This window comes from Pseudarthrobacter sp. 1C304, assembly GCF_052245515.1.
Lineage (GTDB): Bacteria > Actinomycetota > Actinomycetes > Actinomycetales > Micrococcaceae > Arthrobacter.
In genome coordinates this window covers 164,134-221,804 of the sequence record NZ_JBQQCH010000001.1, presented here as the reverse complement: position 1 = coordinate 221,804, position 57,671 = coordinate 164,134, and the positions used below count along the sequence as shown (strand labels likewise).

Genomic DNA, 57,671 nt, shown 5'->3' with positions numbered 1-57,671 from the left:
CTTGATGCGGTACAGCGGGGGCTGCGCCAGGTAGACGTAGCCGTTTTCAATCAGCGGGCGCATGTAGCGGAACAGCAGCGTCATCAGGAGGGTGGTGATGTGCTGGCCGTCGACGTCGGCATCGGCCATGAGCACGATCTTGTGATACCTCAGCTTGGCTAGGTCGAAGTCCTCGCCGATTCCCGTGCCGAACGCGGTGATCATGGACTGGACCTCGGCATTGCCCAGGGCCTTGTCCAGCCGGGCGCGTTCCACGTTCAGGATCTTGCCGCGCAGGGGCAGAATGGCCTGGGTCTCCGGGTTACGGCCGCGCTTGGCGGAACCGCCGGCGGAGTCGCCCTCCACAATGTAGACCTCACACTTTTCCGGGTTCTTCGAGGAACAGTCCGAGAGCTTGCCGGGCATGCCGAAGGACTCCAGGGGGCTCTTACGGCGGGCATTGTCGCGGGCCTTGCGGGCCGCCATGCGGGCCTGCGCCGCGGAAATGGCCTTGCGGATCACGTCACGGGCGGGCCCGGGGTTCCGTTCCAGCCAGTCGCCCAACCCATCCGTCACCACGCGCTGGACAAAGCCCTTGACCTCGGAGTTGCCGAGCTTGGTCTTGGTCTGGCCCTCGAACTGCGGCTCGGACAGTTTGACTGAAATAACGGCGGTCAGGCCTTCACGGATGTCATCGCCGGTGAGGTTGTCATCCTTTTCCTTGATGATGCTTTTCTCCCGCGCGTAGCGGTTGATGAGCGAGGTCATCGCGGCGCGGAAACCCTCTTCATGGGTGCCGCCCTCATGCGTGTTGATGGTGTTGGCGTACGTGTGGACGCTCTCGGAGTACGCATTGGTCCACTGCATCGCCATTTCCAGGGCGATGTGCCGGTCCGTGTCCTCGGTTTCGAAGGCAATGACGTCCTCGTGGACCACGTCCACCTTCTTGCCGGAGTTCAGGTGCTTCACGTAATCCAGCAGTCCGTTGTCGTACTGGTACACCACGGTGTGGAACTCGGCGGGGACTTCGCCTTCGGTCGCGATAGCGTCGAGATCGAGATCCCCGTCCTCGGACGGTTCCTCGGCGGCCTGCCGTTCATCGGTGAGCGTGATGCGCAGGCCCTTGTTGAGGAAGGCCATCTGCTGGAAGCGGGCGCGGAGTGTTTCGAAGTCGAAATCGGTGGTCTCGAAGATGGCGGGATCGGGGTAGAAGGTCTGGGTGGTGCCCGTCTCGGTGGTCTCCTCACCCTTGACCAGGCTGCCCTGCGGCTTGCCGCCGTCGGCGAAGGACATCCGCCAGACGTGGCCCTGCCGGCGGACCTCGGTGTCGACCCGGCTGGAGAGCGCGTTGACCACGGAAATGCCCACGCCGTGCAGGCCGCCGGACACGGCGTAACCGCCGCCGCCGAACTTGCCGCCGGCGTGCAGGATGGTCATCACAACTTCCACGGTGGGCTTGTGCTCCGTGGGGTGCATGTCGACCGGAATGCCGCGGCCGTTGTCCACCACTTTGACTCCGCCGTCGGCCTGCAACACGATCTCGATGTGCGTGCAATACCCGGCCAGGGCCTCGTCGACCGAGTTGTCCACCACTTCGTAGACCAGGTGGTGCAACCCACGCGGACCCGTGGAACCGATGTACATGCCGGGACGTTTCCGGACAGCTTCCAGACCTTCGAGCACCGTGATGTCGCTGGCGCCGTAGCCGTGGGGGGTGGCGGCCTCCGGCGGGGTGCCCGCCGTTACCGCTTCTCCCGCTTTCGCGGCATTTTCCGCTGCCGGGTTCTCTGCATTGTCGTTAGCCACAGGCGCTTTCGACTCCTCTTTTTCGTTGAAGGCCGGCCGTGCCCCTTCCCGGAGGAAACAGCTACTGCCAACGGGCACGTCACTGACGGCGCCGGTTTCTTGCTGGAGTGAGGCTCCGTTTACGCACGCGAGGAATTGCGTCGGAAACGGACTCAGTCAACGTTTCACCGGCGCCCAGTTATCTACCACGATTCTACCGTGCTATAGAGGCGAATCCCGCATTCCAGCGGCCTAAACGGGGAGGAAAGTGCCACTGGGAGGCCACGGATTCCGCCTGCAAGGCTCTGGGGGTGCAGGACTGGGGTTCCTATACAGCTCCCGGGCGTCTAAGCGTCCTACACGCCGTTTGCGGATTTTTCAATACTTTTGCAAGAAGTGCTTCATACCCGGCGGGCAGTGCCCCTCGCGCGACGCCCGGATGCTCCGTTGGTTTGGGGCTGGCAGACACGTACGGGCTTACCCGTAGGTGTCCCGCGGGCCGCGGCCGTTGACGGTCCGGCCACCCTTGCGCCAGCTTGGCGCTGCGGGCCCGAGGACCTGGATTTTGGTCACGACGCCGTCGCCGAGTTCGGTGCGGAACTTCTCCAGCAGGCTGATGCTGAGCAGGCGGAGCTGGGTGGCCCAGGCGGTGGAATCGCAGCGGACGTGCAAGGTGGTGTCGGTGAAGCTCTCCGGAGTGCAGTGGGCGGAAATCTCCGGACCCACAAGCGCCGGCCATTCGGCCATGACCGACCCCACTGCCACGGGGGAAGTCCAGCCACGTTCGGCGACGAGTCGTCCCACCACTTTTCCAAGCCCCATGGGGTCCCGGCCGGTGCCGTGAAACTGTCCGAAGCCTCGGGTGCTGCCCGAACTCCGCCCGGCCTTCTGCGGCGTGGCGCCGGGACGCGGCGGGGCTTTGCGCCGGATCTCACCGCGTGATGCGGCCGCCTCACGCATTCTGTTCAGCGCGGACTGGGCAGCATCGATGTCATCGGGGTCGCGGCCCGGTTGCAGGCCGCCGTCGGAGTCCTTATTCATCGATCTTCCCGCTCATCGATTCCCCGCCGATCCCTCCGGGGATAACTTTCACCCGCCGCCCGGCCAGTTCTGCCGGGATGTCGTCCTCGACGGCGGCAGTCACGAGCACCTGCTCGGCGCCGGATACTATTGCCGCCAGTTTACGCCGCCGCTGGACATCAAGCTCGGCAAAAACGTCGTCCAGGATCAGGATGGGCGCCGAGCCGCCGGTCCGTGCGTCATCAAGCATCACGTAGTACGAGGCCAGGCGCAGGGACAGGCACATGGACCAGGTTTCACCATGGGAGGCATAACCCTTGGCGGGCGCCGAGCCGAGGATAAGTTCCAGTTCATCACGGTGCGGGCCGACGAGGGAGATTCCGCGTTCCAGTTCCTTGCGCCGTGATGCCGCAAAGGCCTGGACGTAGCGCTCCGTGAGTTCATCGACGGTGAGCTGGCGCAGGTCCTCGGCCGGCCCGTCGCCCGAACTTGCGGCGGCCGGCGCGCCGCCGTCGTCTTCCAGGGCGCCCTGCAGCGTGGACCGGTAGACGGCCCCCGCTTCCTTGGACCCGTCAGTGAGCTGGGCATAAGCGCTATTGAGGTGCGGACGGAGCCGTTCCACCAATTCCAGCCGGGCATGCAGCAGCTCGGCGCCCGCCCGCGCCATGTGCTGGTCCCAAACGTCGAGGGTGGCCTCGTGGCCGCTGGTGAATTTACCGGACCGGGCCGATTTCAACAGGGCATTGCGCTGCTTCAGCACCCTGTCGTAGTCGCTGCGGGTGGCCGCATGCCGCGGGATGAGGCTGACCAGGAGCTCGTCGAGGAAACGGCGGCGGCTGGAGGGATCGCCTTTGACGAGGGCCAGGTCCTCCGGGGCGAACAGTACGGTCTGGCAGATGCCCAGAATGTCCCGGGCGCGGACCGGATTGCTGCGGTTGATCCGGGCGCGGTTGGCGCGCGAGCTGTTAATCTCAAGTTCCAGTACCGTGGACTGCCCGCCGCGCACCAGTTTGGCGCGGATCAGGGCACGTTCGCTGCCGAAGCGCAGCAACGGCGCATCGGAGCTGACCCGGTGGGAGCTCAGGGAGGCCAGGTAGCCGATGGCTTCCATCAGGTTGGTCTTGCCGATGCCGTTGGAACCGACCAGCACAGTGACGCCGGGCTCGAAAGTCAGATCCACCTGGGCATAACTGCGGAAATCTGTGAGCGAAAGTTGTTCTAGGTACACGCCGGGTTCAGGATCTTAGGGCAGGGCTATTTTGCGGGCCGGGTCGCATGCCCGCCGAACTGGTGGCGCAACGCGGAAACCATCTTCATCGCCGGGGAATTGTCCTCCCGGGAGGAGAAGCGGGCAAAAAGCGCCGCCGTGATCGCCGGAGCGGGCACCGCGTTGGCGATGGCCTCTTCGACCGTCCATCGGCCTTCGCCCGAATCCTCAACGTAGTCGTCGATCGATGCCAGACCGGGATCCTCGTCCAAGGCCTTGACCATAAGGTCCAGGAGCCAGGACCGGACAACAGTTCCCTTCTGCCACGCGCGGAAGGTGCCGGGGAGATCGGTGACGATGTCCTTGGCAGCCAGAAGTTCGTATCCTTCGGCGTAGGCCTGCATCAGACCATATTCGATGCCGTTGTGGACCATCTTGGCGTAGTGGCCCGCGCCGATCCCGCCCACGTGGACGAAGCTGTCAGCACGATCGCCCTCGGGACGGAGCGCGTCGAAGACGGGCATGGCGCGTTCAATATCGGCGGCGTCTCCGCCCGCCATCAGGCCATAACCGTTCTCCAGGCCCCAGACCCCGCCGGAAACACCGCAATCGGCGAAACGGATGCCTTTTTTAGCCAGCGCGGCACCGTGTTTCTGGTCCTCCGTGAATCGGGAGTTGCCGCCGTCGATCACCAGGTCCCCGGCGTCGAGCTTGGTGCCGAGTTCGGTGATGACGGCGTCGGTGATCTCGCCGGAGGGGACCATTACCCAGATCAGCCGCGGCACTGGCACGGCGGCAATCAGGTCATTCACGCTCGCGACATCGGTGACGTCCGGGTTGCGGTCATATCCGGTGACTTCGATTTCACCCTTGCGCAACCGTTCGCGCATGTTGAAACCCATTTTTCCAAGGCCGATCAGTCCGATATGCACTGAGATGATCTCTTTCCTGCGCTGGTGTTTCGGGTGGTGGTGCTGAGCCAGCTGCTTTTAGTTGGGCAGCCGGACCGGCATGACCAGGTAGCGGTAGTCAGCCTGATCTTCTCCGTCGGCCTCTTTCTGGGCCGTGATCATGGCCGGCTTGGGCGCACTGGTGAAGGAGAATCGCACGAATTTCGTTTCGATGACGCTGAGGCCCTCGATCAGGTAGTGCGGGTTGAAAGCCACCGTGATGTCTTCGCCGGTGAGCTGGGCTTCGAGCTCTTCTGAGGCCTGGGCATCCTCGCCGGTGCCGGCGTCGAGGTGCAGCTGGCCCTCGGTGAAGGCAAGGCGGACCGGGGTGTTGCGTTCCGCCACCAGGGACACGCGCCGTACGGCTTCCACGAGCTCCGAAGTCTGCACCGTTGCGTGGATCGGGGTGGATTCCGGGAACAGGGAACGGATTTTGGGGTAGTCGCCGTCCACCAGAAGCGACGTTGTGGTGCGGCCGCCGCTTTCGAAGCCGATGAGACGGCTGTCATCGTCGGCAAGGGCAAGGTTGATGTCGCCGCTGCCGCCCAGGGTCTTGGCCACTTCGTTGAGGGTTTTGGCTTTAACCAGCGCGCTGGTGGAGATGCCGGGAGTGACGGGCTTCCACGGGACCTCGCGCATGGCGAGGCGGTAGCGGTCAGTGGCCAGCAGCGTGATGAGGTCGTCTTCGATCTCCATGCGGACGCCGGTGAGGATCGGCAGGGTGTCGTCTTTGCTGGCCGCAATGATCACCTGGGAAACAGCCTGGGCGAAGGAATCGCCCGGGACGGTGCCGCTGATGGCGGGCAAGGCGGGCAGCGGGGGGTATTCCGTTTCCGGCATGGTGGCCAGGTGGAAGCTGCTCCGGCGGCAGGACAGCGTGACTTTGTTGCCGTCGGTCTCGATGTCGACCGGGGCGGACGGCAGGCTGCGGCAGATGTCGGCCAGCAGGCGTCCGGACACCAGGATGGTTCCTTCGGTGCGGATGTCGGCGGGGATTTCAAGCCGCGCGGAGGTCTCGTAGTCGAAACTCGAGAGGCTCACGGTACCGGCTTCAGCCTTGAGAAGCAGGCCGGACAGCACGGGCACCGGCGGCCGCGGAGACAACGAGCGCGCGGTCCAGGTGACGGCTTCTGCCAAGACGTCCCGTTCGACTCTGAACTTCACGGAAGGGTGCCGCCTTTCATTGCTGCTGTCATCGCCAGTAGCCGGGCCGCCGGCCCGGCAGGGAATTACAAAAGATGTCCAGGACGGACACACTGCAGACAGCTTAGCCGCAAGAAGTGTGATTCTCCCATCCCCGGGTTACATCCGTGTGGTTCGGGATGCCCGGCCCGGTATCCGTTTCCGGCCGAGGGCCGGGGCGGTCCTGGGCGGGGTCGGGGGCTCGACAAGAAGTTGTTATTTGAGGGATTTCATTTTCAAGGGATTAGTAGTGTTAATAACTGCTGTGGATACTGTGGATAACCGTGTTTCGTGGCGCGATTCCGCGGTTAAGCCCTGTTCATGGGCTGTGGGCGGAGCAGGTTTTAAACAGGCTGTGGATGGGGATAAGATTTCCGGCCGTTTCGCTGATCCACAGACGCCTTAAGGGTTTTAAGCCCATTAACCGCGGTTGTCCCCTTAACTATCCACAGGCTTGTCCACAGGTGTCTGTTAATAAGGTAAGAGTGCGCGTGCGGCCAGATCCGGAAACAGGCCGGAAATCAGCTCAGGAGTTGCGCTGCTGCTGCTTGATCCGGTTGGTCAGTTCGGTCACCTGGTTGTAGATGACCCGGCGTTCCGCCATGAGTTCGCGGATCTTGCGGTCGGCATGGATGACCGTGGTGTGGTCGCGACCGCCGAGCTCCTGCCCGATTTTGGGAAGCGACATGTCTGTGAGTTCGCGGCACAAGTACATGGCGATCTGGCGGGCGGTCACCAGGGTGCGGGTCCGCGACTTGCTGCAGAGTTCTTCCATGCTGAGCTTGAAGTAGTCGGCCGTCTGGGTCAGGATCTGCGCGGAGGTGATCTCCTGGGCGCCGTCGTCGGTGATGAGATCCTTGAGCACCATCTCGGCCAGGGCCACGTCCACCGGCTGGCGGTTGAGGCTGGCGAAGGCGGTGACGCGGATGAGGGCGCCCTCAAGCTCGCGGATGTTGCTGGAGATCTTCGAGGCGATGTACTCCAGTGCATCATCCGGGGCGGACAGCCCCTCGCTGAGTGCCTTCTTGCGAAGGATCGCGATCCGGGTCTCAAGTTCCGGCGGCTGGATATCGGTGAGCAGGCCCCACTCAAAACGGGACTTCATGCGGTCCTCGAAGCCCGCCAGCAGCTTGGGCGGCTGGTCGGAGGTGATGACCACCTGCTTGTTGTTGTTGTGCAGGGCGTTGAAGGTGTGGAAGAACTCCTCCAGCGTCCGGTCCTTGCCGGCCAGGAACTGGATGTCATCGATCAGGAGCACATCCACGTTGCGGTACGTCGTTTTGAAGCTGGTGCCCTCATCGTCACGAATGGAGTTGATGAAGTCGTTGGTGAACTCCTCGGAATTCACGTAGCGGACCCGGATACCGCTGTAGAGCCGGCGGGCGTAGTGACCGATCGCATGGAGCAGGTGGGTTTTGCCCAGCCCCGAATCGCCGTAGATGAACAGGGGGTTGTAGGCCTTGGCCGGTGCTTCCGCCACTGCGACAGCGGCGGCATGGGCGAAGCGGTTGGAGGAACCAATCACGAAGGTGTCAAAAACATACTTCGGATTGAGGCGGCCAAATTCGTGGGACGTGCTGGGCAACATCGGCTGCGGCTTCAGTTCCACTGACGGATCGGCCACGAGGGACAGCTCGACGGCGGGTTCCGGCTCCGTGTGGAGCGGCACCAGGTCGGTGTCCACGTCGATCGCGCAGCGGATTTCGTCGGAGAACACGCTCCGGAGTGCGTCGTCGAGGGCTTCTTTGACCTGCGTCTGCAGCACTTCGCGGGTGAGTTCGTTCGGCACGGCCACCAGGAGGGTCGAACCGATGAGGCCCTGGGCCTGGGCGAGGATGACGAAGCCGCGCTGCCGGGGTGAAACCCGGTGGTCGTTCTCCAGCAGGCTCACAACCCGCCGCCAGGAACTTCCGACAGTGTTGGCTTGGTTGGCTTCGTCTACTGTCATCAATCAGTTCCTCAAACTTGCTTGCCTGCATTGCGTGCAGCCACAAGTCCTGAACCAGCGAGTTGGCCCGGCTTAATCCACAGGGTTATGCACATCCCGTGGATAATCGGCTACTGAGACACTCTAGGTGATGAAAAGGCCAGAAGATAGCTGGGATCTGTCCTGTGGATAATCACACCGTTGTAGTTCGATTCAGGGGTGCGTGACCCGCTTCATCCACAGGTTGCGCCCAGGGTTAGCCACAGCTGGGGATAGCCGCCGAAGGGACCCCCGGTTTGACTCGGGAGGGCGGCAAGCCCTAACGTTGTGAAGTCCCATGTGTACGCTTTTCGCCTCTTTTGAATCTCTCCGACGCCCCGCGTCGAGCGGGTCCAGGGCGAAGCGGCACATACAAATACTTAGCGTCGACCAGTTCTTCCCCTTGATCGGGTGGGCGCACCTTTGATCCCACTGGAGTAACTAACGTGAGCAAGCGGACTTTTCAGCCGAATAACCGCCGTCGAGCCAAGAAGCACGGCTTCCGCCTTCGTATGCGTACCCGTGCCGGCCGTGCCATCCTGGCAGCACGTCGTGGCAAGGGCCGCACCGAGCTGTCGGCTTAAATAACTGACTCGTCGGTCCCCATCCCTGTGCGAGTGTAAAGGTGCTGGCCACCCGAAACCGTCTGAGGACACCAACCGATTTTTCCACAACCGTACGTTCCGGTGTCCGCAATGGACGCCGGAACGTAGTGTTATATACGGCAGCTCTTGCTGCCGACGAACCAAGCCGGATCGGATTCATCGTTTCCAAGAGTGTCGGGAACGCTGTTGTCAGGAACCTCGTTAAGAGGAGACTGAGAGAAGTCGGCGCTTTGTCATTGCAGACGCATGCCAACGGGTTCGCAATCGTGGTCCGGGCCCTGCCGGCCGCGGCCGGGGCCAGCTGGGAGCAGCTGCGATCAGATTACGATTCCGCGTTGGAAAGCACTGTGAAGCGGCTGGGCAGCCGGCCTCCCAAGGCCGCTTCGCCAGTTTCCACCGAGACAACACAGGAAGGGACCCCGCGTGCGTAACTCAACTGCCGCCGTCGTCCCTCCCGTAAAATCCGCAGCAGTGTGGCTGGGCCGGGCGGTCTGGAACCTGCCCCGCAATATCCTCATCCTGTTGCTTCTGGCGTACCGCAAGGTGGTCTCACCGCTGTACGGCCAGGTATGCCGCTTCTTTCCCAGCTGCTCTGCCTATGCGCTGGAGGCGGTGACGGTGCACGGAGCCGTTAAGGGAAGCTGGCTCGCCGCCCGGCGGCTTTTGCGCTGCCATCCCTGGAACGCCGGCGGTGTGGACCACGTCCCCGCCGGAAAATGCGAGTGGCCCGCTGACCGCACCCCCACAATTGTTGTGCTGAACAATCCGGACAAGTACCTGGCTGCTCAGACTGATGGAGAAGGCCGCTCTGCGGCCTGACGAATAGGGATATCGTATGGACTTCTTTGAAACAATCATGTTTCCGTTCAAGTGGCTTGTGTCCGCCATTATGGTGGTCTTCCACGATGGCCTGAGTGCCATCGGGATGCCTGAGGCATCCGGCTGGACGTGGACCCTGTCCATCATCGGGCTGGTGCTGGTGATCCGCGCCGCCCTGATCCCCGTGTTCGTGAAGCAGATCAAGGCCCAGCGGGGCATGCAGCTCCTGCAGCCGGACCTGAAGAAGCTCCAGGACAAGTACAAGGGCAAGACAGACCAGCTTTCCCGCCAGGCCATGGCGCAGGAACAGATGGCCATGTACAAGAAGCACGGCACCAACCCGTTCTCTGCCTGCCTCCCCATGCTGATCCAGATGCCGTTCTTCTTCGCACTCTTCACTGTGCTGTCCGGCATTACGTCCGCGGCCGACAGCGGCAAGGGCATTGGTGCCATGAGCCATGAGCAGGTGGTGCAGTTCGACGAGTCGAGCATCTTCGGCGCCCCGCTCTCCGCGACCCTGCTGCACGGCACGCCCCCGGGCGGCAACGTGGTGGCCGTGTGGATCCTCTCGATCGTGATGATCCTGGCCATGACGGCCTCGCAGTTCATCACGCAGAAGCAGATCATGGCCAAGAACATGTCCGAAGAGGCCATGGCCAGCCCGTTTATGAAGCAGCAGAAGCTGATGCTCTACATCCTGCCGATCGTCTTCGGCGTGGGCGGCATCAACTTCCCCATCGGCGTCCTGATCTACTGGACCACCACCAACCTCTGGACCATGGCCCAGCAGTTCTTCGTTATCCGCCGGATGCCGACGCCGGGTTCCCCTGCCGCCAAGGCCCTGGCCGAGCGCCGCGCCGCGAAGGGTCTGCCGGCTCTGCCCCTGACCGGAGCCAAGAAGGCCGAAGCCGAGGCCGCCGAAGCTGCTGCCGCTGCCCCCGTGGTGGCCAAAAGCCAGCGCGTCCAGCCACAACGTAAGAACAGGAAGAGGAAGTAATGTCCGCCGAGAGCACCGAAAACGCTATTTCCGTCGAAACCGTTGAGAACCAGGACATGAACCAGGACGAGGCCCTGAGCGCGGTCAAGGACGCCGGACCGGCAACCGAGGACAGCGCGGAGACTTCGGAAGGCAAGGGCACGTCAGCCAGCCGCCTGGAAGAAGAGGGTGATGTCGCCGCCGACTACCTCGAGGAACTGCTCGACATCGCGGACATTGATGGCGACATCGACATTGAAGTCCGCAACGGGCGCACGTACATCTCGATCGTCGCGGAGGAAGAATCGGCCGGTTTGGAGAACCTGGTGGGCGAGGACGGCGAGGTCCTCGAAGCGCTGCAGGAGCTGACACGCCTCGCGGTGCTGTCTGCTACCGAGAACCGCTCCCGCCTGGTGCTGGACATCAACGGATACCGCTCAGAGCGGGCCGGCGAACTGCAGAAGATCGCGGAGGACGCCGTCGCCTCCGTCAAGGAGTCCGGTGACACTGTGGCCCTGGCTCCGATGAGCGCCTACGAGCGGAAGATTGTGCACGACGCCGTCGCCGATCTGGGGCTCGTCAGCGAGTCCGAAGGCGAAGGCGCCGACCGCCACATCGTCGTCTCAGCAGACTGAAGCCGCGGATAGTTTGATGGTTGAAATTACCGCTGCCGAGTTGACGGCAGCCCGGAAGATCTTCGGCGACCGCTTGGACCTGGCCAAGCGTTATGTGGAACACCTTGCGACGTCAGGGACGGAACGGGGACTCATTGGCCCGCGGGAAATTCCGCGTCTGTGGAGCCGACACGTGCTGAACTGCGCCGTGATCGAGAACCAGATTGCCCAGGGAAGCCACGTGGCCGACGTCGGAAGCGGCGCTGGCTTGCCGGGCCTGTGCCTGGCTATTGCCCGCCCTGATCTGGAATTGACCCTCATCGAACCGCTTGAGCGCCGGGTCATCTGGCTTCAGGAAGTCGTGGACGACCTTGGACTCGACAACGTGACCGTCATGCGGACCCGTGCGGAACTCGCCGTTGGTATGGTCAACGCCGACGTCGTAACGGCCCGCGCCGTTTCGGCACTCTCCAACCTCGCCGGATTGACCATTCCGCTCCTGGCGGGCAAGGGTGAAGTCGTCGCGATCAAGGGGCGCAGTGCCGGTGAGGAAATTGAGAAGGCAGCGAAGGTGATCCGCAAATTGGGCGGCACCCAGACGTCAGTTGTGGTGGTGGGTGAGGACCTCCTTGAGGAACCCACCACGGTTGTCCGAATCGTTGTGAATAAGCCTCAAAAGATTGCCTAGCACCAGCCCGGTGCCCGCGGAGTCGCAGGGTAAGAGGTTAGGCTAGTAACCGGCAGCTAGAGCCGAACGAGAGTGAGTGTGTCACAGTGACCAGTAGCGAAGCCTCCACGCAACGGATTCCCCCGTTTGTGTCCCTGGGCTCGGCCCGGGCTTTCGTTGCGCCCGCAATCGCTCGCGATCATTCCGTAAATCACACGGCTTCAGTTGCAAAAGCCACCGGGATGGCCGGTGTTTCACGTGAAACCGTAGCCGCCGGCCGTAACGTGCTGGACTCCATTGATGACTCCAGCCCCATCGCCCGCGAGCTGGCCCATGAAAACAAACGGCGCGAGCGGCTCTTGGGCCGCGAACTTCCCAAGCCGGAAAAGACGCGGATCTTCACCGTGTCGAACCAGAAGGGCGGGGTGGGCAAGACCACCACCACGGTCAACATCGCCGCTGCCCTGGCTGCTGCCGGCCTGAATGTGCTGGTGATCGATATCGACCCGCAGGGGAACGCCTCGACCGCCCTCGGTATTGAACACCACGCCGACGTTGACAGCATTTATGACGTGCTTATCAATGACGTTCCGTTGCAGGATGTGGTGGCCCCGTGCCCCGACATTTCCAAGCTGATCTGTGCACCGGCCACCATCCACCTCGCCGGCGCCGAAATTGAGCTCGTCAGCCTCGTGGCCCGCGAACAGCGCCTCCGCCGGGCGATCGATGTGTACGCCAAGGAGCGCGCCAAAAACGGTGAAGAGCGGTTGGACTACATCTTCATTGACTGCCCGCCCAGCCTGGGCCTCCTGACGGTCAACGCCTTCTGTGCTGCCAGCGAAGTCCTCATTCCCATCCAGTGCGAGTACTACGCGCTGGAGGGCTTGAGCCAGCTGCTCAAAAACATCGAGATGATCCAGAAGCATCTGAATGCTGAGCTGGTAGTCTCCACCATCCTCTTGACCATGTACGATGGCCGCACTAACCTTGCCGCCCAGGTGGCCGCCGAAGTACGCGAGCATTTCCCGGAGCAGGTGTTGGGCGCTGTGGTGCCCCGGTCGGTGCGCATTTCCGAGGCTCCCAGTTACCAGCAGACTGTCATGACGTATGATCCCTCATCCAGCGGGGCACTGTCCTACCTGGAAGCCGCAGCCGAAATCGCGGAACGTTAGAATCTTCTCGAGAATTGCACTAACTAGAGTCCGGTGATGCCCGGCTCTTCCAATGGAGGGATTTATCCATGAGCGATAAGCGACGCGGCCTCGGCCGTGGACTTGGAGCACTCATTCCAAGTTCCGCTGCGGCGTCCGGAAGCGGTTCAGCGCCGTCCCGCCCCGTGGATTTGTTCTTTCCCGAAGCGCGGAAGCGGACCCCGCTCGCCGCGGTCCCGGTAGCGGATGAAGACGTGGTCACTCCTGAGGAGGACGTGGCTGCAGAACCGCAGGCTGACTCCCTGGCGGCGGCGTCCGCCAAAACGGTTGACGCCGCTGAGCCAACAAGTCCTGCCGCAGCGAAGAAGGCACCGTCGCGGAAGGCGCCCGCCGCTAAAGCGGCGACCTCGAAAGCAGTTGCGCAGCCTGATGCCGTGGAGACTTCCGAGGACGAGTCACCGTCTGTGACCGCTCCGGGGCCGGCTCCTACTCCCGAGTCCGGCACCGAAGATCAGGGACCGGACCTCGTGGAGGTGCCGGGTGTCCGGTTTGCCGAAATCCCGGTTACCGACATCCACCCCAACCGCAAACAGCCGCGCTCTGTCTTCGATGAGGACGACATGGCGGAGCTTGTACACTCCGTTCGCGAAATCGGGGTGCTCCAGCCAATTGTTGTCCGTACTTCAACCGAAACAGGCGGAGAACCCTATGAACTGGTCATGGGTGAGCGCCGGTGGCGGGCAGTACAGGCCGCTGGCCTTGAAACCATCCCCGCCATCGTCAGGGACACCACCGATGATGACCTCCTGCGGGACGCCCTGCTGGAGAACCTGCACCGCAGCCAGCTGAACCCCCTCGAGGAGGCAGCCGCGTACCAGCAGCTGCTGGAAGACTTCGGCACCACCCACGAACAGCTGGCAGACCGCATCGGCCGCTCGCGGCCCCAGGTCTCCAACACACTGCGGCTGCTGAAGCTTCCGCCGCTGGTACAGCGCCGTGTGGCCGCCAACGTTATCTCCGCCGGCCACGCGCGCGCATTGTTGGCTCTTCCGGACGCTGCTGCCATGGAACGCCTGGCGCAGAAGATTGTTGCTGAGGGGATGTCAGTCCGGGCAACGGAAGAGGCAGTTACCCTCTACCAGAATCCTGCTTCGACCCCGAAGAACAACATTCCGCGTCCCGGAGCACGGCACGAGCGCCTGGACTACCTGGCTTCTTCCCTCTCTGATCGGCTGGATACCAACGTCAAGATCTCTCTGGGCGCCCGCAAGGGCCGCGTGAGCATCGAATTTGCCAGCGTAGAGGACCTCAACCGGATTATGGACGTCCTCACGCCGGGATCGCCGAACTAGTTCTTTGACCTGAAACACTGAAGGGATCCGTTTCACGTGAAACGGATCCCTTCTTTTGTGCGCCACTTCCCTGCCGGTCTTACGGCAGTTGGGAATGTGGGAGGACTCGATTCAGGTCGTTGTAGTGCAACCTTCTTTCGCCGCTGCCGTGCGTCGCCTACAAGAAAGCCTGATTAGCGACCGTGATGAGTCGGAAGGCCGTAGCAGGTGTTGCCCCGCTGATGAGGATACGCGCACTGCACGGACCTAATGCCAGCTGCCGAGGGCAGTCGGCCGCGTTCATCCTGCGGCTGAGCCATGCGCGTTTCGGGGGTAGTGGTGCCCTCCCGTGTCCGAAGGGTCCACTGTTCGCTGTTTTGTGCTTTAGCGGCACCCGCGCACGTTCAGATCACGCCCGATCGTGTACATTTCGGTGGCAATAGCACCAGTCAGCGTTCAGCCAACCCCTCTGCTGCGCGTACGTGGCCTGTCCGCCGGGGACCCCATTGGCCTCTGCCTGTCAGCCCGCTGCCCAACTGTCCCCCTTCGCTGCATATCCGCCCGCATGCGGAAGATTGTAAGAGGGCGAGCTAAAGCTACTGGAACCTCGAAGATTGGCCGTCGTTGGAACATCGTTGTCGCTGCCACGGCCGACCGTGGCGGGAATTGGCTACCCGGCATAGCCTCAGGAACGCCGCCCAACGTCTTTCTATCCGTCTTCTGTCACCGGCGGCAGGTCAGATGCAGCGATATGGTCGAGTGTGTTTCACGTGAAACGTCTGCGCGATGCTGCAGGCACCCTGGGCGCACTCCTGGATGCGCTGCTCGACTGCGAACTCCGACTACCGAGCCCTCGGAACCCTCGGAAGTTCATGCGTATATCGCGGCCGGTCCCGTCCCCTCCCCCGAAGATGACCGTTTCACGTGAAACGATCCCCGATGGCATCAAGGCACCCGAAGCGTATGGGTGCAATGCGATACGAGCTGGGACGTAAGCGCCGGTCGCCCGTGGCCGAGCGTGACCGCTCAGCGACGATATTAGCGCCCCTCTGGCCGCTAGAGGCCTACGGTCCTGCCCGCCTTTACAAAGCGACACGGGGGCTGGAAAGGGATGCCAAAGCGCTCGTAGGGCCTCCTGAGCAGCCCAGGGCGGCCCAAAGCCCGCAGGGCCCTCCAAGCGCCTAAAAGCGGATTGTGGTTCTGTAGGGAACCCCAAGGGATTCGGAAGTGCCGTGGGGCCAGCAAAGGCCTTACGGACGTGTTCCTTTGCCTAAGGCTAGTGGGGGTCCCCGGGAGGGCCGGTGCTTCAGGTGCCGCTTGGAGACCACAAACGCCAGCCGAGCCTGCCCTACTCGCTGTGTGAAGGTGCGGGCTCCAGGACAGGTTCCGAGGGACTCCAGTAAACCCCCGTCGGCACCATGGTCTCCGGATCCGTGCACTTCCTCCTGAGACCACGCATGTTCCAGTACGCAGCAGGGTCTTAGCGCTGCCAGCCACGTTGGGAAACCCCGCTCCCGGCCTTAGCCTCCCCTGATTCCAAAAGGTAACCTTCCCTATCCGCAGGGGGTTGCCGCTCGTCAGATCTAGCCCCACATTCCGGTTCCGCAAGTGGCACAAGTCTTCGTTGCCATCGCCTGTCCGTCGGCAGTCATGCTGGATGTGGGCCCCAGGAATCTCAGGTCTGGGTAGGGCGCCGGCGGGGAGTGTGCACCCTTGGATTGGGCTACAGCAGGCTTTCGATCCGCGCGTACGTGGCCAGTACCGATCATGGTGACCCCCGCTCTCCTCAGGTGGCGCTCCCCCAGGGATGATCATATTTATGTGACCCGCGGACTCGGTGCTTCCCGGCTGTCCCGCCCGACGACTGCCTTTCTGGATTTCCAGGGATGACACAACCCGCCCGACGCAGGTGTCTCCCCGTGCAACTTTTTGTTCCGAAGCTGGCGTATGGCTGTCGTCCGGGAGCGTCTCTCAGGAGCGCACTTGTCAGCGACTCACGGCCCGTGGTCGCTGCCGGGATGGGGACAAGACGGTGGATATTCCTGTGGATAACTTTGTGGATTACTTCAGGGGCCAATGTCGTGATTCGCCGTCGCCAAATGTTGTCCTCATTGGTCGGGTCGTCGCCGAGCTGGTGCCGGCTCGGACAGTGCCGAGGATGTTTCACGTGAAACGATGCCGGCACTACGCGGGGTGAAGCACTTCACACGAGACTGATGCACAGAAATCGCCTACAGCAGGTTAATTTTCTCGGCAGTGGAAGGCTTTTCGGCCGATGTGGTCCGGCCGGTAAGAGATGCGACAGACCAAAAGTTGCCCCTTTGTGGGCGTCCAGCCGTCAGGGGTTCTGAAGTAGAGTCCACCATCGATTAGTGGCAGATGAAATGTTGGGGCCGCGGCGGCCTATGAGAATCATCTCACCGCCTGTGGATAACTATGTGAATAACTAATGTGGAGAACATTGTGGAGGGACGGGGATTCATGTCGGCAAGATCGCGGTGGCGGTGCCGGCACGGTCACAGCTTGCAGTCCAGCAGACAACTGCGAGGGGGGATCCCTGATCGCTTTTAACGGTTACGCAACACGGCCTTGCGCGCCACCAGCACGTGCGCGTCGCCGGATAGGTCTATCCCCCTACAGCTGATTATCAGCGTCGCGCACCGGTTCACTGACCGCCGCCACGCGCAGATGAGGGGCATGAGGGTCACAGGGTGGCGCAGGGTCGGGCCTGTGCGAATGAGAGGCATCGAGTTCAGAGAGTGGCCCCGGCCCCAACTTGTGCAAGGGAGCTTCCTGGGCTCGTCGCTTGGGGAGGTGACCTACCGACCAAGGGTTGGTTTGACCGGCGTAGAGGTACCGCAGCTGCTCGTCTGACTGAGCCGGAAAGCCAAGTCCTTCTCCCTTAGAAGCGGTGCTCATCCCTCACGGACCATGCAACGGTCATTTCTCGGTGGGCTTTTATGAGGCAATGCTTAGACGCCTGTACTCATTGATGTCGAGGTAACCCCTCGGCGTCCTAGCGTGCGCCCGATCGGCCATGGTGAGTGGGCGTCCATTATGCGCGGTGGGCTCACAGAGGGTGCTTGGCGGTGCTGCGCCGCTTCCCGCGGCTTAGCTGAGTGTAGACCCAGCGGCACTGAGAATGCCTTAGCCGTGGCTTTCTGGCTCGGTGACCGGTCAGACTCCCTGCCGCGTGCCATGGACTGCGGTCCTACGCACGGTCGACCGTGTTTGACTCTTATTTCCGCATTTTCCACGGTGTAGGACGCATCTATCACGTGTCACCAAGCGTACCGCCCTCCTCCGCCAGGCTACCAGCCTGAAGTCGTTAGGCTGCCACAGGATATTAGTTTGACCCTATCCAGTTTCCAGCCTGCATATCGGCCTGACGTACGCTGCCTTGACTGTCAGTGGGCTGCTGTCGTGTTTCACGTGAAACAAGAGGATACTGGGAGCACTCTCCCATGGCTGCCATCGCCTACTCTGTCTGGAGCCAGGCGTCGAAGCGGACTCCGGAACTGCAGAGTCAGTTTTGCGATCCGGACGTAGAGCGGATCTGCCGAAAGCACCAGTGTGGATCGGGCGGGGCGTCTGTGATCCACCCTGGGCTTCGGGACCCACAAGGAAGCAGAGCATGGATGCGGCCCTGATTGCGGCTCGAGCTCCGTAGCGGGCGGGAGAAGACGCGAGAAAGAGCAATCATGATCTGTCTACGTCCTTCATCTCGGATAAATGATAGTTAGCTACTGATAAGTCTTACGTTCTGACCTTATGGCTAGTGGCTAGCCTGTCCTACTCAATAGGTGCAGTGGGTACGGAACCATGCGCTCTGTGTCGCCCGCTACTTTCCCGTTTCACGTGAAACATCGTCAGTTCACAGCTGTCGAGTTTCACGTGAAACATCGTCAGTTTACGGCTGTCGGACGCTTCGCAGCGTTAGACAGATTCTCCGGAGGCAGCGTGGTCATCTCAAGATGAACCCGGGAACTGTATCCATCGAACAGACCACGTGTCCCCTTAGGGGCAACTGCATACCTTGCCGGTAGCCGTGCGCCGTGAACGCCCCTCCTCAGCTCAAGGTACGGTCTGTTTCACGTGAAACACCGTCCAGGGCGGCGCGTGCTGCACCGCCCGTAGCCGTCATTCGGAGTCTGTCGTTAGCAGTTCGAAAGCCTCCACGTACTGCGCATACGCACAGCGCGATGCCGCCGCTGACCACGGATTTGCAGCCCAAGCTGACTCTTCGGCGCCATAGGTGACAACCTGCAGCAACTCATTTGTTGGCCTGAGGCATACTGCGGACCCGTGTTGATTTCCACGGGCATGAAAAACCCTTCTCAACCTTAAGTCAAGGAACCAGGGCACGCACTCCGTTGCTGAGCTGGACGGTCAGGAGCGCCCCAAGTTTTCATAAACTAGCAGCCGCGACAGAAGAGGGACTGTTTCACGTGAAACAGAATGTCCCGGCCGTTGGACCTGGCGGCGGCTACGGGATGCGTAGATCGACAACGTGGGTCCGTCCGCATGAGATCGATTCCGGCGGCGGCGACGGGGAACGAAAGAACGCCCAAACTCTGCGCTGGTCACCGGCGGGTACCCTGCTCCTATAGCCGACTTCGCTCGAAGCTTTTCGAACCTTCACCTTGGCGGTAGCGCCCCCTCGGTCGCTTGGGCAGAAAAGGCAGATAGTGCTGCCGCTTCGGTGGTGGCAATCGCATTAAGGCGGGAGGAGCTCTCTGCACGGGTATGTAGTGTTGCCCATGATGCTTAGGGCAGTCTGGACGATTGCAAAGCCTCAAACAACTTGCATCGGTTGATCAAGTGTCATAGATGAAACGAGCTAAGGGGCAGCGCCCGATTTTTGCGCAAGAATGCCCTCCCCCGCGGCCGTGAGACATGAGGAGAGGCCCTTAGGACTACGTCTACACCCAAAAGGTGGCCCCACAACCGGTGAAGGACGTGGGGCCACCCTGGGGGCTGCCGGCAGCAGCGTGCCGGAGCCAGAGGAACTTAGGACAGGACGTCCGCGAATTCCTTTTCGAAGAACTGCTTGGGACGGGCTCCGATGACAGTGCCCTTCACTTCGCCGTCCTGGAACAAGTAGACCGCCGGAATTGAGGTGATGCCGTACTGGGCAGCGATGGCGGGGTTGTCATCCACGTTCAGCTTGACCACCTCAACCTTCTCGCTGTACTCGACGGAGATTTCGTCCAGGATTGGTCCCAATTTGCGGCACGGGCCGCACCATTCAGCCCAGAAGTCAACAATGACCGGCTTGGTGGAAGCCAGCACATCGGTGCTGAAGCTGGCGTCTGTTACATCTTTTGCGTTGCTCATAGCCCTGTCTCTCTCTTGGATGGGTTGCTGCGCGAGGGTTTAGGCTTGAAGATCAGCCAGGTAGTGTTCGACGTCGAGGGCTGCCACACAACCGGATCCGGAGGCTGTGATGGCCTGCCGGTAGGTCGGGTCGATGACGTCTCCGGCGGCGAAGACACCCTGGATGCTGGTCTTTGAGGTACGGCCTTCAACAGCGATGGTGCCTTCGGGCGTGAGGTCGAGCTTGCCCTTGACCAGGTCCGTGCGCGGATCGTTGCCGATGGCCACGAAGACGCCGGTCACGGCAAGCTCCGTCTCGGTGCCGTCCACGAGGTTCTTCAGGCGCAGTCCCGTGACCTTATTCTGTCCAAGGACGTCCTCGACACCGGTGTTCCAGATGAAGTTGATCTTCTCGTGGGCCAGTGCGCGGTCGGCCATGATCTTGGAGGCGCGGAGGGTGTCCCGTCGGTGCACCACGGTGACGGTCTTTGCGAACTTGGTCAGGAAGAGGGCTTCTTCCATGGCGGAGTCCCCACCGCCGATGACGGCGATGTCCTGGTCCTTGAAGAAGAAACCGTCGCAGGTTGCACACCAGCTCACTCCGTGCCCGGAGAGGCGCTTCTCGTTGGACAGTCCGAGCTCACGGTAGGCCGATCCGGTCGACAGGATGATGGACCGGGCGCGGAACGTTTCTCCGGAGCCGATGGTCACGGTCTTGATGTCGCCGTCAAGGTCGAGGTCGGTAACGTCCTCGAACTGGATCTCCGTGCCGAAGCGGGCGGCCTGCTTTTCGAAGTTCTCCATCAGGTCCGGGCCCATGATGCCTTCCGGGAATCCCGGGTAGTTCTCGACGTCGGTCGTGTTCATAAGCTCGCCACCGGCGGTGACCGAACCGGCCAGGAGCAGCGGCTTCAGATTGGCCCGTGCCGCGTACACAGCAGCCGTGTAGCCCGCGGGGCCGGAGCCGACGATGATGACATCACGTACGTCTGACGCGGTGTTTTCTGCGTTGCTCACTGAACGGTGAACCTCTTCCTTTGTCGATGCGCCCGCCTGGGTGGCCGGCCACATGGCACAACTACTTGTAGGCGCTGAATATTCCGGCAGGACCGGGCCCCACAGGAGAACGCCACTACTCAGGGTACCGTCCTGATGACGGCGGGCGAGGTGATGTTTCCCTGCTGAGTAGTCTGCTATTGGACCTTGATCTCGGCCAGGCGCAGGCCGAATCCGTAGCGGGTCTTCGGTGCCGCCAGCTTCGGCAGTGCCTTGATCGAAACAATGACGTACTGCGCCGTGGTGGGTTCCTGCAGCGGCATGGTCAGGTCCGGGGAGGTGAAGCTGTTGGTGCCCACCTGCTTGGCTCCGTCCAGGGACGGGCGGCTGTTGGTGTAGATGCTGATGTTGCCCCCGGAAGCGCCCAGCTGGCTCAGCGTCACGGAGGACACCTTGGCCGGGTTCTCCAGTTTGACCACAAGCGGGACCTCCGTGGCGAGGCCGCCCCAGTTGTCCGTGGCGAATTCCATGTCGGACCAGTAGCTCGCGGCGTTGCCGTCAAACGTCTTGACCAGGTCGCCGTCGTAGGTTCCGGCGAAATCGAAGTCGCCCAGCCTTGTGACGTCCTCAATGGCGGGTGGTCCGGCAGCCGGGGCAGGGCTGCCGGTGGCGGACGGCTCGGCCGACGCCGTGCTGGGCGCACTTGTGCTGGCACCGCCGCCAGCGGCGGGCTGCGGTGTGGATTTGAAGAGGCTGCCGAGGTTCGTGATAGCAAGGACCAGGCCGACGACAAGGACCGCCGCCAGCAGGCCGCCCACCAGCCAGCGCATTGAGCGAGGCCCGCGCTGGGGCTCCTCGTCCTTGCCGTAGTACTCCTCGTCAGCGGCGGAGCTGTTGCTCCGCGCCGACCCGGGGAAGAAGCCCGGCGGACGGTCCGCGGACGCACGGCCCGCTGCTGCTGCGGCGGCGTACTCCGGAGCTGCGCCCTGGCGCGGCGCGGGCTCGTCGTCGGCAGGACGGCGGTAGTCGTCGTCGTCGGACCACAGGGAAACCTTGGGCTTTTCGGCGGGCGCCGCCGGCCCGGACACCGGAGCACCGGCGCCCTGCACCGGCTGCGGCGCCGTCGCATGCGGGGTGGCATCCTGGGGTGCGGTCTCAGGGGACTTGTCTTCGGCGGGCTTCACCTCAGTGGCCTTAGCGCGGGCCGCGGCGGCACCCGCTCCTGCAGCGGCTGCTCCGGCTGCAGCACCTGCGCCGGCAGCGGGCGCCACGACGGGACGCTGCGGCTTGCGTGCGGGCGAGAGCGGCTGCGAAACGGGCGGCGCGGCGGGGGCGGCCCCTGCCGCGGGCGCGGTCCGGTGGTTCTGCCCGTAGGTGATGTAGCCGGCGTCGACCTCGTCTTCGTCGTAGAGGCCGTCATACGTTTCGGGTTCGTGGGACCGCGGCTGGCCAAAGATTTCACTGCCCAGAGTGTCAGTGAAGAACGGCTCAACGTAGGGCGGGTTGGAGGACACCACAAGGTCCAGCAGATCAGCGGCGGACGTGTGGTTGGTGATGAGGTAGGTGGTGGCCTCGCTGACCCCAAGGTCAAGGATCTGCACGTTGCCGGGGCGTTCGCCGGTAGCAACTTCGCGGGCGCTCTGTGCCACCTGGTCCGCATTGTCCGGCCCGGCCACAAGGATGCTCACAGCACGGTTGAGCACCTGGTCAACGCCGTCCAGCACCAGATCCTGGTCATGTGAGGTCAGTACAGTTGCAGTGACCTTGTAACGGCCACCTAGTACTGATCCGACATCGATCGGGTGGGACACGGGCTCCTCCTAGACTGTCCGGGAGCTGCCGAACTGATCACTTCATCAGTGACCGCAGGTCCTCCGGTAAGCCGGTGGACCCCTGGTCTGCAACTCCCCTTGTTAGTCTTCGATCCTAGCCGATGCAGTGTCCCGGCCGCGGAAGCACGGCGCTGGGAACCAGGCCGGATACTATTTTTTCTTCTTGCCGCCGGACGGGAAGTGCGGATTGCGCCCGGCGGGGCCCTGGTAGGTGCGCCGGCCGGGCAGGGGCACGTCGCCGCGGCCCAGGCCGCCCTCTGCCGAGCTTGGCACATCCTCCGTGGGGAGGTAGCCGCCCTCCGGCCCGGCGCGCCGGGCCCGTTCGTCCCCTTCGTCCAGGTCCGGGCCTGCCCGGAAGGATGCCGCGTCGAACTCCCCGGAGATCCTCGGAATGAGGCCTGTGTCCACGGAGACCGTGGCACGTTCGGGCCTGGTCCGGGGTGCAGCGGCACCGTCAGCGGGCTCGCCGGCTGCGGGCTGGGCGGCCGGCTTCCGGCGAAGGCGCCCCAGCAGCGGCTGCAGGAGGTCGCTGAGCTCGGTCACCCGGAACAGTTTCAGCAGGAGCAGGTACGCCGCCAGCATGACGGGTCCGACGACGATGATCGTCACCAGCGCGGCCATGGGGGTGCTCCAGGCGAAGCCGTCCGGGCTGTAGCTGCCCATGAGCCACAGGGCGCCGGCGCCGGCGAGGGCGGAACCCAGGGCGGCGTAGCCCATCCGGATGTAGGAGTTGGCGATCCGCGCGCCGTCCAGGTGTCCCAGCAGCCGGCGCAGGAACACGGCGCTGACGACCACCGACAGGATGTTGCCGCCCGTGTAGAGGATGGCGATGGCGAAAATGATCTGGTCGAACGGGAGGAACTGGATGGTGAACGCCGCAGCCACGTTCACCAGCGCAAGGACCAGCTGGATGAAAAACGGCGTCCGGGCGTCCTCGTTGGCGTAGAACACGCGGGACATCATGAAGTTGGCGCTCATAAAGGGAGTGCTGAGGGCCAGGATGGTCAGGGTCTGGGCCAGCATGACGCCGTCCTGTGGCACCCCGCCGGAGAAGAACATGCCCAGCGGCCCGGCCAGCGCGAAGAGTGCCAGTGCCCCGAACACGGTCGCCACGGCCATGGTCCGCAGCCCGTGCGAGAGCGCGTTCCGCAGGCCGGCGGTGTCCCCGTCCTGTGAGGCCCGTGTCATCCGGTTGAACAGGACCGTGGCGAGCGAGAGCGCAATGATGGAGTGCGGGAGCAGGTAGAGCTGGCTCGCCACCTCCAGCACTGCGTTGCCGGGCAGCGTGTCGGCGGCCGGGTCCCCGGCCTGTTCCAGGCGGAGCCGCTCCGCGCCCGGGATGGTGGCGATACGCATGACATAGAGAAACGCCAACTGCCCGACGGCGGCCGTCGCCAGGGTCCAGACGCTCAGCCGCGCAGCGTGGCCCAGCCCCACCCCGCGCCATCCGAAGCGGGGACGCAGGCCGAGCCGGAGCCGGAACACCGGGATCAGCAGGATGGCGGTCTGCGAAACCACGCCGATGGTGGAGAATCCGGCCACCAGGAGCGTCTGGGTGGAGTTCCAGGTGTCCAGGGTGTGGGGGTTGGTGACGTTGGCGCCGAAAGCCCAGATGAACATCCCCAGTCCGGCGATCGCGACAAGGTTGTTCAGGATCGGGGCCCACATCGCGGGCCCGAAGGCGCCGTGGGCATTGAGCACCTGGGTCAGCAGCGCGTAGAGGCCGTAAAAGAAGATCTGTGGCAGGCACCAGAACGCGAAGGACACCGCCAGGGCCTTCTGCTGCGGCGAGTATCCCTGGGTGGTCAGTTCGATGACCCACGGCGCCAGCAGCGTCACCGCCAGCGTGAGCGCCAGGAGCACCAGCACCGCCAGGGTCAGCAGCCGGCTGATGTAGTCCGATCCCTTGTCCGGGGCCTTGCTCGCCTTGATGATCTGGGGCACCAGGACCGCGTTGAACACGCCGCCCGCCACGAGCAGGAAGATCAGGTTGGGGAGGTTGTTCGCATTGATGAACGTGTCATTGACGGTGGAGCCCAGTCCCAGGGCGGCCGCCAGCATCCAGGTCTTGGCGAATCCGAGGAAACGCGAGACCAGCGTTCCCGCGGCCATGATGGCGCTGGAACGGACTTCTCCGGACTGGACAGCTGAGGAATTGGCGGCGCCGGAGTCGGCCGGGCCGGAGTGCGCTGGGGTGGGTTTGGCTGATGACATCGTCTTCATCGTCTCACCCGGGCACGCCTTAAGGCGTTATCGGGGTCCATTGCGGGGGTCCGCGGAGCCCTAGCGGTGCTCCGGCAGGACTTCCTTGGCGAGGTCGGCGATGCGGCGCTCGTTCGGGAAGGACAGCTTCCGGGCCAGCTCGTGGATGGGGACCCAGGCGACGTCCACGGCTTCCTTGTCCGGATCATTTTCGATGGTCAGTTCCCCGCCCGTGGCCTGGAGCAGGTAGTGGTGGACGGTCTTGTGGACCCGGTGCCCGCTGACCGTGAACCAGTAGTCGATGCTTCCCAGCGGTGCGAGGATCTTGCCTTCAATGCCGGTTTCTTCCGCAATCTCACGGACGGCTGCTTCCTCGTTGCTCTCCCGGCCTTCCGGATGGCCCTTCGGGAGGCACCATTCCAGCCGTCCGCCGCGGTTCAGGCGGGCAATGATCGCAACCCGGAGTTCGGCGTCGGACGTGTCCACCACGACGCCGCCGGCGGATATTTCCTCCACGGTGGGAAGGGAAGCCTGCCCGGAGTGCTGCACCGGCGCGACGTTGGCACCGATTGCCGAAGGCAACGGTGCGTTTGTCCTCCTGCCGGGAGCGCTCGGTACGGGATGGGCCATGAAGTCCACTCTAACGACTCTTGTCCGCACTTGATGACCTAAACATGGCAGGAAAGTGGACGGCCGGGAAAGTGGATCGCCTGCGCCGGCCCTGTGTCCGGCTCTTCACCGCCGGACTTACGGGGATCCGGTGTGGTGCTGGCGGGGATTTCTGACAAGCTTAAGTAACTATGGCGCACGCACATCACGAGACTGACTCGCACACTGTTGATTTCCAGGTGGACCCTGTGGTTCTGGAGCTTGGGCAGCGGTTTGTCGACGCCGGCCACCAGCTTTCCCTCGTGGGCGGGCCGGTGCGTGACCTTTTCCTGGGCAGGGTGTCCCCCGACCTCGACTTCACCACGGATGCCACACCGGACCAGACGCTAGCCCTGATCAAGAAGTGGGCCGACACGTACTGGGAGATCGGGCGCGCCTTCGGGACCATCGGGATGCGGAAGGCGGGGTTCCAGATTGAGGTCACCACCTACCGCGCCGAAGCGTACGACCCCGACTCCCGCAAACCCGCGGTGGCGTTTGGAAACTCGCTGACAGATGACCTGCTGCGCCGCGACTTCACCATCAACGCGATGGCGCTGCGGTTGCCCTCGCTGGAGCTCGTGGATCCGTTCGGCGGGGTCCGTGACCTGCACGCGTCCGTCCTCGCGACGCCGGGTGCCCCGGAATCCTCCTTCTCCGACGATCCGCTGCGCATGATGCGGGCCGCGCGCTTCGCTGCGCAGCTGGGCATCACGGTGCACCCGGACGTCCGCGCCGCCATGTCCCGCATGGCGGAACGGATCACCATGATTTCCGCCGAACGGGTCCGCGAGGAGCTGGTCAAGCTCATTTGCGCGGCGCACCCGCGGGCCGGCGTGGACCTGCTGGTGGACACCGGGCTGGCCGACTTCGTGCTGCCCGAGGTCAGCGCGCTGCGGCTCGAATCGGATGAGCACCACCGCCACAAGGATGTCTACCAGCACTCGCTCCAGGTCCTGGAGCAGGCTGCCGCCCTCGAAACGGATGCCGACGGCGCCGTGCCCGGCCCGGACTTCGTGCTGCGGTTCGCGGCGTTAATGCACGACGTCGGAAAACCGGCCACGCGCCGCTTCGAGCCCGGAGGCGCCGTGAGCTTCCGGCACCACGACATGGTGGGCGCCAAACTGACCACCAAGCGGATGAAGGCGCTGCGCTTCGACAACGACACCATCAAGGCCGTGGCCAAGCTGGTGGAGCTGCACATGCGCTTCTACGGCTACGGCGATGCGGGCTGGAGCGATTCCGCGGTCCGGCGTTATGTCACCGACGCAGGCCCGCTCCTGGAACGGCTGCACCGCCTGACCCGGTCGGATGTGACCACCCGCAACCAGCGCAAGGCCGAGCGGCTGGCCTTCGCCTACGATGATCTCGAGGCCCGGATCGCGGCGCTTCGGGAGCAGGAATCCCTGGACGCCGTCCGGCCGGATCTGGATGGAGGCCGGATTATGGAGCTCCTGGGACTCAAACCCGGACCCGTCGTGGGGCGTGCGTACAAGTTCCTGCTGGAGGAACGGATGGAGCACGGTCCGCTGGATCCCGCCGAGGCCGAAGCCAAACTGCACGAATGGTGGGCGGCGCAGCCCGAATCCGCCGCCTTACTCTCAACCGAGGAGCCCTAAGTGATCGCACCTTCGAACGGCCCCCGCCCGCAGCTGTGGATCCTGCGGCACGGAGAAACCGAGTGGTCCAAGAGCGGCCAGTACACCGGCCTCACCGACCTGCCTCTTACGGTGGAGGGTGAACAGCAGTCCGTGGAGGCACGCAAGGTGCTCGACGCCGTCGACTTTGACCTGGTGCTGACGTCACCGCTGCGGCGCGCCCGCCGGACAGCGGAGCTGGCGGGATTCCCGGACGCCCAGCTGGAGCCGCTCGCCGTCGAGTGGGACTACGGCGATTACGAGGGCATCAGCTCGGACCTCATCCGCAAGGACAATCCGGAGTACCTGATCTGGACGCACGGAGTGCCGAACGGCGAGGCCCTCGATGATGTGGCGGCCCGAGCGGACAAGATTGTGGCGCGCGTGCTGGAATCCGGTCTGGACAACGTGTTGGTGGTTGCCCACGGGCACTTCTCCCGGATCCTCACCGCGCGCTGGCTGGGGCTCGACCCGCACGAGGGCCGGCACTTCATTCTGGGAACCGCGAAAGTCTGCACCCTTGGCTGGGATAAGCGGACCCCGGCAGTTGTCCGCTGGGGCCTCTAGGCCAGGCTTTAAAAACAAGTTCAAGAAAGTTTATAAATTCAGTAGTCAACTGCTGCATTTATAGGGTATTTTTATTTCTGACCCCAGAGCGTCTTGCCGGGGTCGAGGCGCGCGTCGCCCGGCCAGTCAGCCGGAGCCACGGCATAACAGAAAAGGAGGTTGGGAAAATGATTACTTTGACTAGCGGATGGATGTACTTTGTCACCGCCACCCCGGCCTCTGCCGCTGGACCGCGCCCGTTTTTCGGCCTCGCTGCCTCCTGACCCCTTCGTTTGCGCCCTCATCGTTGAAACTGGTTCGCTGAAACCGGTCTATCAAGACTGGTTCGTTGAACCTGATTCCTTGAACTAGGACGCGGAGCCGGAGCTTCGCCGGCACCTTCCTCTCCGGAAGTGCCGCGGCGGCGGGCTGACCAGTCGGAACCGCGCGGTTGCGCAGCACCTCAAAGATCGGAACCAGGCTTCCTGTTGGGTGTGCCGCGCTCCCTCGCCAGGGGCCATTGTCCGCCACGGCGAAATCATTTACTCATCACCGGGCATTTCTATGCCGAATTACGGCCTTTTCTTCCTGAATTCACAGAGGCCTTAATTGGCATGCCCAATTACTCCGGATTTCCATCATCACCCACGAAAGGTCCACCGTGACTATTGCCAGCAGCACCACCCGGCGACGCAGCACCACCCGGCCCCGCAGCACCAGCCGCCGAAGGGAGGTGACCACCATGAAGCAGAAACTCCAGCACCTCCTGCGCCTGGCCCTCCGGCCGGCACCACGGCACACAACGCTGTTTAACGGACAACTCCTGGACCAGAAGCGTGAAGACTCCTATGTCGTTATGCACCAGATGGGACTCATCCGCTGAGCCACGGCCCGGCCGTCGAAGGAGAAACGGATGACTGAGCATGGACTTGATCCGCAAGGAGCCCACGCGGCGACGCGTGGGCTCCCCCGTTTAACCGCCCGTTTAACCTCTTGGGTCCGCCACCGCAGAGCCTCCCGCCCGGCGCGGCGCGGCACGCCGCAAGGGCCCCGGTAAGCTCAGGGGCATGCAGGAGACAAAGCCGCCGGAGCACCGCCGTCGTGTGCGACTGGTCATCCCGAGCCGCAGCGACCCCCTGCTGCGGAACTTCACGGAACTGGTGGGCGGTCCTTTGGGGCGCCGTTCGGCCCCCGGCATCGTTTCCCCCGGCTTTTTCACGGTGGAACGCGTCCTGATCCTGCTGACCGTCCTGGCCGCCGTGACCGGAATAGTCCTCAAGTCCTACTGCCGCGTCAACGGGTGGGAAACGCCGGGCCAGTTCTACGCGACCTGCTACTCGGACTTCCCTGAACTGTTCAAGAACCGGGGCCTCGGGGACGGTGCTTTCCCTTTCATCACGCCGGGGACATTCTTTGAGTATCCCGTCCTCATGGGGTTCATCGCCGGCATCACGGCGTTGCTGGTTCCCGGGGAAGGCGTCTCGGCCGCCCGCATCCTGGCCTACTTCGATCTCAACGCCGCCCTCATCGCCGCCGTCTGGATGGTCACCGTGCTTGCCACGGCGCGGATGGCGCGCCGCCGCATGTGGGACGGGGCCATGGTGGCCGTGGCGCCGGGCATCATTCTCGCCGGAGCCATCAACTGGGACATGTGGGCTGTGGGGCTGCTCGCAGTCGGCATGTACTGCTTCTCCCGCGACAAACTCCTGCTGGCCGGGGTCTTCATCGGCCTGGGCACCGCAACCAAGCTCTACCCCGTGCTGATTCTGGGGGCAGTGCTGCTCCTGGCGCTGCGGACCGCGAAGTTCCGGGCCATCCTCGTCACCGCGGGTGCCGCCGCCGCAGCGTGGCTGGCCGTCAACCTGCCCGTGGCCGCGGCCAACCCCGAGGGCTGGAGATACTTCTACCAGTTCACCGAGGACCGGCCCGCGGGCTACAGCTCGCCCTGGTTTGGCTACAACCTGGTGGCCGGCCGCCTGGGCTGGGCGCCGCTGCAGCCTGAATTCATCAACGGCCTCGCGTTGAACCTCTTTGTGCTCGCCTGTGTGCTGATCGGGGTCCTGGCCCTCACCGCACCGAGGCGGCCCCGGATGGCGCAGCTCGCCTTCCTGATTGTTGCCGCGTTCATCCTGACCAACAAGGTCTACTCCCCCCAGTTCGTCATCTGGTTAATCCCCCTGCTGGCACTGGCCCGGCCGCGCTGGCGGGACTTCCTGGTCTGGCAGACCATCGAGGTGCTGCACTGGGCGGCGGTCTGGATGTACCTCGGGCAGGTGACCAGCGGCGGGGTGGCCCAGCACAATATTGATATGCCCTACTACGTGCTCGCGGTGGTGTTCCACATGATCGCCACCGGTTACCTGATGGTCCGGGTGGCGTGGGACATCTGGGACCCCCGCTATGACGTGGTCCGCCGGCACGGGACGGACGATCCGCAAGGCGGGCCGTTCGACGGCGCACCGGACCGGTTCCGGGTGGACCTGCTCCGCCCTTCGGCCTCCGTGCTGCCATGGCGCAAGGTGCCCGCGGATGCCTGACGTCGCAGTGGTCGGCTCAGGACCGAACGGGCTCGCGGCGGCGGTGACCCTCGCCCGGGCCGGACTGAAGGTGCACGTTTACGAGGCGGCGCCCACCGCCGGCGGCGGGTTGCGCACGGCCGAACTCATGGAGCCCGGGCACTGGCACGATGTCTGCTCGGCGGTGCACCCGATGGCCCTGGCCTCCCCGTTCTTCCGGGAGTTCGAGCTGTCCCGGCGGGTCCGGCTGGAGGTTCCTGAGGTCTCCTACGGCACCCCGCTCGACGGCGGCCGCGCTGCCCTGGCGTACCACTCACTCGAGCGTACGGTCGCGGCGCTGGGGCGCGACGGAGCCGCGTTCGGGCGGCTGATGGCACCCCTGGTCAAGCGCGCGGACGGTGTGGCGGACCTGACGCTGAACCAGCTCCTGCGGATACCGCGCGACCCAGTGGCGGCGGCCCTGTTCGGCGCCCGGGTCCTGGAGCAGGGTTCACCGCTGTGGGGACTGAGATTCCGTGAGGACCTGGCGCCGGCGCTCCTGACCGGCGTCGCCGCGCATGCCGTGGGACGGCTCCCCGCACCGGCCCCGGCCGGCGCCGGCCTCATGCTGGGGATGCTGGCCCACACGGTGGGCTGGCCCGTCCCGGTGGGCGGCTCCGCGGCGATCGCGGAGGCCATGGTGGCGGACATCGAAGCGCACGGCGGGGCGGTGGAGACCGGCGCCCGGATCGGGTCCCTGGCCGAGCTGCCCCCGGTCAGGGCCGCGTTGCTGGACGTGGCCCCGCCCGGACTGGTGGCACTGGCGGAGGGAAGGCTCCCTGACCGGTACCGCAGCGCCCTCGAGGCGTACCGGTTCGGAAATGCGGCTTGCAAGGTCGACTTCATCCTTTCCGGCCCGGTCCCGTGGGCGGCGCCCGGGCTGGCCGACGCCGGAACGGTCCACGTGGGCGGAACCCGCGCGGAGATGGCTGAGGCGGAAAATCTCGTCGCTGGTGGGCGCCATCCGGAACGCCCCTACGTCCTGGTTTCCCAGCCGTCGCGCTTCGACACGGGCCGTGCCCCTGGGGGCCGGAACGTCCTGTGGACCTACTGCCACGTGCCGTCCGGTTCCACCGTGGACATGGCCGGGGCGGTGATCGCCCAACTCGAGCGCTTCGCTCCGGGTTTCCGTGACCTTGTGGTCAGCCACCACGTGACCACCGCCGCCGGCCTGGCGGACTACAACGAGAACTACGTCGGCGGGGACTTCAGTGCGGGCCTCATGGACCTGCAGGGGATGCTCCGCCGGCCCGTGGCCGGTCCGGTCCCCTGGCGGACTCCCCTGCCCGGCGTGTACCTGTGCTCTTCCTCGACCCCGCCGGGCCCGGGAGTGACCGGTATGCCCGGGTACCACGCAGCAAAATATGCCTTGAAGGACATATTCGGCCTGGGGCTGCCCCGGCTCGGGATGGACGGCTAGCCGCCGGTCGTCAGGTCGCCGCGGTGCCGACGGGCTCCCGGGCGGAGAGCCTGCCGTTGCGCATGCTGGCCACAGAGTCCGTCAGGGGCACCAACCCCGTGTCGTGGGTGACCATGACCGTGGCCACCCCGAACTCGTCGGTGACCCGCCGCAGCAGCCCCACGATGGCCGCACTCCGTTCCTGGTCCAGGGCGGCCGTGGGCTCGTCCACCAGGAGAACGGCGGGATCCCCCATCAGGGCCCGGGCGATATTGACCCGCTGACGCTGGCCGCCGGAGAGCTGATGGGGCCGTTTGCCGGCTGCGGGGGCTAGGCCTACGAGGTCCAGGAGCGCGGCGGCGCGGCGGGTGGCCGCCCCGGCCGGTTTGCCGCGCAGGTGGTCCCCGAGGACCAGCTGCTCCAAGGCCGTCAGCGACGGCAGGAGGTTAGGTTGCTGGAAGACGATGCCGATCCTGTCCCGGCGCAGGGTGGTTCGGTCGGCCTCGGACAGCTCCCCGGCAGCCACCCCTCCGACCAGCACGATGCCTGCAGTGGGGCTGATAAGGGTGGCGGCGACGGCCAGCAGGGACGACTTCCCGGATCCCGAGGGGCCGACGAGGGACAGGAATTCCCCCGGTCCGATGCTGAGGTTGACGGCGTCGAGTGCCTTGAGGGTGCTGTCGCCATCGGGGTATTCGAGGGTGACATCGACGAGTTCCAGTGCGGTGTTCACAGTATGTGCCTTTCGAGGAATATTCGGGTGGGAGACGGGCTAGCTGCCGCCAAGAGCCAGGAGCGGATCAACCTTGGTAATGCTCCGGACCGCCAGTGCCGCCCCGGCGAGGCCCAGGACCACGACGCCTGCCACGGGGACCAGGGTGGTTTGGGCTGTCAGCAGGAACGGGACGGCCCCGGCGGCAAGGGCCCCGCCGGCCGCCCCGGCCGCCCCTCCGGCCGCGGCCCCCGCGAGGAGTACAACGGCGGCCTGCACCATGGCGTCCCTGAGGATGTAGCCGGAGGAACCGCCGAGGGCCTTGAGGACGGCGACGTCACGGGTGCGCTGCACGGTCCACACCGTCAGGAAGGCCACGATGACCAGGGCGGAGATCCCGTACAGGAACGCCTGCATCAGGAGGAGGGAACCGTTTTCGCTTTTATAGGAACCCAGGGCCTGGAACGAGCCGTCCCGGGTGGTGCTGGTGGTTCCTGCCGCCGAGTCGGCGGCATCGACGTCGGGCCCGGCGCCCTCCTCGGCGGTGACGGCGATGACCGTCGCTGCGGCGTTACCGCCGGGAAGGTGCGCCAGCTTCCGCCAGTCGCCGAGGGTGGTCCAGACAACGCCGGTGTGGGCGTACCACTGGTCCGGTACGACGGCGGACACGGTGAGACCGGTGCCGCCCACGGCGGCGCGGCTGCCGGGCTGCAGGTCGAGTTCCCGGGCCAGGGTGCTTCCGATCACCACCGTGCCCTCGGCCACCGGGACGGGGGACAGCATGCCGGCAGCGCTGCCCTCGCTCCCGAAGACGGCGACGCTGGCTGTCCCGGACGGGGCTCCGCCGGCGCCAAGGGCCTGGAACCTGCCCTGGCTGATGCCCAGCAGCCCGGCATGGGCAACGCCTTCGCGTGAGGCCCACTCCGTCAGTTGCCCGCGGCTGACTTCCGATTCGGTGAAGGACGCCTTGGCGGTGTCCCCGGCGGGGGCGCCGAAGACAATCCGGTCTGCCGGCAGTGCGGCGAGGGCCGACGTCGACTGGTTTCCCAGGCCCGCGGTGAGGCCCGAGAGCAGCACCAGGAGCAGGGTGATGAGCGCGACGACTCCGCCCATGAGGAGAAAGCGTCCTTTGGCGAAGCGGAGATCGCGGAGAGCGAGGTACATGGGGGTCCTTTTCGAGGCGAAGATGGCTGTGTTTCCAGCTTTCCGCGGCCCTGCCGTCCGGACATCGCCCGCGGGGTTGGCCGTGCCGGCCCGGGCGGTTGAGCCGGGCATCAACCAAAAGGTTGATCGTGACCGGGCGGCGGGGATTTCGGGTCAGACCCGCCCGCTCCGGCACTACGCTGAAGGGATGGACGGAAGGGCTCGCACAGCACCGGCAAGGGCGGCCACGGCCGGCACCACCGATGCCGCCGTGATTCTGCGCATCCTCCGCGTGTGCCTGCACAGCGGTTTCGCCGTCCTTCTGCTGGTCGCTGTGGTGCGGCTCGTGGGAGCAGGCCTCGAGGGTACGGACTGGATCGCCGCGTGCCTTGCGCTGGTCCTCGCCGGCGTCTACGTCCTGGGCACTGTTCTCGAGAAACGGCACTCCACGGACCCGTCGCAGTTCGATCCCCGGCCCTACTCACAGCTGTGGCTGGGCGCTGTCTGCCTGCTGTGGCTGCTGCTGATCTGGGCCAGCGCCGACTTCGTGTGGCTGGCGTTCCCGATCTTCTTCCTGCAACTGCACGTGCTGCCGCGGCGGCTGGCGCTGCCGGCGATCGCCCTGAGTACGGTGCTGGTGGTGGTGGCGCTATGGTTTCACAACGCCGGGGACGCCGGAGGTGCGCTGGAATTGCCGATGGTCCTGGGACCGATGTTCGGCGCGGCGTTTGCCGTGGTGACCGGGCTGGCGTACCGGGCGCTCTATCTGGAGGCGGAAAACCAGCGGCTCGCCGCCGAGGAGCTCCGCCGCACCCGCGCCGAACTTGCCCGCAGCCAGCACGACGCCGGCACGCTGGCGGAACGGGCCCGGCTGGCCCGCGAAATCCACGACACCCTGGCCCAGGGTTTTTCCAGCATTGTGCTGATGGGCCGCTCGGCGGAGAAGGCCCTCGACGGCGGGGACACGGCCGCGGCGCGCGACCGGCTCCGCACCGTCCAGGAAACCGCTGCGGCCAACCTGGCCGAGGCCCGGAACTTCGTCCGGGCCCTCCAGCCGCCGGACCTCTCGGAAAACGCTGGGAATCCTGCGGCGGCAGCCCCGGGGGACCCCCTCGTCAACAGCCTGCGCCGGCTCTGCGGGAAGACCGAAACCGAGGCAGCCGCCCGCGGAACCCGCCTGCGGTGCCGCTTCGACCTGGAGGGGATCCCTGTAGACCTGCCCAACCCGTACCGCACCACCCTCCTGCGGGCCGCCCAGGCAAGCCTTGCGAACGTGTGGGTGCACGCCCAAGCGGAGACCGCCGTCGTGACCCTGTCCTTCCTGGGCAGCGAAGTGGCGATGGACATCTACGACGACGGTACCGGCTTTGACCCCGCGGCGGCCGTCGATCGCGCCGGACGGCCCGACGGCTCCGGGTACGGGCTGAGATCGCTCCGGGAACGCGTGGCGGCGCTGGCCGGCAGCCTGGACATCGAATCGGCGCCCGGCGAGGGAACGGTGGTGGCCATCCGGCTGCCGCTTGCGAACTCCCCCGTTGGGACTCCCCCTGCTGGGACCTCCGCTGCTGGGACTTCCGCTGCCAGGGAGGAACCGTGAACGACATCCGCGTCCTCCTGGTCGATGACCACCCGGTGGTCCGCGCCGGGCTGCGGGCCATGCTGAGCGACTTCGAGGGCATCACCGTGGCCGCGGAGGCGGCCGACGGCGGCGCGGCCCTGGCCGAGCTGTCCCGGTTGCATACCCTCGGCGAGCCGGCCGACGTCGTGCTGATGGACCTGCAGATGGGTACAGGCATGGACGGCGTCACGGCGACCGGCAGGATCAAGGCGGGTGACGCCGGGCAGCCCGCCCCGCCGGTGCTCATCCTCACCACCTACGATTCCGACGCCGACATCCTCGCCGCGGTGGAAGCGGGGGCCAGCGGCTACATGCTCAAGGACGCGCCGCCGGAGCAGATCCGGCAGGCAGTGCTTTCCGCCGCGGCCGGCCAGACCGCCCTGGCGCCCGAGGTGGCCGCCAGGCTGCTGGGCCGCATCCGCAACCCGGAACCGGCCCTGTCCGCACGCGAGATCCAGCTGCTGGAACTGCTCGCCACCGGCCTGGGCAACCGGGCCATCGCCAAGAAGCTGTTCATCTCGGAGGCCACGGTCAAAACGCACCTGGTGCACATTTACGGCAAGCTCGGGGTGGACAACCGCACCGCCGCCATTTCCGTGGCCACGCAACGCAGGATCATCCGGCGCTTCTGAACCCATTTGCCGGCCCGGCGCCGGCCTGCGGATCTTCATGACAGCTGTTTTGTCCGCGGCAGGGGGCATAATGGCGCGAATGGGGAAATCATCAAAACTTTCAGTTGCCCTGGTGGGGCTCATTCTTTGCGCCTCGCTGGTGTCCTGCGACGACGGTCGCACAGGCGCTCAGGACGCGGCGAAGCAGCTGGCATCCGCTGTGGCAGCGCTCGACGTCGGCTCCGTCGCCTTTGACGGCAAGGACGCCGGAGCGGCCAACGAGCAGCTCACGGAGGTCTTCAAGGCCCTGGACCCGGTCAAACCCGCCGTGGAGAGCGGAGAGCTGACGCTTGAGAAGGACACCGCCACGGTCCCGCTGAAGTACAGCTGGAAGATCGGTTCCGGCGAGTGGACGTACACCACTACCGCCACACTCAAGAAGTCCGGCGACCAGTGGCTGGCCGTCTGGAACGCGGCCACGCTGGTTCCCGGGCTGGCCGAGGGGGAAGTCCTCAGCACCCTGTCCCAGTCCCCGGCGCGGGCGGACATCCTGGGTGCCGGCGACGCCGAGCTGGTCACCTACCGGCCGGTGGTGAACGTTGGCATCGACAAGCCGCTGCTGGCATCGGCCGATCCGGCGGCGTCCGCCACGCAGCTCGCCGAACTGGTGGGCGTTGACCCCGCAGCGTACGTCCAGCAGGTCCAGGCCGCAGGCCCGGAGGCCTTTGTTACCGCCATCACCCTGCGCGAGGACGGCCGGACCATCTCCGACAACCAGATCGGCGAGATTCCAGGCGCCCGCGCGATCGGCGATTACCTTCCCCTGGCTCCCACCCGCACCTTTGCCCGCGCCCTGCTGGGCACCGCCGCCGAGGCGAACGCCGAACAGATCGAGAAATCCGGCGGGGCGCTTCAAACCGGGGACACCACGGGCAGCGGCGGGCTCCAGCAGCAATACGATGCGCAGCTGCGCGGCAGCAACGGCACCCAGGTCTTCGCCGAAAAGGCCGGCCTCACCGCCGAAGAGCGGCAGGCGCTGGTCAACGGCGGACGCCGGCTCCTGTTCGAGGCCGCCATGAAAGTGGGCACTCCGCTCAGGACCACCCTGGACCCCAACGTCCAGCAGCTGGCCGAGGACGTCCTGGCGAAGGTGGGCCCGGCGTCGGCCATTGTGGCGCTCCGCCCGTCCAGCGGCGCCGTCCTGGCCGCCGCCTCGGGGCCGGGCAGCAACGGCTACGACACCGCGCTGCTGGGGCAGTACGCCCCCGGGTCTATTTTCAAGATCGTGGATTCCCTGGCCATGATCCGCAACGGCATGTCCCCGGATTCCACGGTGGAGTGCCCCGCCACCCTGACCGTCGACGGGCGGACCTTCAAGAACGCCGAGGGTTACCCGGCGTCGTCGCTGGGCTCCGTGACGCTGCGGGACGCGTTCGCGCACTCCTGCAACACGGCATTCATCAACGCCCGCGACGCCGTCAGCCAGGCCCAGCTGGAGTCCGCGGCCACGTCCCTGGGTGTCGCCGTGGAGGCCCCGGCGCTGGGGGCCAGCGCGTTCCTGGGTTCGGTCCCCGGCGATGCCACCGGCACCGAACACGCCGCCTCGATGATCGGCCAGGGGAAGGTGCTGATGTCCCCGCTGGCCGCCGCCGTCATGGCCGGCTCGGTGGCCAAGGGTTCGCCGGTGTCCCCGCAGCTGGTGCTGAACCCCGGCGCCGACGAGTCTGCGGCAGCAGGTGGGGCGGCCACCCCCTCGGCTTCGGCGCCCTCTGCCGCGCCGTCCGGGTCGACGGCGCCGCCCGCGCCGGCAGCCGCCGCCACCCCGGTCACGGCAGCGGAGGCATCCGCGCTGGCGGACATGATGCGGGCCGTGGTGACGTCCGGCCATACCGGTTTCCTCGCGTCAGTCCCGGGCGCCCCTGTGGCGGCCAAGACCGGAACAGCGGAGTTCGGCAGCGACAACCCGCCCAAGACCCACGCCTGGATTGTGGCCGTGCACGGCGACCTTGCCGTCGCCGTCTTTGTCGAGGAGGGCGGGCTCGGCGCCACCGTCTCCGGCCCGCTGCTGAAGGAATTCCTCACCCGCGCCGGCTGACCCGACGCTCCCGCACGTCCTGCACGGAACCGGCCGACGCTTCCGCACCTCGTGCGGGCAACCGGCGCCCACCAGGACTCCGGCCCGGCCGTGGGAAGATTGAAGGCGTGGCTCATATTGACGTTTCCAATATCGATTACTTCCTTTCCGACGGCACCCAGCTGCTTAACGGCGTGACCTTCAAGGTCCCCGACGGCACCAAAACAGCGCTGATCGGGCCCAACGGAACCGGCAAGACCACACTGTTCCGGATCATCGCCGGGGACCTCATTGCCGACGAGGGCGTCATCGGCCGGTCCGGCAACATGGGCATCATGCGGCAGTTTGTCGGCCAGGTCCGGGACGAATCCACCGTCCGCGACCTCCTCGTCTCCGCCGCGCCGCCCGCCCTCGCCGCCGCCGCCCGCGCCGTCGACGAAGCGGAACTGGCCATGCTGGAGCACGACGACGAGCCCACCCAGATGGCCTACGCCCAGGCGATCGTGGACTGGGGCGACGCCGGCGGATACGACGTCGAAACCGTCTGGGACGAGGTCTGCATGGCCGCCCTCGGCCTGCCCTTTGACCGCGCGCAGCACCGGCCGGCGTCGAGCCTGTCCGGCGGCGAGCAGAAGCGCCTGGTGCTCGAGGCGCTCTTCTCCGGCCCCGACGAGTTGCTGCTCCTGGACGAGCCGGACAACTACCTTGACGTTCCGGGCAAGCGCTGGCTCGAGGCGAAACTCAACGAGTCGAAGAAAACCGTGTTCTTCATCAGCCACGACCGCGAACTGCTGAACAACGCCGCGGGCCGCATCGTCACCCTGGAGCCAGGCATCAACGGCGCCGGCGCCTGGGTCCACGGCGGCGGATTCGGCTCTTACGTGGACGCCCGCGCGGACCGGAACGCCCGCTTCGAGGAACTCCGCAAGCGCTGGGACGAGGAGCACGTCAAGCTCAAGGAACTCGTCAACATGTACAAGAACAAGGCCGCGTTCCGTTCCGACATGGCCAACCGGTACCACGCCGCCCAGACGCGCCTGGCGAAGTTCCTCGAAGCCGGCCCGCCCGAGGCGCTGCCGATCGAGCAGAACGTGCAGATGCGGCTCAAGGGCGGACGGACCGCCAAACGCGCTGTGGTGGCCGAGAAGCTGGAGCTCACCGGGCTGATGAAGCCCTTCTCCACGGAGGTCTGGTTCGGCGACCGCGTCGGCGTGCTCGGCTCCAACGGCTCCGGCAAGAGCCACTTCCTGCGCCTGCTGGCCACCGGCGGCACGGATCCGGAACGCGAGCACCTTCCCGTCTCCGACGTCGACATCGCCGAGGTCCCGCACGAGGGCACCGTGAAACTCGGCGCGCGCATCCGGCCCGGCTTCTTCGCCCAGACCCACGTCCGGCCCGACCTGCTGGGCAAAACCCTGCTGGAGATCCTGCACCGCGGCGACGAGCACCGCTCGGGGCTCGCGCGCGAGGCCGCCGCCGGTGCCCTGGACGGCTACGGCCTCGCCGGGCAGTCCGAGCAGAAGTACGAATCCCTCTCCGGCGGGCAGCAGGCCCGGTTCCAGATCCTCCTGCTGCAGCTCTCCGGGGCCACCCTGCTGCTGCTCGACGAGCCCACGGACAACCTGGACCTGCACTCGGCCGAGGCGCTGGAACGCGCCATCGACCACTTCGAGGGGACCGTCTTGGCCGTCACCCACGACCGCTGGTTTGCCCGGACCTTCGACCGGTTCCTGGTGTTCGGCTCGGACGGCAGGGTCTACGAATCAGCCGAACCCGTCTGGGACGAAAAGCGCGTCGAGCGCGCCCGCTGACCAACGCCCAACGCGGGGCCACTTCACGCCCATCCCTGAGGGTTTTATGGGCGCGGAGTGACCCCGCGTTGGGGTCGGGGTGGTTACGGTGGCAGCAGCCCGGACGGGTGTTCGGCCTCCGGGCCGGCGGTTCCACCCATGGCTGCGACCAGCCGCTCCCGGGCACGCCCCAGGTGTTCGTCGAGCAGCTGGGCGGCGGACTCACCCTGGCCGGCTTCGATCAGCTCGAGGATTTTCTGGTGTTCGGCCTGGATCAGTGCCGTGTCCAGCAGCTGCAGCGACTGGATCCGGACCATGCAGAGCCGGACCTCGCCCACCAGTGAGCGGTACATCCGGCTGATGCGCTCATTTCCCACGGCATCGATCAGGCTGGTGTGGAACCGCATGTCCGGTTCGACGACGTCGAGCGGGGCGCCGGTCTGCACCGCCGCAATGTCGCGGTTGGCCTGCACCGCCGCCGCCGGCACGTCCCTGGTGCCTGCGAGCCGGCGCAGCACTTCGCTTTCCAGGTACGCGCGGGCCAGGTAAATGTCGCGCACAGACTCCGGGCCAAGCTCCACTACACGGGCCGTTTTGTGGGTCCCCCGGTCCAGCAGCCCCTCGGCCACCAGTTTTTCGATTGCGGCTTTCGCCGTGGGCCGCGCCACGTCGTAGGAGGAGGCGACCTCCGACTCCGTCAGGGCGTTCCCCGGGCCCAGCTCGCCGGCGAAGATCCTGCTCCGCAGATCCGTTGCGACCGCGTCCACAATCGAGACTGCTGCAATGCGCCCGGCCACCGGAGCTCCCTTCCCGCTACGAGTTCTTTTGTGCACTCCCAATCTTGCCAGACAAGGCAACAAAGCACTCTTGACGATCATGTGTACTTGTAAGACAATCGTAGGGCGCCACGGAGTTGTGACGCCTCACACAATCTGGAGACACATGTTTCAGCAGATCCTCGACCCCATCGCCGGGTCCCTCGTGATTTCAGCGCTCTGCGCGGCGCTTCCGCTCGTTCTGCTTTTCGTCCTGTTGGGCGTCTTTAAAGTCAGGGCACCCATTGCCGCCCTGGCCGGGCTGGCGCTGTCGCTGGTGCTGGCCGTCGTCGGCTGGCAGATGCCGGTCAACCAGGCGCTGAGCGCCACCGCAGCAGGCATGTTCTACGGCCTGTTTCCGATCCTGTGGATCCTGGTCAATGCACTGTGGATCTACCGTCTCACCGTGGCCACCCCGTGGTTCGAGGTCCTGGGCCGCACCATCCGCTCCATTTCGAACGACCTGCGGATCCTGTCCATCCTCATTGCCTTCTGCTTTGGCGCGCTGCTGGAGTCGCTGGCCGGCTTCGGCGCACCGGTGGCGATCTCCGCGGCCATGCTGATGGCTGCCGGCATGAAGCCACTGAAGTCCGCCGTGGTCTCGCTGCTGGCCAACACCGCTCCGGTGGCCTTCGGCGCGATGGCCGCGCCCATCATTGCCCTGAACGGTGTCACCGGCCTGCCGCTGCATGACCTGTCCTCGATGGCAGGGCGCCAGACGCCGTTCATCGCCCTGATCGTTCCGCTGCTGCTGGTGTTCATCGTGGACGGCCGGCGCGGCGTGCGGCAGACCTGGCCGGTGGCCGTGGTGGCCGGCGTCGCCTTCGGTGCGGCCCAGTTCGTCACCTCCAACTACTTTGCCGTGGAACTCACCGACGTGGTTGCCGCCGTCGTGACGGTGGCCGCCGTGCTGCTGATGCTGAAGGTCTGGCAGCCGCGCGAAATCGTCGGAATGGAGCAGGCGCCGGAGGACGCGCGGGTCGCCGTGGCCAGCGGTGCCGGCGCCGGCGGCACCTCCGCCGGGAACACAGCCGCCGGCACCACCGCCGGTTCCGCCGGCACCGGGAACACCGCAGCCGAAGCCACCGCGGCCGACGTCCGGCCGGCACCCCGCCAGATCTGGATGGCGATCGCTCCCTACCTGATCATCATTGCCGTGTTCTCGGTGGCCCAGCTTCCCGCCGTCAAGACCTGGCTGGGCCAGGTGGGCAGCGTGACGTTCGCCTGGCCCGGCCTGGACATCACCGATGCCGCCGGAAAGCCGGTGGCCGCCACCAAGTTCAAGCTCGACCACCTCAAAGCGACCGGCACCCTGCTGCTGTTCTCGGGCCTGCTCACCATGGTGCTGTACAAGGTCACCGCGTCACAGGGCCTGCGCATCTACCGCGACACCCTGGTGCAGCTGCGCTGGACCATCGTTACCGTCACCGCGGTCCTGGGCCTGTCCTTCGTCATGAACCTTTCGGGACAGACCACCACCCTGGGCTTCGCGCTGGCCTCCGCTGGCGGGTTCTTCGCCATCCTCTCGCCCCTGATCGGCTGGATCGGCGTCGCCCTGACCGGCTCCGACACGTCCTCCAACTCCCTGTTCGGCCAGATGCAGGCCACCGCGGCCGAGCAAACGGGCCTGTCACCGGTGCTGATGGCTGCCTCCAACTCCTCCGCCGGCGTCATGGGCAAGATGCTCTCTGTGCAGAACCTGGCCGTGGCCGCCGCCGCCGTCGGGCTCGACGGCGCGGAAGGGACGCTGTTCCGCAAGCTGATCGGCTGGAGCCTGGGCCTCCTGGCGCTCATCACGGTGCTGATCTTCCTGCAGTCCACCCCCGTGCTCGGCTGGATGGTGCCCTGATGGCCCCCCTGGACCTCGGAGCGCTCCGGGACGCGGTGCAGCACCCCGCCCAGGTGAAAACCCGGGCCATCGACCTGCACGCCAACGCCCACGATGCCTCGCATTTCCTCCTGATCCCGCAGGCCGTGGTCACGGCCGGGAACGCCGCAGAGGTGGGCGGCCTGCTGCGCGCCAGCGCCGCCCAGGGCGTGCCGCTGACCTTCCGCTCCGGCGGAACCAGCCTCAGCGGCCAGGCCGTCACCGACGGCGTGCTGGTGGACGTCCGCCGGAACTTCAGGGACATCGAGGTGCTCGACGGCGGCGCGCGGGTCCGCGTGCAGCCCGGCGTCACTGTGCGGGCCCTCAACGCCAGGCTCGCCCGCTACGGACGGAAGTTCGGCCCCGACCCGGCGAGCGAGGCGGCATGCACCATCGGCGGCGTGGTTGCCAACAACTCCTCCGGTATGAACTGCGGCACCGTGGACAACACCTACCGCACCCTGGAATCGCTGACCGTGGTGCTGCCCTCCGGCACGGTGATCGACACCGGAGCGGCCGATGCCGACCGGAAACTCCGGGCCCTTGAGCCGGAGCTCTACGAAGGGCTGGACCGGCTGGCCGGCCGGGTGCGGAACAACCCGGATTCCGTGCACCGGATCCGCCAGCAGTTCTCGATGAAAAACACCATGGGCTACGGCCTGAACTCCCTGCTGGACTTCCAGTCCCCGGTGGACATCATGGCCCACCTCATCGTCGGCAGCGAAGGCACCCTGGGGTTCGTGGCCGAAGCGGTGTTCCGCACCATCCCCCGGATCCCGCACGCGGCCGCGGGGCTGCTGGTGTTCCAGGACCTCGAGGCCGCCAACGCGGCCCTCCCGGCCCTGGTGGAAACAGGGGCCGCCACCGTCGAGCTGATGGACGCGCTGTCGCTCACGGTGGGACAGACACTCAAGGGAACCCCCGCCGTCGTCCGGGACCTGGCGGTCCGGGACCACGCGGCCCTGCTCGTGGAATACTCCGCCGGCAGCGCCGGGGACCTGGCGGAACTCCAGGAGCACGGCGAGGGCCTCCTCCCCGGCCTCGGCCTGTCGGCCCCCGCCCGGTTCACCGGCGACGCCCGGGAACGAGGCCAGCTCTGGCAGCTGCGCAAGGGCCTCTACGCCTCGGTCGCCGGGGCACGGCCCCAGGGGACCACCGCGCTGCTGGAAGACATTGTGGTTCCGGTCCCGGTACTGGGCCGCACCTGCCGGGAACTGATCCGGCTCTTCGACAAATACAGCTACAGCAACAGCGTGATCTTTGGTCACGCCAAGGACGGCAACGTCCACTTCATGCTCACCGACGGCTTTGCCACCGCGGCCGAACTGGACCGCTACAGCGCCTTCACCGAAGACATGGTGGACCTGGTCCTCGCCGAGGGCGGATCGCTGAAAGCCGAGCACGGGACCGGGCGGGTCATGGCCCCCTACGTCCGCCGGCAGTACGGCGATGAGCTCTACGACGTCATGCGCAGCATCAAGAAGCTCTTCGATCCCGCCGCAATCCTCAACCCCGGCGTCCTGATGGACGAGGATCCGCAGGCGCACCTGCGGCACATCAAGACGGCGCCGCCCGTCGCCGAAGAAGTGGACCGCTGCGTCTCCTGCGGCTACTGCGAACCCGTCTGCCCCAGCAAGGACATCACGCTCACCCCGCGGCAGCGGATTGTCACGCTGCGCGCCATCGAAGCGGCGCGGCTGGCCGGCGACACCGCGCTGGTCAAGGAACTGGAAAAGGACTACGACTACGAGTCCGTGGACACCTGCGCCGTGGACGGAATGTGCCAGACCGCCTGCCCGGTGGACATCAACACCGGATCCCTGGTGAAACGGCTGCGGAAGGCCGACGCAGGTCCGCTCGCCAACGGTGCCTGGAATGCGGCCGCCAAACACTGGGACGGCGTCACCCGCGGTGCGTCGCTGGCGCTGACGGTTGTCGACCGTATCCCGCCCGCCGCCGTCGCGCTGCCCAACAAGGCCGCCCGGGCGGTGCTCGGGGCAGACACGGTGCCGCTGTATTCGGCCGAGCTGCCGGGCGGCGGGACCGCGCGGAAGCGTCCGGCGCCGGCCGGCGAGGTCGACGCGGTCTACTTCCCGGCCTGCGTTGGAACCATGTTCGGGCCCGCCGGAGCAGGCCAGGGCGCCGAAGGGCGCGGCATTCAATACAGCTTTGAACAGCTGTGCGCCCGGGCCGGGCTGACCCTTCTGGTGCCGGATGGCATCGACAGCCTGTGCTGCGGCACCCCCTGGTCCTCCAAGGGCATGGCCGCCGGCCAGGAGACCATGCGGGAGAAGACCCTGGCCGCGCTCCGGACGGCAACCCGGGACGGCGAGCTGCCCATTGTCTGCGACGCGTCCTCCTGCACCGAAGGCCTGCGCCAGACCGTGGAGTCGGACGTTCCCGCCGCCGGCCGGCGTGCCCTGCGGATCGTGGACGCCGTGGACTTCGCCGCCGAGAAGGTCCTGCCCCGGCTGCCCGGGCACGCGAAGCTCGAGTCCCTGGCCCTGCACCCCACCTGCTCCTCCACGCGGATGGGCCTCAACGACGCCCTGAGTGCGGTGGCGGGCGCCGTCGCCGAGCGGGTGGAGGTGCCGGAAAACTGGGGCTGCTGCGCGTTTGCCGGTGACCGGGGCATGCTGCACCCGGAGCTGACAGCCTCGGCCACCGCCAAACAGGCGGCGGAGGTCAACGAGATGGGTGCCGCCGCGCATGCCTCGTGCAACCGCACCTGCGAACTCGGCATGACCCGGGCCACAGGAGCGCAGTACCGCCACGTGCTGGAGCTGCTGGAGGAAGTCACCCGCTAGAGGCGGACGCTCCCTCAGCTTCGGCACGTTTTCCGCCAACCCTCCCCCTCCGGTGGGGGAGGGTTGGCGTTTTCCCTGCGCAATGTGAGGGAGCGTTTCGGTATCACAATGATCAAATAATCATGATGCGTTAGCATTTGAACATGAATACTGACGAGCGGCACCGCCGTATCGGCGAGATCCTGCGGGTCCGGGAGCATGTGACGGTCGATGACCTCATCGCCGAGTGCGGCGCCTCGGGGGCCACCATCCGCCGTGACCTCGACGTGCTGGAGCTGCACGGCGTCCTCCGCCGGGTCCACGGGGGTGCCCGGAGCCTTGTGCTCCGCGGCGAAAACCCCGAGTACGGCCAGCGGGAACTCGAGGACCACGCTGTTAAGGTCCGGATCGCGGCGGGTGTCGCCGGTCTGCTCAAGGACCGGAGCCACGTCTGGCTGGACAGCGGCACCACGGCCACCGAGGTGGCCCGCCAGCTGGAGCAGCGGGACCTGACCCTCATGCCCATGTCCCTTCGGGCTGTCAACGTTATCTCCGGCGGCGGAGCCGCCGCCGGCCGCCGGCCCGACCTGATCCTTCCCGGCGGGAGCCTCATCCGCGGGGAGCTGTCGTTCCGCGGGCCCATGGCGGAATCCAACATCCGTTCGCTGCGCTTTGACACCGCCGTGGTGACGCCGTGCGCGCTGAATCTCCGCGACGGACTCCTGGCCCACGACCTCGACGATGCCGCCGTCAAACGTGCCGGCCTGGAATCGGCGGCACGCGTGGTGGTCGCCTGCTCGGGGACCAAATGGAACGCCAGTGCCGTCGCGCTGGTGGCCTCCCTCGACGCCGTGGATGTCCTCGTCACCGACACACGGTTCAGCCCTGAAGAACTCGGCCAGCTCGCCCAACACTCGGTGGAAGTAGTGAACGTATGACCAAAACAGCAACCCGCCCGCAGCTCAACGCGGCCGCCGCGGCGACATTCCTGATTTTCGGCATCAACGGGCTGGTGTTCGCCAGCTGGGCCGCCCGGATCCCTGCGGTAACGGAGATCCTGGATATTTCCTCGGGGCAGATGGGAACCCTGCTGCTGTGCGTGGCAGCCGGCTCCCTGATTGCCCTGCCCACCGCCGGCCACGTGGTGGGACGGATCGGGACCGCCAACGCCGTGCGGGCGGCCGGCCTCGTCGCCGCGTGCGCCGGCGCCGGCGTGGCACTGGCGCTGCTGGCGGAATCCGTCCCGGGCACCGCGATCGCCCTCTTCTTCTTCGGGATGGGCATCGGGCTCTGGGACGTCTCCCAGAACATCGAAGGCGCCGACGTCGAACACCAGCTGGGGCGCACCATCATGCCGCAGTTCCACGCCGCCTTCAGCGGAGGCGCCTTCCTCGGCGCCCTGATCGGCGCGGGCCTGGCGGGGCTTGGCGTCGGACTCCCGGCCCACCTGCTGGTGATCGCGGTGATCGTCGCGGTGCTCACCCTGACCGCACCGCGCTACTTCCTCCCCCACGCCCCGGCGCAGGCGCCGGCCGCCGGGGAGACGGCCGAACCGAAGGGACGCTCGGCCTGGCGGGACGGGCGGACGCTGCTGATCGGCGTTGTGGTGCTGGGCGCGACACTGACCGAAGGCGCCGGCAACGACTGGATCGCCAAAGCCGCCGTGGACGGCCTGGACGCGAGCGAGACCACGGGCGCGCTGCTGTTCGCGGCCTTTGTCCTCGCGATGACGGCGGTGCGCTTCTTCGGCGGCCGGGCCATCGACGCCTACGGCCGGGTGGCCGTGCTCCGCGCCAGCATGGCCGCGGCCGCCGTCGGGCTGGGGCTGTTCGTGCTGGCCGGTGACCTCTGGCTGGCGACGGCCGGCGCGGTCCTTTGGGGGGCGGGGGCCGCCCTCGCGTTCCCGATGGGCATGTCCGCCGCGGCGGACGACCCCAAGCACGCCGCGGCCCGCGTATCGGTGGTCTCCACCATCGGGTACGTCGCCTTTCTGGCCGGCCCGCCGCTGCTGGGCTACCTCGGGGACCTGGTGGGTATCCGGGTTGCCCTGCTGGCGATCATGATTCCGATTCTTGGTGCATTGCTGCTCGCCGGCGCCGCGAAGCCCTTGCGCGCCACGTAAGCAGCCGGCGGGCATCGCCGTTCTCCTGGATGCACAGGTCCTGGTAGAACAGCCAGAGCAGCAGCGCCACCGGCACGGCCAGGCACACGCTGCCGACGGTGTCCATCAGCCAGTGGGCCGAGAGGTACGTGCGGCTGACCATCATGGCCAGCACGCCGATCCCGGCCAGCACCCAGACCCAGGCGCGCCCCACGAGCAAGGCCACCACCACCAGGAGTACCGCCGTGCTGGCTACATGCCCCGAGGGGAATGAACCGGTATCCGTCAGGACCACCGTGTTGTCCGGCCGGCCCCGGAAGATGCCGGCTTTGAGAATTTGGGTGAAAACCAGGACGGCGACGCCGGCAGCAGTGGCGAAGGCGGCTGCCTGCGGCCGCCTCCTGAGCAGCAGCGCGACGACCAGCAGTCCGTGCAGCACTAAAGCGCCCCGGTAGCCGGCAATATTGAGGAACGCATTGATCCCGTCCCAGAACGGGTTGCGCATCGACGTGATCCAGCGGGCCCAGTCCTCGTCCAGGCCCTGAAACGGCGGCAGCCTGACGTCCGCCACCAGAAGTCCCGCCAGCACGACGCCCAGCGTAAGCAACACTGTGCTGACCGTCAGGACGCGTCCGGGCGGCAATCGCTGCGGGTCCAGCACTCTGGTCATCGCCCCATCCTAGCCAATCCGGGTCTCCCCGCCGCGTCGGCAGTATGGTGGCAGGATGCGAAGCCTGCTGCGAAAAGCACCGCGCCGGTTCAGCCGGCTCGACCGGCGGCTGGTGCGCGCCCTGTCCCGGGTTCCCGGCGGCAGCCACGACGACTTCTTCCGGCGGTTGTCCGCCGCGGCGAACAAGGGCAAGCTCTGGTTCGGCATCGCCGCCGTCATGGCGCTGTTCCCCGGCCGGACCCGGCGGGCCGCGCTCCACGGCGTGCTGGCCCAGGCCGTCGCCTCCGCGGTCACGAACCTCGGGTTCAAGGCCCTGCTGCCGAGGGCGCGGCCCCTGCCGGAGCACCTGCCGGCCTTCCGCTTTGTCCATCCCCAGCCCACCAGCTCCTCCATGCCCTCGGGCCACTCCGCCTCCGCGGTGGCATTCGCCCTCGGCGCCGGGCTGGTGCGGCCGGGGATCGGGGCCGCGCTGGCCCCCCTCGCGGCCGGCGTCGCCTACTCGCGTGTCCACACCGGGGCGCACTGGCCCTCGGATGTGTTCTTCGGCTCGGCGATCGGCGCGGGCGCTGCCATGGTCACGCGGAAGTGGTGGCCGGTGCGGCCGCCGTTTCCCGAGGTGCGGCGGACTGCCGTGAAGGCTCCGGAGCTTCCGGAGGGTGACGGCCTGGGCATCGTGGTCAACACACTGGGCGGCTCCTATGCCGCGGAGACCGCAGCCGCCCTGGGAAAAGTATTCCCTAAGGCGTATATAAAGGAAGTCGACCCGGAGGGGAACCTCACAGAGGTGATCGCCCGTGTTGCCACCCGCCCCGGGATCAAGGCCTTGGGTGTCTGGGGCGGGGACGGGACGGTGGGAACGGCTGCCGCGGCCGCCGTCGAACATTCCCTCCCGCTCCTGGTCCTGCCCGGCGGGACACTGAACCACTTTGCCCGGGACGCGGGGACTCCCACGCTCGCGGCCGCCGTCCAGGCCGCGGCCAACGGCGAAGCGGCCCGGGCGGATGTCGGCATGGTGTCCGTGGAGCGCGGACTCCCCGAGGACCCCGAGCGGCTGCACCTGACCATGCTCAACACGGCCAGCATCGGCCTCTACCCCAATCTGGTGCGGCGGCGCGAACTGCTGCAGCCGGCCCTCGGCAAACCTCTGGCCGGGGTGGTGGCGATGTTCCGGACGTTCGCCTCGGGAACACCCACCACCCTGACCGTCAACGGCGTGCGGCACAAAGTCTGGATCCTGTACATCGGCCGCGGCCGGTACTACCCCCGCGACCACGCCCCGCTGGTCCGCCCGGTCCTCGACGACGGACTGTTCGACCTGCGGCTGATCACCGCGGACGAATCCTTTGCCCGGCTCCGGCTGCTGTGGGCCGTGCTGACCGGAACTGTCGCCACCTCCAGAATCACCCACCTCAGCGAGAGCAGCAGCATCCGGGTGGAACCGGGCAACTCAACCATGGTGCTGGCGGTGGACGGGGAGGCTATGCCGGGGGTCCGCGGCGTGGAGTTCTCGGTCCTGCCGGGCGCCCTGACCTACTATTCGCCGGCCGCCTGACGGCGGCTCCGTCATCCTCCCGGATGACCCTGATTCGACCCTGAATCATCCCTGAGACCGGCGAAACCGGCCGCCCGGCTCGGTAGGTTGGGAAGTACACAACCCCCACTGCCAAGCAAAGGAACGCTTCCATGATCGAAGCACGAGGCCTGACCAAGGTGTACGGCGAAAGAACCGCCGTTGCCGGAGTCAACTTCACTGTCGAAGCCGGCCGGGTCACCGGCTTCCTGGGTCCGAACGGGGCCGGCAAATCCACCACCATGCGCATGATCATGGGACTGGACCGGCCGACGTCGGGCACTGTCACCGTCAACGGCACACCCTTTGCCCGGCACGCGGCGCCGCTGCGCGACGTCGGCGCGCTGCTCGATGCCAAGGCCGTCCACACCAGCCGCTCGGCCTACAACCACCTGCTGGCCATGGCCGCCACGCACAGCATCCCCAAGAAGCGTGTGCACGAGGTCATCGAGATGACGGGCCTGGCCGATGTGGCCAAGAAAAAGGTCGGCGGGTTCTCGCTCGGCATGGGGCAGCGCCTCGGCATCGCGGCGGCGCTTCTCGGCGATCCGCAGACCGTCATCCTGGACGAGCCCGTCAACGGCCTGGACCCGGAAGGCGTGGTCTGGGTCCGCAACCTCGTCAAGTACCTGGCCTCCGAGGGGCGCACGGTGTTCCTCTCCAGCCACCTGATGAGCGAGATGGCCGTCACTGCGGACCACCTGATCGTGATCGGACGCGGCCGGATCATCGCCGATGCGCCGATCCAGGACATCATCAACGGCAAGGGCCGGATCCGCACCCGCGTCCGCACCGACCAGCCCGACCAGCTGATGCGCCTGCTCGCCGGGGACGGCGTGTCCGTGGAACTCCAGGACCACGAGCTGCTTGAGGTCACCGGGCTGGACCCGCGCCGGATCGCCCGCGCCGCGCTGGACAGCCACGTCATGCTCTACGAACTCACCCCGCTCCAGGCCAGCCTTGAGGAGGCCTACATGGAACTGACCAAGGATGAGGTCGAATACCACTCGCTGATCACCACGGGCGATGCCGCCCCCGCCCAGTCCGGAGGCCACTAAGCCATGAGCTCCACCGCCCTTGACCCCTCCCGCCGCGGCACCCCCGGCCCTGCGGGCACCAGCACCGGCCCCGGACCGAGTTTCCCGCGGGTGCTGCACTCGGAATTCATCAAGTTCCGCACCCTTCTGTCCACCCTGATCCTGCTCGGCTCCACGGTCCTGGTGGTGATCGGCTTCGGCGCCCTGTCGGCGTGGGGCACGGGGCAGTTTGCCGAGGCCGCGCTCAGCGACCCGGAAGCGGCCGCCGCGTTCGCCTCCCAGGGCGGGGACCTCGCCGTCGGCGTCCCCACCTCCGGCATCGCGTTCGCCCAGCTGATCCTCGGCTCGCTCGGGGTGCTGCTGATGAGTTCCGAGTTCACCACCGGCATGGCCCGCTCCACCTTCGCGGCCGTCCCCCAGCGGATCCCGGCGTTCGCCGCCAAGCTGCTGGTGGTCATGGTGACGGCGTTTACCCTCACCGCAGCCTCCGTGTACCTGGCGGGCCTGGTGTCGCTGCCCATCCTGGAGAACTACGACCTCAAACTGGATCTGGCCAGCTCCCAGTCGGTGAAGCTGCTGGTGGTCAACAGCTTCTACGTCGCCGCCGTTGCCGCCATCGGCATGGCCCTGGGCGCGCTGCTGCGCAACTCCGCAGGCGGCATCATGAGCCTCGTGGGGCTGTTCTTCGTGGCGCCCATCGCTTTCCAGCTCATCCCGGGCGACTTCTTCGTCGAGGCACGCAAGTACCTGCCGGGGAACACCGTGGAACCGATGACCGCCGTGGAGCACCTCCCCGACACGCTGGAAGCCTGGCAGGCCGCCCTGGTGCTGGGCGCCTGGGTGGTCATCCCGGTGGTCCTCGCCGCCGTGCTGCTGAAACGGCGGGACGTCTAGGGAACGCCGTTTAGGCTCAGAGCATGATCGATGCTGCAGTGGTGAAGGACGCGCCGGCCGGCCAGGCCGACGCGTCCTTCGCTGAGATCACCGCCCGGCGCCGGGGCCGGATCAGGCGCTACCTGTTCCAGCACCCGCGCGCCATGGATGCCGTTGTGGTGGCGTGCTACCTGGTCCTGGTCACCCCCACCGCGGTGGAATCCGTGCTCGACGGCGTCTGGCAGGTGGCCGTGCTGCTCGCGGCGGCCGCCGTGGCGCTGTTGTTCCGGCGGAGCCGCCCGGTGCGGGTGGTGGCCGTGGTGGCGGTCCTCGAAGTGGGGGTGACGCTGCTCCACCCGTGGGGCTCCAACGTCTCCGCCGGGCTGTGGTTCGCGCTCTACTCGGTGGCGCTGGTGCGCAGCCGGCGGTTCGCGCTGCGGACCCTGGCCGCGGCCACGGCGCCGCTGGTCATCGTCTACTTCCAGCTGGCGGCCGGGCCGCTGGACGGCCGGCTGCCGGACATGGGCGCCAGCACGCCAGAGAACTTCCAGCTCATCACCAGCATCGCAGCCGGCGTGAGCATCACCCTCACCAACGTCATCGCCACGGGGATCGGCGTTTCGGTCCGGCAGCGGCGCGAACATGAGCAGGAAATTGCCGCCTGGGCCGCGAGGGCGGGGCGGCTGGGGCAGGTCACCGAACGCAACCGCATTGCCCGGGAGATGCACGACGTCGTCGCGCATTCGCTGACGGTGATGGTCGCCCTCTCCGACGGGGCCGCCGTCGTCGCCAGGAGGGACCCGGCACGCGCGGCGGAGGTCCTCGGGGAACTGTCGCACACCGGGCGCACCGCGCTGGCGGACATGCGGCGGGTGCTCGGGGTGCTGCGCGACGACGCGTCCCCCGGGCAGGCCCCGCGGGAACCGCTGGCGGCCGCCGACAGCCTGGGCAAGCTGCTGGAAGGGTTCCGTACCGCCGGGCTTCCGCTGCACTACATGCACACCGGGCCGTCGCTGCCGGACGATGCGGCGTTCCAGCTGACGGTATACCGGATTGTGCAGGAGTCACTGACGAATGTGCTGCGCTACGGACGCTCCCTGAGCCGGGTGGATGTGGCGATCGTCCGGGACGGTTCCACTGTCACCATCGACGTGGTGGACGACGGCAAGGGCTCCGTGGACTCCGGCGGCCGGGCCGCCGCGCCGGGACCACGGGACCCCGGCGGGTCCGTGGGCAGCGGCCAGGGCCTCGCCGGCATGCTGGAGAGGGCCCGGATCTATGCAGGCACCGTGGAGGCGGGACGGAGTTCCGACCACGGCTGGCGGGTCCACGCCGTCCTGCACTGGCACGGCGACAACGAAAGCAGGAGCACATGAGTCTTGGGGAACCGCTGGCCGGCAACGAGCCGATCCGCGTCCTGCTGGTGGATGACCAGCCGCTGTTGAGGATGGGGTTCCGCCTGATCCTCGAGGGCGAGGGGGACCTGCACGTTGTGGGGGAGGCGTCCGACGGCGCCGAGGCCGTCCGCCAGGTCCGGGACCTCGCTCCCGACGTCGTGCTGATGGATGTGCGGATGCCGGTGCTGGACGGGATCGAGGCCACGCGGGCTGTCACCACCTCCGGTGCCAGCGCCAAGGTCATCATCCTCACCACCTTCGACCTGGATGAGTACGCCTTCGCCGGGCTGCAGGCGGGGGCTTCGGCCTTCCTGCTCAAGGACGTGGCGCCGGCCGAGCTGGTCAGTGCCGTCCGGGTGGTGGCGGGCGGCGACGCGGTGGTGGCGCCGCGCATCACGCGGCGGCTGCTGGAAACTTACGTCCGCAGCGCGGATGCTGCGGATTCCCCCGGCGGCGGCGACGGCGGCGATCCCGCCCAGGGACTCCCCGCCGGGGCGCGTCCGGCGCGGGATCCCCTGCTTGAGGACCTCACCCCTCGCGAAACCGAGATGCTGGAAGCGATGGCGGAGGGCCTCTCCAACGCCGAGATCGCGCACCGGTACTTCCTCTCCGAGGCCACCGTGAAAACCCATGTGCGCCGGATCCTCACCAAACTGCACCTGCGGGACCGGGTCCAGGCCGTGGTCTACGCCTACGAGACCGGCCTGGTGGTGCCCAGCAACCCGGACTACTGACACGGCCGCGGGACCCAACCGGCGGTGCGGGGGCACATCGGCGCGGACACGCTGCCGTCCGGCCCCGGAACAGCCCTGCGGCGGGCCCAAAGCCGCCCCGGAGCGCCGGGGCAGTGGTTTCCGGCACATTTCAGAATTGCCCAGCAGGCAACATTCCTTGCACATAGGGCGTATTTTCTGGAACTGTGCCCTTCCTGGCGCTGCGTCATTTGTGGGATTGCACAGAACAGACAGCTCTGCCGCCGGTCTAGGGTGAAACGTCAATGTGGTCCGCCGCACAACTTCCCACGCTTCACCCGCGGACCCGAACAATCCACGAAGGACGGCGCTTCATGCAGGCTGACCAGCAACTCTCCAAGTCCCTGAAACCCAGGCATCTGTCGATGATCGCCATCGCGGGGGTGATCGGAGCCGGCCTGTTTGTCGGCTCCGGCGCGGCAATCCAGCAGGCGGGCCCCGGCATCCTGGTGGCCTACGCGGCGGCGGGACTGGTTGTCATCCTCGTCATGCGGATGCTTGGCGAGATGGCGGCGGCCAACCCGGAGACCGGCTCGTTCTCGACCTATGCCGACAAGGCGCTGGGCCGCTGGGCCGGCTTCAGCATCGGCTGGCTGTACGCCTGGTTCTGGATCATCGTGCTGGGTATCGAGGCCACCGCCGGTGCGGCCATCATGCACCGCTGGGTGCCGGGCATTGACCAGTGGATCTGGGCGCTGCTGCTGATGGTGGTCCTGACCTTGACCAACCTGGGGTCGGTCAAGTCCTTCGGCGAGTTCGAGTTTTGGTTCGCATCCATCAAGGTTGCGGCCATTGTGCTGTTCCTGATCTTCGGCGTCGTGGCCATCCTGGGCCTCCTTCCGGGCGTTCCCGCCCCCGGCCTGAGCAACCTGCTGGAGAACGGCGGTTTTATGCCCAACGGGCCGGGAGCCGTGCTGGCCGGCATCCTCGTGGTGGTCTTCTCCTTCTTCGGCGCCGAGATCGCCACCATCGCCGCCGGTGAATCCGAGAACCCGGTCGATGCGGTCAAAAAAGCCGTGAAGTCCACCGTCTGGCGCATCCTCGTGTTCTACATCGGCTCCATCGCGGTCGTCGTCACCCTGCTGCCGTGGAACTCCGCCTCCGTGGCCAAGAGCCCGTATGTCGCCGTGATCGAGCTGTACGGCATCCCGGGTGCCGGGACCATCATGGATATCGTGGTGCTGACCTCCGTGCTGTCCTGCCTCAACTCCGGCCTGTACACCGCCAGCCGGATGCTCTTCTCCCTGTCCCGCCGCGGCGACGCCCCCCGGTCCTGGATGCGGATCTCCAAGCGCGGTGTTCCCGCCGCCGCCGTACTGGCCTCCACGGTGGTTGGCTTCATCACCGTCGGCCTCAACTACATCGCCCCGGACACCGTGTTCCTGTTCCTGGTCAACACCTCGGGGGCCATCGCGCTCTTCGTGTGGCTGGTCATTGCCGGTTCGCAGCTGATCCTGCGCCGCCGGATGGGCGCCGCGGCCAAGGACCTCCAGCTCAAAATGTGGCTCTTCCCCTACCTGACCTGGGTTGCCATCATCAGCATCGTCGCGCTGCTGATCGGGATGGTGGTGCTGGAGTCCACGCGTGAATCCCTGCTGCTCTCGCTGGCCCTCGCCGCCGTGGTGGTCGGCATCGGCCTCTGGCGCTACCGCACGGACCGCGGCAACACACGCGCGGAGCACGACGGCGGTCCCGCGGCCCAGGACGCTCCCGAAGACGCCACCGTGGGGGCGGGCCCCGCTTCATAGCACCACGGGACATGCCCAGCCCTGCCGCCAAGCAACGGACATAATGCCAGTATGTCCACCCGCCGCGGCCAGGGGAGGGCATGTCCCGCGGGGATTGGGCAGCATGTCCAGCCTTGGCGGTGAGGGGAGGGCATGTCCCGCGGGGACTTGGGGGCATGTCCGGTCTTGGCGGCCGGGGGAGGGCATGCCCTGTTCCCGGCCGCGCGGGAACGAGGCACAGCGGCCGCACAGGAAGGCTCTAGCCAGCGCATAGCGGACCGGGGTTCGATGGGCGCATGACTTCTTCTCCGCAACCTCCCCACGAGCCGCACCCCAACCACGACCGCGGCCTGGAGTTCGACCTTTCCACCCTGATGAGCCGCCGCTCGCTGGGCATGTTCCTCGGTGCCGGCACCGCCGCGGCCCTCGCAGCCTGCACGCCGGGCGCGTCGCCGGAGTCCGCGACCTCAACAGCAGGGACGGCAGGGACGGCAGCCGCGACGGCGGGCCCGACGGCGGCCGCCAGCACACCGACCGCCTCGCCCACGCTCACCCGGGCCATCGCCGAATGCGGCGTGGAGATCCCCGAGGAGACCGCCGGGCCCTATCCGGGTGACGGCTCCAACGGCCCCAATGTGCTGGCGGCCTCGGGCGTGGTCCGGCAGGACATCACCACCAGCTTCGGCACCTCCGGCACCAGGGCCGACGGCGTTCCGCTCACCGTCACACTCACCCTTCTCGACAACGCCAACGGCTGCACACCCCTGGCCGGGGCCGCCGTCTACGCCTGGCACTGCGACAAGGACGGCAAATACTCCATGTATGACGCCGGGCTCAGGAACGAGAACTACCTCCGCGGCGTGCAGGAGGCCGACGCCAACGGCCAGGTCACGTTCCGCACCGTCTTCCCGGGCGCATACAGCGGCCGCTGGCCGCACATCCACTTCGAAGTCTTCGAGTCCATGGACAACGCAACGGCGGCCGGGCAGGTCCTCGCCGTGTCCCAGATCGCGCTCACGGACGCCGCCTGCAAGGACGTCTACGCCTCGGCCGGCTACGAAGCCAGCGCCCGGAACTTCCCCCGGACCACGCTGAAATCGGACAACGTTTTCCGCGACGACGGCGGCATCCACCAGCTCGCCACGATGGCCGGATCGGTGTCCGGCGGCTACACGGCCGGACTGAACGTCACCGTTTAGCGCCTCGGCAGCGTCCCGTGGAGCCGGCGGCGCGGCAGCTAGACTCGGAGCCATGCCTTCACAGTCCCGCGCGTCCGCCCACATCCAGGACCTCGGCGCGTACGTCACCGCGTCGCCGTCGAGCTTCCACGCCGTCCACGAGGCCGCACGCCGGCTGAATGAGGCAGGGTTCACGGCCCTCGACGAGCTGCAGCCCTGGGACGGTGCCGGCGCCGGAAAGTTCTACGTGATCCGCGACGGCGCCCTCATCGCCTGGGTGACGCCGGAGGCAGCCGGCCCCACCACCGGGTTCAACATCCTGGGCGCCCACACCGATTCGCCGTCGTTCAAGCTCAAGCCCAAACCCACTACCGGCAAATTCGGCTGGCTGCAGGCCGGCGTCGAAGTCTACGGCGGCCCGCTGCTCAACTCCTGGCTGGACCGCGAACTGCAGCTCGCGGGTCGCCTGGTGATGCGGGACGGCACCCAGCACCTGACCGCCACGGGGCCGCTGCTGCGGTTCCCGCAGCTGGCCATCCACCTGGACCGGGCTGTGAACGAGGGGCTGGCCCTCGACAAGCAGCAGCACATGAACCCCGTCTACGGGCTGGGCGATCCGGCAGGCGAGGACCTGCTGGGGCTGCTCGCGGACAGGGTCGCCGGCGCGGACGTGGATGCTGCCCAGATCGGCGGCTACGACGTTGTCATCGCGGACACCCAGGCCCCGGCCGTGTTCGGGGCGAAAGGCGAGTTCTTTGCGTCCGGCCGGCTGGATAACCTCTCAGCCACCCACGCCGGGCTCACGGCACTGATTGACCACGCGGACGCTGCGCTGCCGGCCGGCGGGCCCATTGCGGTGCTGGCCGCGTTCGACCACGAGGAGATCGGCTCCGCGTCCCGGTCCGGCGCCAGCGGGCCCGTCCTCGAGGACGTGCTGGTCCGGATTTCCGACGGACTGGGGGCCTCGGCAAGCCAGCGGCGGCAGGCTTTCGCGGCGTCGTTCTGTGTGTCGGCCGACGCCGGGCATGCGGTCCACCCCAACTACGCCGAACGGCACGATCCGGCCAACCGGCCGGTGCTGAACGGCGGCCCGCTGCTGAAAATCAACGCCAACCAGCGGTACGCCACGGACGCCGCCGGTGCCGCCCTGTGGGCGCGCCTGTGCACCGACGCCGGCATCCCGTACCAGGAGTTCGTCTCCAACAATGTGATGCCCTGCGGCTCCACGATCGGGCCGCTGACCGCCACCCGCCTCGGCATCCGGACGGTCGACGTCGGCGTTCCCCTGCTCTCGATGCACTCAGCCCGTGAGCTCTGTGGCGTCGAGGACCCCTACCGGCTCGCGACGGTGACCGCCCTGTTCTTCGGCACCGCTTCGTAGCCGCGCGGGAAACCCGCCGCGCCCGCGCTAGGGCGCACAGGTGCGGGCAGCCCCGCTGATCTTGTACAGGTGGACGGCGTTGCCGTCGTCGAAGGTGTCCCTGAAGACGCCGTTGCTGATGGTCACCGTGCGGTTCTCATCCAGGACGGCTGCGGGAACGGACGCGCCCGAAAGACAGGCCAGGGT

45 protein-coding genes (2 of these 45 only partly in view) are annotated in these 57,671 nt (G+C 66.5%); 29 read left to right on the top strand and 16 right to left on the bottom strand.

The features are described from left to right. From gyrB to dnaA, 6 genes are all read right to left on the bottom strand, one after another. A protein-coding gene (gene gyrB, locus ACTWQD_RS01035) for a DNA topoisomerase (ATP-hydrolyzing) subunit B (protein ID WP_443194351.1) crosses the window boundary here: on the bottom strand, positions 1-1,785 show its 5' portion. The gene continues 312 nt to the left of window position 1, outside the view; 1,785 of the gene's 2,097 nt are visible here — the first part of the coding sequence; the start codon lies at positions 1,783-1,785; its stop codon lies off the left edge, out of view. Positions 1,786-2,241: 456 nt separating this feature from the next. After that, the gene (locus tag ACTWQD_RS01030) at positions 2,242-2,805 is read right to left on the bottom strand and encodes a DUF721 domain-containing protein (protein ID WP_443194350.1); all 564 of its coding nucleotides are present in this window, start codon (positions 2,803-2,805) and stop codon (positions 2,242-2,244) included. Then, a complete protein-coding gene (gene recF / locus ACTWQD_RS01025) occupies positions 2,798-4,012 on the bottom strand; it encodes a DNA replication/repair protein RecF (protein WP_443194349.1) in 1,215 nt (404 codons plus the stop codon). Before recF ends, ACTWQD_RS01030 begins: the two co-directional genes overlap by 8 nt. Before the next feature lie 26 nt (positions 4,013-4,038). Continuing rightward, on the bottom strand, positions 4,039-4,923 hold the full coding sequence (gene gnd / locus ACTWQD_RS01020; RefSeq protein WP_443194348.1) for a phosphogluconate dehydrogenase (NAD(+)-dependent, decarboxylating): 885 nt from the start codon (positions 4,921-4,923) through the stop codon (positions 4,039-4,041). Between the two features lie 57 nt (positions 4,924-4,980). Further along, positions 4,981-6,105 (bottom strand): DNA polymerase III subunit beta, encoded by a 1,125-nt coding sequence (gene dnaN, locus ACTWQD_RS01015; protein ID WP_443194347.1) that lies wholly within the window; start codon positions 6,103-6,105, stop codon positions 4,981-4,983. 544 nt (positions 6,106-6,649) lie between these two features. Further along, the gene (dnaA, locus tag ACTWQD_RS01010) at positions 6,650-8,071 is read right to left on the bottom strand and encodes a chromosomal replication initiator protein DnaA (protein WP_354350834.1); all 1,422 of its coding nucleotides are present in this window, start codon (positions 8,069-8,071) and stop codon (positions 6,650-6,652) included. A gap of 464 nt (positions 8,072-8,535) precedes the next feature. Between dnaA and rpmH the strand changes: the two genes are divergently transcribed. The 8 genes from rpmH to ACTWQD_RS00970 all read left to right on the top strand — a co-directional run bounded on the left by rpmH (position 8,536) and on the right by ACTWQD_RS00970 (position 14,273). Continuing rightward, a complete protein-coding gene (gene rpmH, locus ACTWQD_RS01005; RefSeq protein ID WP_003800212.1) occupies positions 8,536-8,673 on the top strand; it encodes a 50S ribosomal protein L34 in 138 nt (45 codons plus the stop codon). 41 nt (positions 8,674-8,714) lie between these two features. Next, on the top strand, positions 8,715-9,125 hold the full coding sequence (rnpA, locus tag ACTWQD_RS01000; RefSeq protein ID WP_443194346.1) for a ribonuclease P protein component: 411 nt from the start codon (positions 8,715-8,717) through the stop codon (positions 9,123-9,125). Then, positions 9,118-9,513 (top strand): membrane protein insertion efficiency factor YidD, encoded by a 396-nt coding sequence (gene yidD / locus ACTWQD_RS00995; RefSeq protein ID WP_443194345.1) that lies wholly within the window; start codon positions 9,118-9,120, stop codon positions 9,511-9,513. Before rnpA ends, yidD begins: the two co-directional genes overlap by 8 nt. 16 nt (positions 9,514-9,529) lie before the next feature. After that, positions 9,530-10,510, top strand: coding sequence for a membrane protein insertase YidC (gene yidC / locus ACTWQD_RS00990; protein ID WP_443194344.1), 981 nt, complete (start codon positions 9,530-9,532; stop codon positions 10,508-10,510). Next, the gene (locus tag ACTWQD_RS00985; protein ID WP_443194343.1) at positions 10,510-11,124 is read left to right on the top strand and encodes a Jag family protein; all 615 of its coding nucleotides are present in this window, start codon (positions 10,510-10,512) and stop codon (positions 11,122-11,124) included. Before yidC ends, ACTWQD_RS00985 begins: the two co-directional genes overlap by 1 nt. Positions 11,125-11,140: 16 nt before the next feature. Next, complete coding sequence (gene rsmG / locus ACTWQD_RS00980) at positions 11,141-11,791, top strand: 16S rRNA (guanine(527)-N(7))-methyltransferase RsmG (protein WP_443194342.1); 651 nt, start codon at positions 11,141-11,143, stop codon at positions 11,789-11,791. An 86-nt stretch (positions 11,792-11,877) separates the two neighbouring features. Next, positions 11,878-12,942, top strand: coding sequence for a ParA family protein (locus ACTWQD_RS00975; RefSeq protein ID WP_443194341.1), 1,065 nt, complete (start codon positions 11,878-11,880; stop codon positions 12,940-12,942). Positions 12,943-13,010: 68 nt separating this feature from the next. Continuing rightward, entirely contained in the window at positions 13,011-14,273 is a 1,263-nt protein-coding gene (locus ACTWQD_RS00970) for a ParB/RepB/Spo0J family partition protein (RefSeq protein ID WP_443194340.1), read from the top strand. A gap of 4,989 nt (positions 14,274-19,262) precedes the next feature. Here ACTWQD_RS00970 and trxA read toward each other — a convergent pair. From trxA to ACTWQD_RS00945, 5 genes are all read right to left on the bottom strand, one after another. Then, positions 19,263-19,589: a thioredoxin gene (gene trxA, locus ACTWQD_RS00965; protein WP_443194339.1), complete on the bottom strand. Its 327-nt coding sequence runs from the start codon at positions 19,587-19,589 to the stop codon at positions 19,263-19,265. A 39-nt stretch (positions 19,590-19,628) separates the two neighbouring features. After that, on the bottom strand, positions 19,629-20,585 hold the full coding sequence (gene trxB / locus ACTWQD_RS00960; protein WP_443194338.1) for a thioredoxin-disulfide reductase: 957 nt from the start codon (positions 20,583-20,585) through the stop codon (positions 19,629-19,631). Positions 20,586-20,761: 176 nt separating this feature from the next. After that, complete coding sequence (locus tag ACTWQD_RS00955) at positions 20,762-22,375, bottom strand: ABC transporter substrate-binding protein (RefSeq protein WP_443194337.1); 1,614 nt, start codon at positions 22,373-22,375, stop codon at positions 20,762-20,764. A 171-nt stretch (positions 22,376-22,546) separates the two neighbouring features. Then, a complete protein-coding gene (murJ, locus tag ACTWQD_RS00950) occupies positions 22,547-24,619 on the bottom strand; it encodes a murein biosynthesis integral membrane protein MurJ (RefSeq protein ID WP_443194336.1) in 2,073 nt (690 codons plus the stop codon). A gap of 60 nt (positions 24,620-24,679) precedes the next feature. Continuing rightward, positions 24,680-25,228: an NUDIX hydrolase gene (locus ACTWQD_RS00945; protein ID WP_442854388.1), complete on the bottom strand. Its 549-nt coding sequence runs from the start codon at positions 25,226-25,228 to the stop codon at positions 24,680-24,682. A gap of 170 nt (positions 25,229-25,398) precedes the next feature. Between ACTWQD_RS00945 and ACTWQD_RS00940 the strand changes: the two genes are divergently transcribed. From ACTWQD_RS00940 to ACTWQD_RS00920, 5 genes are all read left to right on the top strand, one after another. Beyond that, on the top strand, positions 25,399-26,865 hold the full coding sequence (locus tag ACTWQD_RS00940) for a CCA tRNA nucleotidyltransferase (protein ID WP_443194335.1): 1,467 nt from the start codon (positions 25,399-25,401) through the stop codon (positions 26,863-26,865). Beyond that, positions 26,866-27,450 (top strand): histidine phosphatase family protein, encoded by a 585-nt coding sequence (locus ACTWQD_RS00935; RefSeq protein ID WP_443194334.1) that lies wholly within the window; start codon positions 26,866-26,868, stop codon positions 27,448-27,450. Between the two features lie 640 nt (positions 27,451-28,090). After that, positions 28,091-28,312 carry a hypothetical protein gene (locus ACTWQD_RS00930; protein WP_443194333.1) on the top strand — a complete coding sequence of 74 codons (222 nt, stop codon included), beginning with the start codon at positions 28,091-28,093 and terminating at the stop codon, positions 28,310-28,312. Between the two features lie 184 nt (positions 28,313-28,496). After that, the gene (locus ACTWQD_RS00925) at positions 28,497-29,966 is read left to right on the top strand and encodes a glycosyltransferase family 87 protein (protein ID WP_443194332.1); all 1,470 of its coding nucleotides are present in this window, start codon (positions 28,497-28,499) and stop codon (positions 29,964-29,966) included. Further along, positions 29,959-31,404 carry a phytoene desaturase family protein gene (locus ACTWQD_RS00920; protein ID WP_443194331.1) on the top strand — a complete coding sequence of 482 codons (1,446 nt, stop codon included), beginning with the start codon at positions 29,959-29,961 and terminating at the stop codon, positions 31,402-31,404. The genes ACTWQD_RS00925 and ACTWQD_RS00920 overlap by 8 nt, the downstream gene beginning before the upstream one ends. A 10-nt stretch (positions 31,405-31,414) precedes the next feature. On the opposite strand, the gene ACTWQD_RS00915 is transcribed toward ACTWQD_RS00920, so the two are convergent. Together ACTWQD_RS00915 and ACTWQD_RS00910 are read right to left on the bottom strand one after the other, a co-directional pair. Then, positions 31,415-32,116 (bottom strand): ABC transporter ATP-binding protein, encoded by a 702-nt coding sequence (locus ACTWQD_RS00915; protein ID WP_443194330.1) that lies wholly within the window; start codon positions 32,114-32,116, stop codon positions 31,415-31,417. A 39-nt stretch (positions 32,117-32,155) separates the two neighbouring features. Next, complete coding sequence (locus ACTWQD_RS00910) at positions 32,156-33,259, bottom strand: ABC transporter permease (RefSeq protein ID WP_443194329.1); 1,104 nt, start codon at positions 33,257-33,259, stop codon at positions 32,156-32,158. Positions 33,260-33,446: 187 nt separating this feature from the next. Here ACTWQD_RS00910 and ACTWQD_RS00905 point away from each other — a divergent pair, with 187 nt between their 5' ends. The 4 genes from ACTWQD_RS00905 (at position 33,447) to ACTWQD_RS00890 (ending at position 39,352) form a co-directional block, all read left to right on the top strand. Continuing rightward, positions 33,447-34,835, top strand: coding sequence for a sensor histidine kinase (locus tag ACTWQD_RS00905; protein ID WP_443194328.1), 1,389 nt, complete (start codon positions 33,447-33,449; stop codon positions 34,833-34,835). Beyond that, positions 34,832-35,488, top strand: coding sequence for a response regulator (locus ACTWQD_RS00900; RefSeq protein ID WP_443194327.1), 657 nt, complete (start codon positions 34,832-34,834; stop codon positions 35,486-35,488). The genes ACTWQD_RS00905 and ACTWQD_RS00900 overlap by 4 nt, the downstream gene beginning before the upstream one ends. A 79-nt stretch (positions 35,489-35,567) precedes the next feature. Beyond that, positions 35,568-37,562, top strand: a complete 1,995-nt coding sequence (locus ACTWQD_RS00895; RefSeq protein WP_443194326.1) for a penicillin-binding transpeptidase domain-containing protein — start codon at positions 35,568-35,570, stop codon at positions 37,560-37,562. 107 nt (positions 37,563-37,669) lie between these two features. Beyond that, positions 37,670-39,352 carry an ABC-F family ATP-binding cassette domain-containing protein gene (locus ACTWQD_RS00890; RefSeq protein WP_443194325.1) on the top strand — a complete coding sequence of 561 codons (1,683 nt, stop codon included), beginning with the start codon at positions 37,670-37,672 and terminating at the stop codon, positions 39,350-39,352. Between the two features lie 83 nt (positions 39,353-39,435). On the opposite strand, the gene ACTWQD_RS00885 is transcribed toward ACTWQD_RS00890, so the two are convergent. Continuing rightward, on the bottom strand, positions 39,436-40,128 hold the full coding sequence (locus ACTWQD_RS00885; RefSeq protein ID WP_443194324.1) for a GntR family transcriptional regulator: 693 nt from the start codon (positions 40,126-40,128) through the stop codon (positions 39,436-39,438). A gap of 145 nt (positions 40,129-40,273) precedes the next feature. Between ACTWQD_RS00885 and ACTWQD_RS00880 the strand changes: the two genes are divergently transcribed. From ACTWQD_RS00880 to ACTWQD_RS00865, 4 genes are all read left to right on the top strand, one after another. Beyond that, on the top strand, positions 40,274-41,995 hold the full coding sequence (locus ACTWQD_RS00880) for an L-lactate permease (RefSeq protein WP_443194323.1): 1,722 nt from the start codon (positions 40,274-40,276) through the stop codon (positions 41,993-41,995). Beyond that, positions 41,995-44,820, top strand: coding sequence for an FAD-binding and (Fe-S)-binding domain-containing protein (locus ACTWQD_RS00875; RefSeq protein ID WP_443194322.1), 2,826 nt, complete (start codon positions 41,995-41,997; stop codon positions 44,818-44,820). Before ACTWQD_RS00880 ends, ACTWQD_RS00875 begins: the two co-directional genes overlap by 1 nt. A gap of 143 nt (positions 44,821-44,963) precedes the next feature. Next, a complete protein-coding gene (locus ACTWQD_RS00870; RefSeq protein WP_443194321.1) occupies positions 44,964-45,737 on the top strand; it encodes a DeoR/GlpR family DNA-binding transcription regulator in 774 nt (257 codons plus the stop codon). Beyond that, positions 45,734-46,921 carry an MFS transporter gene (locus ACTWQD_RS00865; protein ID WP_443194320.1) on the top strand — a complete coding sequence of 396 codons (1,188 nt, stop codon included), beginning with the start codon at positions 45,734-45,736 and terminating at the stop codon, positions 46,919-46,921. The genes ACTWQD_RS00870 and ACTWQD_RS00865 overlap by 4 nt, the downstream gene beginning before the upstream one ends. On the opposite strand, the gene ACTWQD_RS00860 is transcribed toward ACTWQD_RS00865, so the two are convergent. After that, positions 46,857-47,570, bottom strand: coding sequence for a phosphatase PAP2 family protein (locus ACTWQD_RS00860; RefSeq protein ID WP_443194319.1), 714 nt, complete (start codon positions 47,568-47,570; stop codon positions 46,857-46,859). The genes ACTWQD_RS00865 and ACTWQD_RS00860 overlap by 65 nt on opposite strands. 55 nt (positions 47,571-47,625) lie before the next feature. On the opposite strand from ACTWQD_RS00860, the gene ACTWQD_RS00855 reads away from it, so the two are divergent. The 8 genes from ACTWQD_RS00855 (at position 47,626) to ACTWQD_RS00820 (ending at position 57,485) form a co-directional block, all read left to right on the top strand. Then, a complete protein-coding gene (locus ACTWQD_RS00855; RefSeq protein ID WP_443194318.1) occupies positions 47,626-49,122 on the top strand; it encodes a bifunctional phosphatase PAP2/diacylglycerol kinase family protein in 1,497 nt (498 codons plus the stop codon). Between the two features lie 131 nt (positions 49,123-49,253). After that, positions 49,254-50,198, top strand: coding sequence for an ABC transporter ATP-binding protein (locus ACTWQD_RS00850; protein WP_443194317.1), 945 nt, complete (start codon positions 49,254-49,256; stop codon positions 50,196-50,198). A 3-nt stretch (positions 50,199-50,201) separates the two neighbouring features. Further along, a complete protein-coding gene (locus tag ACTWQD_RS00845; protein ID WP_443194316.1) occupies positions 50,202-51,071 on the top strand; it encodes an ABC transporter permease in 870 nt (289 codons plus the stop codon). A 23-nt stretch (positions 51,072-51,094) separates the two neighbouring features. Next, positions 51,095-52,426: a sensor histidine kinase gene (locus ACTWQD_RS00840; RefSeq protein ID WP_443194315.1), complete on the top strand. Its 1,332-nt coding sequence runs from the start codon at positions 51,095-51,097 to the stop codon at positions 52,424-52,426. Beyond that, positions 52,423-53,181 (top strand): response regulator, encoded by a 759-nt coding sequence (locus ACTWQD_RS00835; protein ID WP_443194314.1) that lies wholly within the window; start codon positions 52,423-52,425, stop codon positions 53,179-53,181. Before ACTWQD_RS00840 ends, ACTWQD_RS00835 begins: the two co-directional genes overlap by 4 nt. 332 nt (positions 53,182-53,513) lie before the next feature. Beyond that, positions 53,514-54,947: an amino acid permease gene (locus ACTWQD_RS00830; protein ID WP_443194313.1), complete on the top strand. Its 1,434-nt coding sequence runs from the start codon at positions 53,514-53,516 to the stop codon at positions 54,945-54,947. Between the two features lie 275 nt (positions 54,948-55,222). Beyond that, entirely contained in the window at positions 55,223-56,125 is a 903-nt protein-coding gene (locus tag ACTWQD_RS00825; RefSeq protein ID WP_443194312.1) for an intradiol ring-cleavage dioxygenase, read from the top strand. Between the two features lie 52 nt (positions 56,126-56,177). After that, positions 56,178-57,485, top strand: a complete 1,308-nt coding sequence (locus tag ACTWQD_RS00820; RefSeq protein WP_443194311.1) for a M18 family aminopeptidase — start codon at positions 56,178-56,180, stop codon at positions 57,483-57,485. Between the two features lie 27 nt (positions 57,486-57,512). Here ACTWQD_RS00820 and ACTWQD_RS00815 read toward each other — a convergent pair whose 3' ends face one another. Further along, positions 57,513-57,671: the 3' end of a hypothetical protein gene (locus ACTWQD_RS00815; RefSeq protein WP_443194310.1), read on the bottom strand. 1,188 nt of this gene lie beyond the right edge of the window; the window shows 159 of its 1,347 coding nt (coding positions 1,189-1,347); the start codon falls outside the window, past its right edge; it ends in the stop codon at positions 57,513-57,515.

Coding starts and splice junctions, on each gene's coding strand:
- ACTWQD_RS00910 (WP_443194329.1), bottom strand. CDS start 33,259: ATGTACCTCGCTCTCCGCGATCTCCGCTTCGCCAAAGGACGCTTTCTC.
- yidC (WP_443194344.1), top strand. CDS start 9,530: ATGGACTTCTTTGAAACAATCATGTTTCCGTTCAAGTGGCTTGTGTCC.
- ACTWQD_RS01030 (WP_443194350.1), bottom strand. CDS start 2,805: ATGAATAAGGACTCCGACGGCGGCCTGCAACCGGGCCGCGACCCCGAT.
- ACTWQD_RS00845 (WP_443194316.1), top strand. CDS start 50,202: ATGAGCTCCACCGCCCTTGACCCCTCCCGCCGCGGCACCCCCGGCCCT.
- ACTWQD_RS00940 (WP_443194335.1), top strand. CDS start 25,399: ATGGCGCACGCACATCACGAGACTGACTCGCACACTGTTGATTTCCAG.
- ACTWQD_RS00850 (WP_443194317.1), top strand. CDS start 49,254: ATGATCGAAGCACGAGGCCTGACCAAGGTGTACGGCGAAAGAACCGCC.
- ACTWQD_RS00860 (WP_443194319.1), bottom strand. CDS start 47,570: ATGACCAGAGTGCTGGACCCGCAGCGATTGCCGCCCGGACGCGTCCTG.
- ACTWQD_RS00880 (WP_443194323.1), top strand. CDS start 40,274: ATGTTTCAGCAGATCCTCGACCCCATCGCCGGGTCCCTCGTGATTTCA.
- ACTWQD_RS00875 (WP_443194322.1), top strand. CDS start 41,995: ATGGCCCCCCTGGACCTCGGAGCGCTCCGGGACGCGGTGCAGCACCCC.
- ACTWQD_RS00865 (WP_443194320.1), top strand. CDS start 45,734: ATGACCAAAACAGCAACCCGCCCGCAGCTCAACGCGGCCGCCGCGGCG.
- ACTWQD_RS00840 (WP_443194315.1), top strand. CDS start 51,095: ATGATCGATGCTGCAGTGGTGAAGGACGCGCCGGCCGGCCAGGCCGAC.
- ACTWQD_RS00895 (WP_443194326.1), top strand. CDS start 35,568: ATGGGGAAATCATCAAAACTTTCAGTTGCCCTGGTGGGGCTCATTCTT.
- ACTWQD_RS00945 (WP_442854388.1), bottom strand. CDS start 25,228: ATGGCCCATCCCGTACCGAGCGCTCCCGGCAGGAGGACAAACGCACCG.
- dnaA (WP_354350834.1), bottom strand. CDS start 8,071: ATGACAGTAGACGAAGCCAACCAAGCCAACACTGTCGGAAGTTCCTGG.
- ACTWQD_RS00835 (WP_443194314.1), top strand. CDS start 52,423: ATGAGTCTTGGGGAACCGCTGGCCGGCAACGAGCCGATCCGCGTCCTG.
- trxA (WP_443194339.1), bottom strand. CDS start 19,589: ATGAGCAACGCAAAAGATGTAACAGACGCCAGCTTCAGCACCGATGTG.
- ACTWQD_RS00920 (WP_443194331.1), top strand. CDS start 29,959: ATGCCTGACGTCGCAGTGGTCGGCTCAGGACCGAACGGGCTCGCGGCG.
- ACTWQD_RS00870 (WP_443194321.1), top strand. CDS start 44,964: ATGAATACTGACGAGCGGCACCGCCGTATCGGCGAGATCCTGCGGGTC.
- ACTWQD_RS00825 (WP_443194312.1), top strand. CDS start 55,223: ATGACTTCTTCTCCGCAACCTCCCCACGAGCCGCACCCCAACCACGAC.
- ACTWQD_RS00985 (WP_443194343.1), top strand. CDS start 10,510: ATGTCCGCCGAGAGCACCGAAAACGCTATTTCCGTCGAAACCGTTGAG.
- ACTWQD_RS00905 (WP_443194328.1), top strand. CDS start 33,447: ATGGACGGAAGGGCTCGCACAGCACCGGCAAGGGCGGCCACGGCCGGC.
- ACTWQD_RS00925 (WP_443194332.1), top strand. CDS start 28,497: ATGCAGGAGACAAAGCCGCCGGAGCACCGCCGTCGTGTGCGACTGGTC.
- ACTWQD_RS00855 (WP_443194318.1), top strand. CDS start 47,626: ATGCGAAGCCTGCTGCGAAAAGCACCGCGCCGGTTCAGCCGGCTCGAC.
- ACTWQD_RS00830 (WP_443194313.1), top strand. CDS start 53,514: ATGCAGGCTGACCAGCAACTCTCCAAGTCCCTGAAACCCAGGCATCTG.
- rsmG (WP_443194342.1), top strand. CDS start 11,141: ATGGTTGAAATTACCGCTGCCGAGTTGACGGCAGCCCGGAAGATCTTC.
- ACTWQD_RS00820 (WP_443194311.1), top strand. CDS start 56,178: ATGCCTTCACAGTCCCGCGCGTCCGCCCACATCCAGGACCTCGGCGCG.
- ACTWQD_RS00970 (WP_443194340.1), top strand. CDS start 13,011: ATGAGCGATAAGCGACGCGGCCTCGGCCGTGGACTTGGAGCACTCATT.
- murJ (WP_443194336.1), bottom strand. CDS start 24,619: ATGAAGACGATGTCATCAGCCAAACCCACCCCAGCGCACTCCGGCCCG.